The organism is Nocardia exalbida NBRC 100660 (genome assembly GCF_000308575.1).
Taxonomy (GTDB): Bacteria; Actinomycetota; Actinomycetes; order Mycobacteriales; family Mycobacteriaceae; genus Nocardia; species Nocardia exalbida.
Genome location: NZ_BAFZ01000007.1, coordinates 115,344 through 171,080, shown reverse-complemented (window position 1 = coordinate 171,080; position 55,737 = coordinate 115,344). Strand labels below are relative to the sequence as shown.

General features: G+C 68.7%; 58 protein-coding genes (2 of these 58 running past the window's edge). 30 read left to right on the top strand and 28 right to left on the bottom strand.

The genetic code is table 11. The features are described 5' to 3' along the window. The 4 genes from ON29_RS03335 to ON29_RS03320 all read left to right on the top strand — a co-directional run. Positions 1–345 carry the 3' portion of a hypothetical protein gene (locus tag ON29_RS03335; protein WP_083863202.1) on the top strand. It extends 36 nt beyond the left edge of the window, so the window shows 345 of its 381 coding nt (coding positions 37–381); its start codon lies off the left edge, out of view; the stop codon is at positions 343–345. Continuing rightward, positions 342–1,640, top strand: coding sequence for a hypothetical protein (locus tag ON29_RS03330; RefSeq protein WP_040864605.1), 1,299 nt, complete (start codon positions 342–344; stop codon positions 1,638–1,640). The genes ON29_RS03335 and ON29_RS03330 overlap by 4 nt, the downstream gene beginning before the upstream one ends. Continuing rightward, positions 1,633–2,412, top strand: a complete 780-nt coding sequence (locus tag ON29_RS03325; protein ID WP_040864604.1) for an ESX secretion-associated protein EspG — start codon at positions 1,633–1,635, stop codon at positions 2,410–2,412. The genes ON29_RS03330 and ON29_RS03325 overlap by 8 nt, the downstream gene beginning before the upstream one ends. Positions 2,413–2,565: 153 nt before the next feature. Next, on the top strand, positions 2,566–2,952 hold the full coding sequence (locus tag ON29_RS03320; RefSeq protein WP_040864603.1) for a hypothetical protein: 387 nt from the start codon (positions 2,566–2,568) through the stop codon (positions 2,950–2,952). On the opposite strand, the gene ON29_RS03315 is transcribed toward ON29_RS03320, so the two are convergent. The 5 genes from ON29_RS03315 to ON29_RS03295 form a co-directional block, all read right to left on the bottom strand. Continuing rightward, positions 2,930–4,123: an acetyl-CoA C-acetyltransferase gene (locus ON29_RS03315; RefSeq protein WP_373283843.1), complete on the bottom strand. Its 1,194-nt coding sequence runs from the start codon at positions 4,121–4,123 to the stop codon at positions 2,930–2,932. The genes ON29_RS03320 and ON29_RS03315 overlap by 23 nt on opposite strands. Before the next feature lie 10 nt (positions 4,124–4,133). Beyond that, complete coding sequence (locus tag ON29_RS03310) at positions 4,134–4,742, bottom strand: TetR/AcrR family transcriptional regulator (RefSeq protein WP_040864602.1); 609 nt, start codon at positions 4,740–4,742, stop codon at positions 4,134–4,136. A 45-nt stretch (positions 4,743–4,787) separates the two neighbouring features. Further along, positions 4,788–5,561 carry a hypothetical protein gene (locus ON29_RS03305; RefSeq protein WP_245548808.1) on the bottom strand — a complete coding sequence of 258 codons (774 nt, stop codon included), beginning with the start codon at positions 5,559–5,561 and terminating at the stop codon, positions 4,788–4,790. 199 nt (positions 5,562–5,760) lie between these two features. Continuing rightward, positions 5,761–6,558 (bottom strand): SDR family oxidoreductase, encoded by a 798-nt coding sequence (locus ON29_RS03300; RefSeq protein ID WP_040864601.1) that lies wholly within the window; start codon positions 6,556–6,558, stop codon positions 5,761–5,763. After that, the gene (locus tag ON29_RS03295) at positions 6,555–7,772 is read right to left on the bottom strand and encodes an acyl-CoA dehydrogenase family protein (protein ID WP_040864600.1); all 1,218 of its coding nucleotides are present in this window, start codon (positions 7,770–7,772) and stop codon (positions 6,555–6,557) included. Before ON29_RS03295 ends, ON29_RS03300 begins: the two co-directional genes overlap by 4 nt. Positions 7,773–7,847: 75 nt before the next feature. On the opposite strand from ON29_RS03295, the gene ON29_RS03290 reads away from it, so the two are divergent. From ON29_RS03290 to ON29_RS03265, 6 genes are all read left to right on the top strand, one after another. Further along, on the top strand, positions 7,848–9,401 hold the full coding sequence (locus tag ON29_RS03290; protein ID WP_281032490.1) for a FadD3 family acyl-CoA ligase: 1,554 nt from the start codon (positions 7,848–7,850) through the stop codon (positions 9,399–9,401). Further along, positions 9,401–10,306: an enoyl-CoA hydratase gene (locus ON29_RS03285; protein WP_051174824.1), complete on the top strand. Its 906-nt coding sequence runs from the start codon at positions 9,401–9,403 to the stop codon at positions 10,304–10,306. Before ON29_RS03290 ends, ON29_RS03285 begins: the two co-directional genes overlap by 1 nt. Continuing rightward, positions 10,306–11,448 (top strand): acyl-CoA dehydrogenase family protein, encoded by a 1,143-nt coding sequence (locus ON29_RS03280; RefSeq protein ID WP_040864598.1) that lies wholly within the window; start codon positions 10,306–10,308, stop codon positions 11,446–11,448. The genes ON29_RS03285 and ON29_RS03280 overlap by 1 nt, the downstream gene beginning before the upstream one ends. Then, positions 11,445–12,473 carry an acyl-CoA dehydrogenase family protein gene (locus ON29_RS03275; protein ID WP_040864597.1) on the top strand — a complete coding sequence of 343 codons (1,029 nt, stop codon included), beginning with the start codon at positions 11,445–11,447 and terminating at the stop codon, positions 12,471–12,473. Before ON29_RS03280 ends, ON29_RS03275 begins: the two co-directional genes overlap by 4 nt. A gap of 220 nt (positions 12,474–12,693) precedes the next feature. Beyond that, the gene (locus ON29_RS03270) at positions 12,694–13,749 is read left to right on the top strand and encodes an acyl-CoA dehydrogenase family protein (protein WP_040864596.1); all 1,056 of its coding nucleotides are present in this window, start codon (positions 12,694–12,696) and stop codon (positions 13,747–13,749) included. Positions 13,750–13,960: 211 nt separating this feature from the next. After that, positions 13,961–15,358, top strand: a complete 1,398-nt coding sequence (locus ON29_RS03265) for an FAD-binding oxidoreductase (RefSeq protein WP_040864595.1) — start codon at positions 13,961–13,963, stop codon at positions 15,356–15,358. 1 nt (position 15,359) lies between these two features. Here ON29_RS03265 and ON29_RS03260 read toward each other — a convergent pair whose 3' ends face one another. Next, positions 15,360–15,953 carry a TetR/AcrR family transcriptional regulator gene (locus tag ON29_RS03260; protein ID WP_040864691.1) on the bottom strand — a complete coding sequence of 198 codons (594 nt, stop codon included), beginning with the start codon at positions 15,951–15,953 and terminating at the stop codon, positions 15,360–15,362. Positions 15,954–16,030: 77 nt separating this feature from the next. Between ON29_RS03260 and ON29_RS03255 the strand changes: the two genes are divergently transcribed. From ON29_RS03255 to ON29_RS03240, 4 genes are all read left to right on the top strand, one after another. Next, positions 16,031–16,495: a cupin domain-containing protein gene (locus ON29_RS03255; protein WP_040864594.1), complete on the top strand. Its 465-nt coding sequence runs from the start codon at positions 16,031–16,033 to the stop codon at positions 16,493–16,495. Positions 16,496–16,671: 176 nt separating this feature from the next. Beyond that, positions 16,672–17,127 carry a MarR family winged helix-turn-helix transcriptional regulator gene (locus tag ON29_RS03250; protein ID WP_040864690.1) on the top strand — a complete coding sequence of 152 codons (456 nt, stop codon included), beginning with the start codon at positions 16,672–16,674 and terminating at the stop codon, positions 17,125–17,127. Next, positions 17,127–18,374 carry an MFS transporter gene (locus tag ON29_RS03245; RefSeq protein ID WP_040864593.1) on the top strand — a complete coding sequence of 416 codons (1,248 nt, stop codon included), beginning with the start codon at positions 17,127–17,129 and terminating at the stop codon, positions 18,372–18,374. Before ON29_RS03250 ends, ON29_RS03245 begins: the two co-directional genes overlap by 1 nt. Before the next feature lie 91 nt (positions 18,375–18,465). Beyond that, a complete protein-coding gene (locus ON29_RS03240) occupies positions 18,466–19,218 on the top strand; it encodes a DUF427 domain-containing protein (protein ID WP_040864592.1) in 753 nt (250 codons plus the stop codon). Positions 19,219–19,272: 54 nt separating this feature from the next. Here the strand turns inward: ON29_RS03240 and ON29_RS03235 are convergent, their stop codons facing one another. Beyond that, on the bottom strand, positions 19,273–20,190 hold the full coding sequence (locus tag ON29_RS03235; RefSeq protein ID WP_040864591.1) for an AraC family transcriptional regulator: 918 nt from the start codon (positions 20,188–20,190) through the stop codon (positions 19,273–19,275). 96 nt (positions 20,191–20,286) lie between these two features. Between ON29_RS03235 and ON29_RS03230 the strand changes: the two genes are divergently transcribed. Both ON29_RS03230 and ON29_RS03225 read left to right on the top strand, forming a co-directional pair. Beyond that, positions 20,287–21,357 (top strand): saccharopine dehydrogenase NADP-binding domain-containing protein, encoded by a 1,071-nt coding sequence (locus ON29_RS03230; protein ID WP_040864590.1) that lies wholly within the window; start codon positions 20,287–20,289, stop codon positions 21,355–21,357. Positions 21,358–21,364: 7 nt separating this feature from the next. Further along, positions 21,365–21,775, top strand: a complete 411-nt coding sequence (locus ON29_RS03225; protein ID WP_040864589.1) for a cupin domain-containing protein — start codon at positions 21,365–21,367, stop codon at positions 21,773–21,775. 6 nt (positions 21,776–21,781) lie between these two features. On the opposite strand, the gene ON29_RS03220 is transcribed toward ON29_RS03225, so the two are convergent. The 3 genes from ON29_RS03220 to ON29_RS03210 all read right to left on the bottom strand — a co-directional run bounded on the left by ON29_RS03220 (position 21,782) and on the right by ON29_RS03210 (position 24,302). After that, positions 21,782–22,600 (bottom strand): MBL fold metallo-hydrolase, encoded by an 819-nt coding sequence (locus tag ON29_RS03220; protein ID WP_040864588.1) that lies wholly within the window; start codon positions 22,598–22,600, stop codon positions 21,782–21,784. A gap of 170 nt (positions 22,601–22,770) precedes the next feature. Further along, a complete protein-coding gene (locus ON29_RS03215; protein WP_040864587.1) occupies positions 22,771–23,103 on the bottom strand; it encodes a hypothetical protein in 333 nt (110 codons plus the stop codon). Next, a complete protein-coding gene (locus ON29_RS03210; protein WP_040864586.1) occupies positions 23,103–24,302 on the bottom strand; it encodes a 3-ketosteroid-9-alpha-monooxygenase, oxygenase component in 1,200 nt (399 codons plus the stop codon). Before ON29_RS03210 ends, ON29_RS03215 begins: the two co-directional genes overlap by 1 nt. A 198-nt stretch (positions 24,303–24,500) precedes the next feature. Here ON29_RS03210 and hsaA point away from each other — a divergent pair, with 198 nt between their 5' ends. Genes hsaA through ON29_RS03180 form a run of 6 tightly spaced genes read left to right on the top strand, consistent with a single transcriptional unit; the run spans position 24,501 to position 28,744 of the window. Then, positions 24,501–25,664 carry a 3-hydroxy-9,10-secoandrosta-1,3,5(10)-triene-9,17-dione monooxygenase oxygenase subunit gene (gene hsaA / locus ON29_RS03205; RefSeq protein WP_040864585.1) on the top strand — a complete coding sequence of 388 codons (1,164 nt, stop codon included), beginning with the start codon at positions 24,501–24,503 and terminating at the stop codon, positions 25,662–25,664. 9 nt (positions 25,665–25,673) lie between these two features. Next, a complete protein-coding gene (gene hsaD / locus ON29_RS03200) occupies positions 25,674–26,552 on the top strand; it encodes a 4,5:9,10-diseco-3-hydroxy-5,9,17-trioxoandrosta-1(10),2-diene-4-oate hydrolase (RefSeq protein ID WP_040864584.1) in 879 nt (292 codons plus the stop codon). Further along, positions 26,552–27,457, top strand: a complete 906-nt coding sequence (gene hsaC, locus ON29_RS03195; RefSeq protein WP_040864583.1) for an iron-dependent extradiol dioxygenase HsaC — start codon at positions 26,552–26,554, stop codon at positions 27,455–27,457. Before hsaD ends, hsaC begins: the two co-directional genes overlap by 1 nt. 20 nt (positions 27,458–27,477) lie before the next feature. Next, positions 27,478–28,050: a 3-hydroxy-9,10-secoandrosta-1,3,5(10)-triene-9,17-dione monooxygenase reductase subunit gene (gene hsaB, locus ON29_RS03190; RefSeq protein WP_040864689.1), complete on the top strand. Its 573-nt coding sequence runs from the start codon at positions 27,478–27,480 to the stop codon at positions 28,048–28,050. 47 nt (positions 28,051–28,097) lie between these two features. Further along, positions 28,098–28,370 carry a DUF433 domain-containing protein gene (locus ON29_RS03185; protein WP_245548807.1) on the top strand — a complete coding sequence of 91 codons (273 nt, stop codon included), beginning with the start codon at positions 28,098–28,100 and terminating at the stop codon, positions 28,368–28,370. After that, entirely contained in the window at positions 28,367–28,744 is a 378-nt protein-coding gene (locus tag ON29_RS03180) for a DUF5615 family PIN-like protein (RefSeq protein WP_040864582.1), read from the top strand. Before ON29_RS03185 ends, ON29_RS03180 begins: the two co-directional genes overlap by 4 nt. A gap of 81 nt (positions 28,745–28,825) precedes the next feature. Here the strand turns inward: ON29_RS03180 and ON29_RS03175 are convergent, their stop codons facing one another. Next, positions 28,826–29,683 (bottom strand): 3-hydroxyacyl-CoA dehydrogenase, encoded by an 858-nt coding sequence (locus ON29_RS03175; protein WP_040864581.1) that lies wholly within the window; start codon positions 29,681–29,683, stop codon positions 28,826–28,828. A 430-nt stretch (positions 29,684–30,113) separates the two neighbouring features. Between ON29_RS03175 and ON29_RS03170 the strand changes: the two genes are divergently transcribed. Further along, on the top strand, positions 30,114–31,253 hold the full coding sequence (locus ON29_RS03170) for a baeRF10 domain-containing protein (RefSeq protein WP_040864580.1): 1,140 nt from the start codon (positions 30,114–30,116) through the stop codon (positions 31,251–31,253). Positions 31,254–31,345: 92 nt separating this feature from the next. On the opposite strand, the gene dmpG is transcribed toward ON29_RS03170, so the two are convergent. The 4 genes from dmpG to ON29_RS03150 are packed head-to-tail and all read right to left on the bottom strand — an operon-like array spanning position 31,346 to position 35,724. Further along, complete coding sequence (gene dmpG / locus ON29_RS03165; RefSeq protein ID WP_040864579.1) at positions 31,346–32,383, bottom strand: 4-hydroxy-2-oxovalerate aldolase; 1,038 nt, start codon at positions 32,381–32,383, stop codon at positions 31,346–31,348. Between the two features lie 12 nt (positions 32,384–32,395). Further along, a complete protein-coding gene (locus tag ON29_RS03160; protein WP_040864578.1) occupies positions 32,396–33,304 on the bottom strand; it encodes an acetaldehyde dehydrogenase (acetylating) in 909 nt (302 codons plus the stop codon). Between the two features lie 10 nt (positions 33,305–33,314). Continuing rightward, entirely contained in the window at positions 33,315–34,100 is a 786-nt protein-coding gene (locus tag ON29_RS03155; RefSeq protein WP_040864577.1) for a 2-keto-4-pentenoate hydratase, read from the bottom strand. A gap of 1 nt (position 34,101) precedes the next feature. Beyond that, positions 34,102–35,724, bottom strand: coding sequence for an FAD-binding protein (locus tag ON29_RS03150; protein ID WP_040864576.1), 1,623 nt, complete (start codon positions 35,722–35,724; stop codon positions 34,102–34,104). A gap of 114 nt (positions 35,725–35,838) precedes the next feature. Between ON29_RS03150 and kstD the strand changes: the two genes are divergently transcribed. From kstD to ON29_RS03130, 4 genes are all read left to right on the top strand, one after another. Next, a complete protein-coding gene (gene kstD, locus ON29_RS03145) occupies positions 35,839–37,533 on the top strand; it encodes a 3-oxosteroid 1-dehydrogenase (protein ID WP_083863215.1) in 1,695 nt (564 codons plus the stop codon). A gap of 243 nt (positions 37,534–37,776) precedes the next feature. After that, entirely contained in the window at positions 37,777–38,643 is an 867-nt protein-coding gene (gene chsH3 / locus ON29_RS03140) for an enoyl-CoA hydratase ChsH3 (RefSeq protein ID WP_040864575.1), read from the top strand. A gap of 1,083 nt (positions 38,644–39,726) precedes the next feature. Next, positions 39,727–40,422: a hypothetical protein gene (locus ON29_RS03135; protein ID WP_217999073.1), complete on the top strand. Its 696-nt coding sequence runs from the start codon at positions 39,727–39,729 to the stop codon at positions 40,420–40,422. Continuing rightward, complete coding sequence (locus tag ON29_RS03130; protein WP_040864574.1) at positions 40,406–40,879, top strand: NUDIX domain-containing protein; 474 nt, start codon at positions 40,406–40,408, stop codon at positions 40,877–40,879. The genes ON29_RS03135 and ON29_RS03130 overlap by 17 nt, the downstream gene beginning before the upstream one ends. A gap of 50 nt (positions 40,880–40,929) precedes the next feature. On the opposite strand, the gene ON29_RS03125 is transcribed toward ON29_RS03130, so the two are convergent. From ON29_RS03125 to zapE, 6 genes are all read right to left on the bottom strand, one after another. Beyond that, complete coding sequence (locus ON29_RS03125; protein ID WP_040864573.1) at positions 40,930–41,391, bottom strand: hypothetical protein; 462 nt, start codon at positions 41,389–41,391, stop codon at positions 40,930–40,932. Then, positions 41,388–42,662, bottom strand: a complete 1,275-nt coding sequence (locus ON29_RS03120; protein WP_040864572.1) for a DUF58 domain-containing protein — start codon at positions 42,660–42,662, stop codon at positions 41,388–41,390. Before ON29_RS03120 ends, ON29_RS03125 begins: the two co-directional genes overlap by 4 nt. Beyond that, positions 42,659–43,621: an AAA family ATPase gene (locus tag ON29_RS03115; protein ID WP_040864571.1), complete on the bottom strand. Its 963-nt coding sequence runs from the start codon at positions 43,619–43,621 to the stop codon at positions 42,659–42,661. The genes ON29_RS03120 and ON29_RS03115 overlap by 4 nt, the downstream gene beginning before the upstream one ends. Positions 43,622–43,650: 29 nt before the next feature. Beyond that, a complete protein-coding gene (locus tag ON29_RS03110) occupies positions 43,651–44,136 on the bottom strand; it encodes a hypothetical protein (protein WP_040864570.1) in 486 nt (161 codons plus the stop codon). Positions 44,137–44,170: 34 nt separating this feature from the next. Beyond that, positions 44,171–45,091 carry a DUF4129 domain-containing protein gene (locus ON29_RS03105; RefSeq protein ID WP_040864569.1) on the bottom strand — a complete coding sequence of 307 codons (921 nt, stop codon included), beginning with the start codon at positions 45,089–45,091 and terminating at the stop codon, positions 44,171–44,173. A 178-nt stretch (positions 45,092–45,269) separates the two neighbouring features. Continuing rightward, positions 45,270–46,286 (bottom strand): cell division protein ZapE, encoded by a 1,017-nt coding sequence (zapE, locus tag ON29_RS03100; protein ID WP_051174821.1) that lies wholly within the window; start codon positions 46,284–46,286, stop codon positions 45,270–45,272. A gap of 62 nt (positions 46,287–46,348) precedes the next feature. Between zapE and ON29_RS03095 the strand changes: the two genes are divergently transcribed. Continuing rightward, a complete protein-coding gene (locus ON29_RS03095; protein WP_040864684.1) occupies positions 46,349–46,927 on the top strand; it encodes a TetR/AcrR family transcriptional regulator in 579 nt (192 codons plus the stop codon). Positions 46,928–46,937: 10 nt separating this feature from the next. On the opposite strand, the gene ON29_RS03090 is transcribed toward ON29_RS03095, so the two are convergent. The 7 genes from ON29_RS03090 to ON29_RS03060 all read right to left on the bottom strand — a co-directional run bounded on the left by ON29_RS03090 (position 46,938) and on the right by ON29_RS03060 (position 54,411). Then, complete coding sequence (locus tag ON29_RS03090; RefSeq protein WP_040864683.1) at positions 46,938–47,375, bottom strand: NUDIX hydrolase; 438 nt, start codon at positions 47,373–47,375, stop codon at positions 46,938–46,940. Between the two features lie 112 nt (positions 47,376–47,487). After that, the gene (locus tag ON29_RS03085) at positions 47,488–48,666 is read right to left on the bottom strand and encodes a lipid-transfer protein (protein WP_040864568.1); all 1,179 of its coding nucleotides are present in this window, start codon (positions 48,664–48,666) and stop codon (positions 47,488–47,490) included. Beyond that, positions 48,659–49,078, bottom strand: coding sequence for a MaoC family dehydratase (locus ON29_RS03080; protein ID WP_040864567.1), 420 nt, complete (start codon positions 49,076–49,078; stop codon positions 48,659–48,661). The genes ON29_RS03085 and ON29_RS03080 overlap by 8 nt, the downstream gene beginning before the upstream one ends. Then, positions 49,075–50,010: a bifunctional MaoC family dehydratase N-terminal/OB-fold nucleic acid binding domain-containing protein gene (locus ON29_RS03075; RefSeq protein WP_040864682.1), complete on the bottom strand. Its 936-nt coding sequence runs from the start codon at positions 50,008–50,010 to the stop codon at positions 49,075–49,077. The genes ON29_RS03080 and ON29_RS03075 overlap by 4 nt, the downstream gene beginning before the upstream one ends. Before the next feature lie 18 nt (positions 50,011–50,028). Then, a complete protein-coding gene (locus ON29_RS03070; protein ID WP_040864566.1) occupies positions 50,029–51,189 on the bottom strand; it encodes an acyl-CoA dehydrogenase family protein in 1,161 nt (386 codons plus the stop codon). Next, a complete protein-coding gene (locus tag ON29_RS03065) occupies positions 51,174–52,238 on the bottom strand; it encodes an acyl-CoA dehydrogenase family protein (RefSeq protein ID WP_040864565.1) in 1,065 nt (354 codons plus the stop codon). Before ON29_RS03065 ends, ON29_RS03070 begins: the two co-directional genes overlap by 16 nt. Before the next feature lie 22 nt (positions 52,239–52,260). Beyond that, entirely contained in the window at positions 52,261–54,411 is a 2,151-nt protein-coding gene (locus ON29_RS03060; RefSeq protein WP_040864564.1) for an acyl-CoA dehydrogenase family protein, read from the bottom strand. A 144-nt stretch (positions 54,412–54,555) separates the two neighbouring features. On the opposite strand from ON29_RS03060, the gene kstR reads away from it, so the two are divergent. Both kstR and otsB read left to right on the top strand, forming a co-directional pair. Next, positions 54,556–55,206 carry a cholesterol catabolism transcriptional regulator KstR gene (kstR, locus tag ON29_RS03055; protein WP_040864563.1) on the top strand — a complete coding sequence of 217 codons (651 nt, stop codon included), beginning with the start codon at positions 54,556–54,558 and terminating at the stop codon, positions 55,204–55,206. Between the two features lie 256 nt (positions 55,207–55,462). Continuing rightward, positions 55,463–55,737: the start of a trehalose-phosphatase gene (otsB, locus tag ON29_RS03050; protein WP_040864562.1), read on the top strand. It continues 2,299 nt past the right edge of the window; the window shows 275 of its 2,574 coding nt (coding positions 1–275); it begins with the start codon at positions 55,463–55,465; its stop codon lies beyond the right edge, outside the window.

Genomic DNA, 55,737 nt, shown 5'->3' with positions numbered 1-55,737 from the left:
GTTCTCGAACTGGCGAACTCCGGTGAGGTATCGCTGCATCCCGAGATCGGCAAGGGACTGGACAAGATCTGCGACGACTACTTGGACCGGCTGGACGCTATCTTGCAAATGGCGGACCGGGTCAAGATCATCGACGGGTTCGGTCCCTTTCCCTCAGGACAGGCTCTACAGGAGAAGTTCACCGGTAAGGCTGCTGGTTCCGAGCAATCCCTGGACGCCGTCCTCATGCAGCACATCGACGCGGTGAAGATCGCGAAAGAGGTTGTGGCCAAGGCTATTGCTAACTTCGTGGAGCTGGATCAGTCCAGGGCCGACCAGCTCACCGGTCTGGATGCCCAACCATGACCTATGACGAGTACCGGAACCGGATCATCGCCGCGCAGGCGCAGTGGAATCGGGAGCGCGAGACGATCTACGACTTCACCGGTCGGTTGGGCACGTCGTTTCAGGGGGAATACGAGCCGCCGCGGATTCCCGGGCCGGACAACTACGACAGTATGACGTTGGCGCAGATGGTCGACGCCGTGAACGCGATGCGGCCGGGGACGGTGCGGGAGGCGTCCGAGGCGTGGCTGAACATCGGGATGAACCTGACGGGTGCGATTCAGGCGTTCAACGAGCAGTTCGGCCGCACCGTGACCGGTGACGGCACGAATCCGGGGTGGACGGGGCAATCCGGCAAGGCGGCGGCCGAGGCGGTCACGAACTACCGCAATCAGTCGGGGAACCTGGCCGATGCCGCTTGTCTGGTGAGTTTCAAGCTGTCGGAGATGCATACCGGTCTCGAGCAGACGCAGGCGTTGATGCCGCAGGCCACCGAACGCCCGGACCTGATGGGTAAGACGTTGCCGCAGGACGGCGTCATGAAGGCGGGTGATTACACCGAGGAGGAGGCCACGCAGGAAGCGCGGCGGATCCTTCGCACGGTGTACGGGCAGGTCGCCACTCAAACCGACCACGGCGTACCTGTCCTGCCGACCGCTCCGCAGATCGTGGCGGATAGCGGGCAGCCAGGTCCGTCGTCACCGGGTACCTCGAATTCCGCCGCGCCACAAGAGACTTCCGACTCGGCCGTTCCCACAGGCGCGGAATCGGAATCCACCGAACCGTCCGACAGTGACCCGCAGGAATCACCCCGGACCGACCCCGCAGCCACCACGCCCCAGTCGGTCACCCCGGCGGGGGTGGACCAGCCGGCCAGCGTGCAACCGACCACCTCGACCGCTCCGTCGACGACGCCGAGCAGCACCACCACACCGAGCCCGAACATCACTACCGCCACACCGGGTCGACCCGGTACCACGAGCCCGAGCGCTCCCCGGCGATCCGGCAGCCCGAGCAGTCCCGGTACGCCGAATTCGACCGCCACTCCGGCACCGGGCCGCAACGTTCCCGTCGGTCCACAGCAGCCGAACGCCCTTCCGGCCGCCACGGCAACCGGCAGCCAGGCGGCTCGATCCGGCGCGGCTGGCACGACCGGCATGGCCCCCGGAATGGGAGCGCGCGGCAAGGACGACGAGCGGGAGACCTCCGGCGTCAAGGACTACCTGATCAACCAGCACAACGGTGCGGAACTCACCGGTCTGGACTCCTTGCCGAAGTCCGTCCCTCCGGTCATCGGAGACAACCCGAATGGCTGACTGGCGCTTCACCGGGCAGGAATTCGAGATCCTCTGGGCAGCCTACGGTCGCGACCGCCTGCCCTACCCGCTGCAATACCGGCCGCAGGAGATGGATTTCGCCGACCTGAAGCGTCAGCGCGAGGCAGCGGTGGACGCGCTACTCGGTCGATACGCCGTCGACCTGGAACGGGCCCTCGACGTTTTGCTGGAACCGGAGGCGCGCGTCGAGTCGAAAGGGATGGGCGGCCCGGACATGTCGATCGTCTTCCGTTTCCACGGGGCCGTACGCGGGCAGATCGGCGCCACCCTTGTCCAGCTTCCCGGTACCGCACCGGACACCGGCGGTGACGTGATCGTGAGTTTTTGCGCCGCGCAACGAGTGGCCGTGAAAGCGGTCGCCGCGCTGCCCAAGATGCCTGCGGGCACGCATCCGCCGCTCGAAGCGCGGCGGGAAGAAGTGAGCGCCGACCGGGATCGGCCGGTGCGCAAGCCGTATGAGGTCGGCGTCGTCGCGCAACTGGACCGAATCTTCAAACGCGAACGCCTCGGCCTCGGTGAGATCACGGTGCTCGCCGGTCCGGCCGTCGACGCGCGCCCGAGCTTCGGACGCGGCTTCTGGTGGATGGATTACGCGGACGGCCGCTACTACGTCAAGACCGGCGACCCCATCGTCGCCAAACCGCTGGAACCTTCCGCGATGGCGGCCGAGATCAACCGGCTCACCGCTCTGACCCAGCGCTACTACCGCGAAGATCGCGAACACGACGAATACCTGCGGTCGCAGCGATAGCGGACCATCCGGGCATCCCGGGACCACGTCACAGCGGGATGTCGGCCTCGTCACGGGGGCATTCGGGCGCGGCGAGCCCGGATGCGCGGCTCGTTCCCGGTGCTAACTTCGCGCTGCTCCACCGACGAAACCGATCACCAGGGAGGTTTGGTAGTGGGAAAGACAACCGTTCGGGCCATCGTGACGGCAGCGGCGGTCGCCGCGGGCACGTTGACGATGGGTCTCGTCGCGCAACCCGCGACGAGCGAGACGATCGGCGGCGATCCGGTCGCCTACCTGGCGCAGGACGAAGAGCAGGGTCAACCCTCCGACGCGAGTGACGCCGACCAAGGCGACGACAAGGGGAAGGGCAAAGGGAAAGGCAAGTCCGAGGGGAAGGGCAAGGGAAAAGGCAAGGGTAAGGGCAGCGAGGGCAAGCCGACCGCCCTCAATCCGACTGAGCCCCCGGCACCCATGCTGCGCATGCCGAACGGCACGTCGTGCGACGCGAATTCGCCGACGTGCCGCTCGGTGCCGGTCAGCGGGGCAGGCGCTCGATGATCGTCGCGTTGGCGGTGCCGCCGCCCTCGCAGATGGTGAGCAGCCCGTAGCGGCCCTCGATCCGTTCGAGTTCGTTGAGCAGCGTGGCGAACAGTTTCGCACCGGTCGCACCGAGCGGGTGGCCCAGCGCGATGGCGCCACCGTTGACGTTCACCTTCTCGGGGTCCGCGCCGGTCTCCTTCAGCCAGGACAGCACCACCGGCGCGAATGCCTCGTTGATCTCGATCACGTCGATGTCGTCGATGGTGAGGCCGGTCTTCTCCAGCGCCCACTTGGTCGCCGGAATCGGGGCGGTGAGCATGAAGATCGGGTCCGCGCCACGCGCGCTCACATGGTGGATGCGCGCTCGCGGGGTCAAGCCGTACTCCTGCACCGCCCACTCCGAAGCGAGCAGGGTGGCGCTGGCGCCGTCGGAGATCTGGCTGGCCACCGCGGCGGTGAGCGGGCTGCCCTCGGCCAGGGGCGGCAGCGAAGCCATCTTCTCCAGGCTGGTCTCGCGCGGACCCTGGTCGATCCAGAAGTCGCCGACCGGCACGATCTCGTTGTCGAAGCGGCCGTTCTTGATCGCGTCGCGGGCCCGCTCGTGGCTGCGCAGCGCCCAGCGCTCCATCTCTTCCCTGCTGATGCCCCACTTCTCGGCGATCAGCTGGGCGGCGCGGAACTGCGTCACCTCACCGGTGCCGTAGCGGTGGTCCCAGCCCTGCGCGCCGACGAACGGGGTGTCGAAACCGTACTCCTTGCCCGCCAGCATGGCCGCGGAGATCGGGATCGCGCTCATGTTCTGCACGCCGCCCGCGACGATCACCTCGGCGGTACCGCTCATGATGGCCTGCGCGCCGAAATTGATGGCCTGCTGGCTGGATCCGCACTGCCGGTCCACAGTGACGCCGGGAACCTCTTCGGGATATCCGGCGGCCAACCACATGGTGCGGCCGATGTTGCCCGCCTGCGGGCCGACATTGTCGACGCAACCGACGATGACGTCGTCCACGACGCCCGGGTCGATCGGGGTGCGGTCCAGCAGGCCGCGCAGCGCGGCCGCCCCCAGATCGGCCGGATGCACGCTCGCCAACGCGCCGCCGCGCTTGCCGACGGGGGTGCGTACCGCATCGATCACGTAGGCGTCCCGCAGCGGAGCGTACGGACGACGGGACGCGGAAGGTGCTGACATGTAAGGACTCCTACGTGGTGCGCTCGGGGACGGTGAGCCCGTCGAGCACGATGGTCAGGTACTGCTTTGCGAGGTTTTCGACGGTGATCGGCCCACCCGGCCGGTACCACCGCACCGCGACCCAGACCGTGTCACGCAGGAAGCGGTAGGCCAGTTCGACGTCGAGTTCCGGCCGGAAGGCGCCGTCCCGCACGCCGTTGGTGAGCACCCGGTGCCACAGCTCGCGGAATTCGCGGTTGTAGTCGGCGATGTAGGTGAACCGCTCCGAGTCGCGCAGTCGCTTCGCCTCGGTCTGGTAGATCGCCACCGCGGCGTGCCAGCGGTCGAACGACTCGTAGGAGGCGAGCACCAAGGCTTCCAAGGTGTCTCGCGCGCTCAGGCCGGAGGCGACGATCTCGCGATAGCGGCCGAACAGCTCGTCGAGGAACCCGCGCAGGATCTCGTCCACCATCGACTCTTTGGAATCGAAGTGGTGATAGAGACTCCCCGAGAGGATTCCGGCCGCGTCGGCGATGTCGCGCACCGTGGTGGCGCGCAATCCACGCTCGGCGAACAATTCGGCCGCCAAGGCGAGCAACTCACTGCGCCGAGCTGATTTAGAGGCGTCTGTTGCGGGCACACGGCCATCGTACAACCAAGCACTTGCTTGGTCGAGAGGTACTGCTCAGCGCTCCGAGTAGCGCAGCGGCGAGGAGACCGACAGATCGGCCAGCAGGCGATCGCAGATGATCACGGGCGAGACGCCCGCCCGCGCCATTCGCGCGACGAGCGCGAGACGGCGTTCGCAACTGTCCCATTCCACGGTGAGCTGACCGCGATCCGGACCGGCGTCCACCGTGGCCATCACCCGGGGCGGGCCGCCGCGCACGGGCTCCTCGCTCAGCTTGAGCACCATGCCGCGCTGCCAGGCGTGGTAGGCGTCCATATCGGCCTCGACCACCAGCTTGTCGGTGGCCGCGCACAGGCCCTGCGCGATCTCGTCGGCGAAAGTCACCTGGTCGAAGCGGAATTTCCGGCATTTCGCGACCACCGCGAGCAGATCCGAGCGCACCTCGCACAGCAGGGCGGTCTGGCGCTGCCTGCGCCGCTCCTGCTCGGTCTCCGTACCATCGGCGCTGAGGCCGATGCGCCGGGCACGCTCGCGGTCGCGCGCCAGATCGGCGCGCAGCGCGCGGCGCGGGTCGCGGGCGACCTCCCCCTCATCGACGGCGTGCTGCGCGAGAATGCGCACGGCGGCCGTGGCGACGGCCCTTGCGGAGGTGTGCTCGATGAGTTCGGCGCCGAGGGTGAGCGCCGAGAGGACGAGGCTGTCGAGCCGTCGCCTGGCCAGCACGACTTCGCGCACCACATCGAGTTCCAGTTGTTCGCGGGCAGGTGGGCGATCCAGGCCCATAGCCATCGCCCCCTTGTCGAGCGCGGATCCGATCTCATCCAGCATGGCACACCCCGACCCCTCGCGGCTTGCCCTTTTCTACCTGATCAGCCGCTCATTTCGGCTGGCGTGCGCGATGCGAGAAGGCGATCGCAATACGGCGCGCGAGGTCTCGCCCGCGACGGCGGACACCCGGCTGCTCGGTGGTCGCCGGGCCGGCTCGTCCGCCCGGCGCGGCGCGGACGAGCCCGGGAAGCGCTGCGGCTCAGGCGCGTTGGCTGCTGATCGAGACCACCTCGCCGGTCAGGTAGGTGGTGTAGTCGCTGGCCAGCATGGCGATCGTCGCGGCGATCTCCCACGGCTCGGCCGCGCGGCCGAACGCCTCCCGCTCCGACAGGTGGTCGAGCAACTCGGTGGAGCTGACCTTGTCCAGGAAGGCGTGCCTGGCGATGCTCGGGGCCACCGCGTTGATCCGCACGCCGAGTTCGGCGGCCTCGATCGCGCTGCATCGGGTCAACGCCATGACGCCCGCCTTCGCCGCGGCGTAGTGCGCCTGACCGTGCTGCGCGCGCCAGCCCAGCACGCTGGCGTTGTTCACGATGACGCCGCCGTGGCCCGCGTCGCGGAAGTAGCCGAGCGCGGCGCGGGTGCAGCGGAACGTGCCGTTGAGGGTGATGTCGAGGACTCGGTCCCACTGCTCGTCGGTCATGTCGACCACGGGCGTCTCCCCGCCGAGCCCGGCGTTGTTGACCATGATGTCGATCCGGCCGAGCGCTTCGGCGGCACCGCGGACCAGCGCGTTCACCTGTTCGGTGCGCTGCACGTCGCACGGGATCGAGGCGACCCGCCGGTCCGGGAACTCGCCGGCCAGCTCGGTCGCGGTCTCTGTCAGACGCCGCTCGTGCCAGTCGGAGACCACCACGTCCGCGCCCTCGGCCAGCAGCCTGCGCGCGGTGGCCGAGCCGATGCCGGTGCCCGCGGCCGCGGTGATCACGGCGGCGCGCCCGGTCAGCAGGCCGTGCCCGGCGACGGGCGCGGGGGCGACCGACAGCGGGCCGGTCACGGGCGCGCCTCGCGGGGTAGGCCGAGCACGCGCTCGGCGATGATGTTGCGCTGCACTTCGTTCGAACCTCCGTAGATGGTGTCGGCGCGGGTGAACAGATACAGCCGCTGCCATTCGTTGAGATCGTCCTCGCCCGCCACCAGGCCGCGAGCGCCGAGCACGGCCATCGCCAGCTCGCCGAGGCCGCGATGCCAATTGGCCCAGAGCAGTTTCGCCACCGAGGCCTGGCCCGCGCCGTCGTCCACGCCCGCGCCTTCCATCGTGCGCATGGCGTGCGCGCGCAGCACTCGCAGCCCGACCCAGGCCCGATCGATCCGATCGGCGATCAGCGGGTCGTCGGCCGCGCCGGTGCGGCGGGCCAATGCCTCTATGTCGGCCAGCTCCCGGGCGAACCGGATCTGCTGGCCCAAGGTGGAGATGCCGCGCTCGAAGGTGAGCGTGCCCATGGCGATGCGCCACCCGTCGCCCGGCTCGCCGACCACCAGGTCGGCCGCGGTGCGGGCGTTGTCGAAGAAGACTTCGTTGAATTCCGACGTGCCGGTCAGCTGGATGATCGGGCGCACGTCGATGCCCGGCTGCTTCATCGAGACCAGTAGGTAGGACAGGCCCTTGTGCCTGGCCGACCCGCGCTCGGTGCGGGCGACGACGAAGCACCAGTCCGCGACGTGCGCGAGCGAGGTCCAGATCTTCTGCCCGTTGATCGACCACTCGTCGCCGTCCAGGTGCGCGGCGGTGGTGATCGCGGCCAGGTCGGAGCCCGCGCCCGGTTCCGAATAGCCCTGGCACCACAGTTCGCTGACATTGCGGATGCCCGGTAGGAACCGGTCCTTCTGCGCCTGCGTGCCGAACGCGAGCAGGGTCGGGCCGAGCAGTTCTTCGCCGACGTGCGACACCCGCGCGGGCGCGTTCGCCTTGGCGTACTCCTCGTGGAAGATCACCTGCTGGCGCACCGTGGCCTCGCGGCCGCCGTACTCCTTCGGCCAGCCCAGGCAGGTCCACCCGGCCGCGGCCAGGTGCCGGTCCCAGGCGAGGCGTTCGTCGAACGCCTCGTGTTCGCGGCCGGGACCGCCGAGGCCGCGCAGCTCGCGGAAGTCTCCGTCGAGGTTCTCCTCCAGCCACTCGCGCACCTCGGCGGCGAATCGCTCGTCCTGCGCAGCGGAAAACCGCCCGTCCGGAGCGGCGGTATCGGATTCTGAGGTCTGGATCGCACCCACGCCGGTAGGATAACCTACCAAGCACTTGCTTTGTAGAGCACTCGCATAAGTGACTCGCGGACGGTGAGGACAACCGTGACAACCCCTGCACAGACGACACCGATGGCACTGCACCACGCCGCCCGGACCTTCGGCGACGCCCCGGCGATCGCCGACGGCGAAGTCCGGCTGGACTGGACCCAATTGCTGGAGGCGGTCCAGGAAGTGGCGCGGGCGCTGATCGCGCGTGGCGTGCGGGTGGGCGACCGCGTGGCCATGTGGGCGCCCAATACGCACCACTGGGTGGTCGCCGCGCTGGCCGCGCACTACGCCGGAGCGGCACTGGTACCGCTGAACACCCGCTACGTGGCCGACGAGGCCGCCGACGTGCTCGGACGAGTGGACGCGAAGGCGCTGTTCATCGCGGGGCCGTTCCTCGGCCGCGACCGGCTCGCCGAACTGCGCACGAGCGCGCCCGACCTGGCCATCGATACCGTGGTCGTGATCCCGGTCGAGCCGGGCACCGAGAACACCGACATCGCCGCGCTGGACTGGTCGGAACTCGCGACCGTCGCCGCGCCGGTGACGGTGGCCGAAGCCGAGCAGCGCGCCGAGTCGGTGCGCCCCGAGGACATCTCCGACATCCTGTTCACCTCCGGCACCACCGGCCGCAGCAAGGGCACCCTGGTCGCCCACCGGCAGGCGCTGTCGGTGGTGCGGGCCTGGGCCGAGTGCGCCACCTTGCGCAGCGACGACCGGTATCTGGTGGTGAACCCGTTCTTCCACAACTTCGGATACAAGGCGGGCATTCTCGCCTGCTTGGTCACCGGGGCCGCGATCATCCCGCAGGTCACCTTCGACGTGCCGGAGACGATGCGGCTGATCGGCGCGGAGCGGGTCACCGTGCTGCCCGGCCCGCCGACGATCTACCAGACGATCCTGGATTTCCCGCGCCGCGCCGAATTCGACCTGAGTTCGCTGCGGGTGGCCGTCACCGGCGCGGCGACGGTGCCGGTGGTGCTGATCGAGCGGATGCGCTCGGAGCTGGCCTTCGACGTCGTCATCACCGCCTACGGCCTGTCCGAGAGCGCCGGCTTCGGCACCATGTGCCGGGTCGATGACGACGCCGAGACCATCGCGAACACCTGCGGCAGGCCGATCGCGGATTTCGAGCTGCGCCTCGGCGAGGCGGGCGAGGTCCTGCTGCGCGGGCCGAACGTGATGCTCGGTTACCTGGACGACCCGAACAGCACCGCGCAGACGATCGATGCCGACGGCTGGCTGCACACCGGCGACATCGGCACGATCGACGAGCGCGGGTACCTGAAGATCACCGACCGGCTCAAGGACATGTACATCTCCGGCGGCTTCAACGTCTATCCCGCCGAGGTCGAACAGGCGCTGGCCCGGCTGGACGGCGTGGCCGAGTCGGCGGTGGTCGGCGTGCCCGACACGAGGATGGGCGAGGTGGGCAAGGCGTACGTGGTGCGCAAACCCGGCTCGGCGCTCACCGAGGAGCAGGTGCGCGCACACGCGGCGACCGTGCTGGCCAACTTCAAGGTGCCGCGAGTCGTCGAATTCCGCGACCAGCTGCCCTACAGCGCCGCCGGGAAAGTGCTCAAGCGTCAACTACGTGAGGAGAAGTCGTAATGTCGGAACCGGCAACCCCGAACGAGGGTCCGGCGATCCCGGACGAAGGTGAAGTCGTCACCTATGAGCGGCGCGGTCGCGTCGCGATCGTCACGCTGAACCGGCCGGACTACCGCAACGCGCAGAACTCGGTGATGACCTACGCCATCGACGCCGCCTTCGAGCGCGCCGTGGAGGACCCCGAGGTCGGCGTGATCGTGCTGGCGGGCAACGGTAAACACTTCAGCGCCGGGCACGACATCGGCACGCCGGGCCGCGATCACCACGTGCGGTACCAGAACAAAGCGGCGCTGTGGTGGGACCACGTGGACCGCGCCGGTGGCGATCAGCGCTTCGCCCGGGAACTCGAGGTCTACCTCGGCATGTGCAGGCGCTGGCGGGAGATTCCGAAGCCGACCATCGCCATGGTGCAGGGCGCCTGCATCGCGGGCGGGCTCATGCTGGCCTGGGTGTGCGATCTGATCATCGCCTCCGACGACGCGTTCTTCTCCGATCCCGTGGTCCGCATGGGTATTCCGGGCGTCGAGTACTTCGCGCACCCGTGGGTGATGGGTCCGCGCGCGGCCAAGGAATTCCTGTTCACCGGCGACCGGTTCGGCGCCGCGCAGGCCAAGGAATGGGGCATGGTCAACCGGGTGGTGCCCCGCGCCGAGCTGGAGACCGAGACGCTGGCGCTGGCCGAGAAGATCGCCACCATGCCGCAGTTCGGTCTCGCGCTGACGAAGAAGGCGGTCAACCAGGCCGAGGACCTGATGGGCATGCGGTCGGGCATGGACTCGGTCTTCGGGCTGCACCACTTCGCGCACGCGCACAACGCCGAAGTCGGCGCCGACTCCCTCGGCGGCATGAACGCCAAGTCGATGAAGGCGTCGGCGGGCACCGCAGAACAGAACGGAACGACGTAGTGGATCTGGATCTCGACCAGGCGACCCAGGAATTCCAGCGGGAGGTCCGCGAATTCCTCGCCGCGAACAAACCCGCGAAACCGCTGGCCTCGATGGACACGAAGGCAGGATTCGAGGCGCACCGCGCCTGGGAGCGCACCCTCGCCGACGCCCGGCTCTCGGTGGTCGCCTGGCCGGAGGAGTTCGGCGGGCGCGACGCCTCGCTGCTGGAATGGGTGCTGTTCGAGCAGGAGTACTACGCGGCGGGCGCGCCGGGGCGGGTCAGCCAGAACGGCATATTCCTGCTGGCCCCCACGCTGTTCGAACACGGCACGCCCGAACAGCTGGAGCGGATCATGCCGCGGATGGCGCGCGGAGACGACATCTGGGCGCAGGCCTGGTCGGAGCCGGAAGCAGGCAGCGACCTGGCCGGTATCCGCTCGACGGCCCGGCGCACCAGCGGCGGCTGGCTGCTGAGCGGCCAGAAGACCTGGAGTTCGCGCGCCTCCTTCGCGGACTGGGCGTTCGGGCTGTTCCGCAGCGATCCCGAGGCCGAGCGGCACAAGGGACTCACCTACGTGATGTTCCCGCTGACCGCCGACGGCGTCTCGGTGCGCCCGATCCCGCAGCTGGACGGCGAACCCGGCTTCGCGGAGATCTTCCTCGACGACGTGTTCGTGCCCGACCGCGATGTGATCGGCGCACCCGGCGAGGGCTGGCGGGTGGCGATGAGCACCTCCAGCAACGAACGCGGTCTCTCGCTGCGCAGCCCCGGCCGGTTCAGCGCCACCGCCCAGCGGCTGATCGATCTGTGGCGCGAGGCGGGCGACGAGGACAACACCGCACAACGCGACGCCGTGGTGGACGCCTGGATCGGCAGCGAGGCCTACCGGCTGCACACCTTCGGCACGGTCACCCGCCTCGACGAGGGCGGCAAGCTGGGCGCGGAATCCTCGATCACGAAGGTCTTCTGGTCCGAGCTGGACATCGCCATGCACGAGACCGCGCTCGACGTGCTCGGCGCGTCCGCGGAACGTTCCGGGCCGTGGACCGACGGATACCTGTTCGCGCTGTCCGGCCCGATCTACGCGGGCACCAACGAGATCCAGCGCAACATCATCGCCGAGCGGCTGCTCGGACTACCGAGAGGAAGCAGCCGATGAGATTCGCGCTCAGCCCCGAACAACTCGATTTCGGCGCCAGCCTGCGCAAACTGCTGGAAGCGGGCCGCGTGCCCGCCGCCGTGCGCGCGTGGGCATCGGGCGACAGCGGGCCGGGTCGCGCGCTGATCCGGCAGCTGGCCGACGCCGGTGTGCTCGGACTGGCCGTCGCGGAGCAGCACGGCGGCATCGGCGCCGAGCCGATCGATCTGGTCGTGGCGTTCCAGGAACTCGGGCGCGCGGCCGTGCCCGGACCGCTGGTGGAGACCGCCGCGGCGATTCCGGCCCTGCTGCAAGCGCTTCCGGACCAGGATCTGGCGGCACGGTGGTTGCCCGGCTTCGCCGAGGGCGCGGCGCTCGGCACCGTCGCCTTCGCGCCGCTCGGCCCCGGCGTCGCCCTGGACGCCGACACCGCCGAGGTGGTCCTGCTGGCCGGCGAGAATCAGCTGTCCACCGGGAACCGCACCGGCCTGGTGCGATCGGTCGATCCCGCCCGCCGCTTGTGCACGGTCGCCGCGGCCGAGACCGTCGCCGAGGGCGATCAAATCCGCGCGGCCGCCGCCGCCGGCTTCGACACCGGCGCGCTGGCCTGCGCGGCTCAGCTGCTCGGCGCCGGCAAGGCGCTGCTGCACGCGTCGACCGAATACGCCAAGCAACGCAAGCAGTTCGGCAAGCCGATCGGCGAGTTCCAGGCCGTGAAGCAGAAGCTCGCGGACGTGCTGATCGCGCTGGACCTGGCCGAGCCACTGCTCCACCGGGCCGCGCTGACCATGGCCGGAACCACCGGGAGCCGGGACGTGTCGGCCGCCGTGATCGCCTGCGGCGATGCCGCCTACCGTGCGGCTCGCGCCGCCCTCCAGGTGCACGGCGCGATCGGTTACACCGCCGAGTACGACCTCTCCCTGTGGTTGACCAAGGTGACCGCACTGCGTTCGGCCTGGGGCACACCGGATCTGCATCGTGCCCGGATCGCACGGGCGCTGCGGGAGGACACCGACTCCGATCGCGCCGCGCGAGGCATCGCATGAGCGGTCAGGCCCGGAGGCGGCAGCGCAGCGTCACCACGCAGGGCCCCGCTCATGCGACCAACAACCACAGCATGAGCGGTCAGGCCCGGAGGCGGCAGCGCAGCGTCACCACGCAGGGCCCCGCTCATGCGACCAACAACCACAGCATGAGCGGTCAGGCCCGGAGGCGGCAGCGCAGCGTCACCACGCAGGGCTCCCGCTCATGCGCGAAAGGACACCGATGAGCACCGCCGAACACGAGGAATTCCTCGCCTCGGTGCGGGCGCTGCTGACCAAGCACGCCGGGTCGGCGGCGGTGCGCGCCGCGATGCACACCGAACTCGGCTACGACCCGGCCCTGTGGCGGCTGCTGTGCGAGCAGATCGGCGTCGCCGCGCTGGCGATCCCCGAGGAGTTCGGCGGCTTCGGCGCGGGCTTGGTCGAATCCTCGCTGGTGGTGGGCGAATTGGGCCGCACGCTCGCCGGGGTGCCGATGCTCGGCTCGGCCGTGCTCGGCGCGCAGGCCGTGCTGCTGTCGGGCGATGCCGAAGCCTGCGCGCGGCTACTGCCCGAGGCGGCGGAGGGCACGCGCACGATCGCGGTCTGCTGGGCGGACGAGCGCGGCTGGGACGAACCGGGCGTGCGTGAGACGGACGGCGCCCTCACCGGGACCGCGCACTACGTGCTCGACGGGATGTCGGCGGACACCCTCGTCGTCGTCACCCGGACCGGCCTGTTCGAGGTCGAACCCACCGCGCCGGGTGTCACCCGGCGATCCGCGCCCACCATGGACCCCACCCGCAAGCTGGCCGAAGTCGGTTTCGCCGACGTGCCCGCCCGACGGCTCGGCTCGGGCGACCAGGCGGCGGCCGTCGCCCGGCTGCGCCGCATCGCGTGGGCGGCGCTGGCCGCCGAGCAGGTCGGGGCCGCCGACCGCTGCCTCGAGATGACGGTGGAATACGCCAAGTCCCGGGTGCAGTTCGGCCGGGTGATCGGCAGCTTCCAGGCGCTCAAGCACCGGATGGCGGACATGTACGTGCTGCTGGAATCGGCCCGGTCCGCGTCCATCGCGGCGACCGCGTCGGTGGCGGCGGACAGCCCGTCGGCCGCCGAAGACGTCTGGGCCGCCCGCGTGCACTGCTCGGAAGCACTCACCGCCATCGCGGCCGAGACCGTTCAGCTGCACGGCGGCATCGCGATCACCTGGGAACACGACGCGCATCTGTTCTTCAAGCGCGCCCACGGGGACGCGCAACTGTTCGGCGCCGCGCACCGTCCGGTGGCGCAGCCGGCCTGAGCCGGGGCATGGGCGCGCCGGGTCGACGGCGCGCCCTGTCCCGAGTGGCTGTCGGCGGCTGAGCCGATGAACTAAGATGTGACACGCGCCATATGCGCATAGGCGGGGGCGTTTTCCAGTGGCACCGCAGGTCGGGATCGGTGCCGTCACGAGTCGAACTGCCGGCTCGTCACCCAACAAGTCGTCGGGGCCCACCAGCTGGGAGGATGCCATGACGCGAACAGTGAATTCCGATCTCGAGGTACTACGTTCCACGATGGACGGGCCGGTGTTCGGCCCCGGCGATACCGGGTACGACCGGGCTCGCGCCATCTGGAACGCCGACATCGACCGGCACCCCGCGGTGATAGCCCAGTGCGTGTCGCCCGGTGACGTGTCCGCGGCGCTGGCCTTCGGCCGGGACCGCGGGCTGGAGATATCCGTTCGCGGCGGCGCCCACTCCTATAGCGGGACCGCGGTCGGCGAGGGCGGCCTGATGATCAACCTCAGCGCGCTGAAGGGCGTCGTGGTGAATCCGGAGGCCGAGCGAGCCCGGGTCGGCGGCGGAGCGACGATGGCGGATCTGGACGCCGCGACCCAGGCATACGGGCTGGCGGTGACCGGCGGGGTGGTCAGCGACACCGGCGTCGGCGGCCTCACCCTCGGCGGCGGCATGGGCTGGCTGACCCGCATGGCCGGACTGGCCATCGACAACCTCGTCTCGGCGCGGGTGGTTCTCGCCGACGGCCAGGTGCTGCGGGCGTCCGAGAACGAGAACGCGGATTTGTTCTGGGCATTGCGCGGGGGCGGCGGCAATTTCGGCGTCGTCACCGAATTCGAATACCGCCTGCATCACGTCGGGCCGGAAGTGCACCTCGGCCTGTTCTTCTGGGACATGCCGGACGGGACGGATGCTCTGCGCCTGATCCGTGAGTTCATTCCTACTCTGCCGCGTCGGTCGGGCGCGTTGATAGCGCTGGCGATGTCGGCGCCGTCGGCGCCTTTCGTTCCGGAGCGATACCACGGCCGGGCGGGGCACGCCCTGATCGTGGCGGGTTTCGGCACAGCCGAGGAGCACACCGCCGCGGTGGCGCCGATCCGCGAAGCACTGCCGCCGCTGTTCGAGTTCCTCGGCCCCGTCCCCTACGCCAGGCTGCAACGGATGCTCGACGGCGCGGCGCCGTGGGGCTTGCGCGGGTACGAGAAGGCGCTCGACCTCGGCGATTTCTCGAACGACGTGATCGCGGTCCTGACCACGAACGCCGCCGAGAAAACCGCGCCGCTGTCGTTCATGCCGATCTTTCCGCTCAGCGGCGCGTTCAGCACCGTCGGTGAGGACGACACGGCGTTCGGCGGCGCGCGCACCCCGCACTACGGGTGCAATATCACCGCGATGGCGCCCGACGCCGAGACGCTCGCCCTCGACCGGGACTGGGTGCGCAGGACGTGGGAAGCGTTGCGCCCCATGGCTTCCAACCGCGGCGGGTATGTGAACTTCATGACGGACACGGACCGCGACCGGGTCCGCGAATCCTACGGAAGCGTCAAATACGCGAAGCTGGCCCGCATCAAGGCCGCCTACGACCCGTGCAACGTCTTCCACCGCAACGCGAACATAGCCCCCGGCTGACTCACTCGTTCGAGCGTCTACCGGCCGCGCCGGGGCGCAGGCCGTCCAGAACGATCTCCACGAGCCGCCGCCAATCACCGCTACCGTTGCCGATGGTCGCGGACATCGCGCCGACGATCATGTAGACGTCGGTCACGGTGCAGTCGTCGCGCACCATCCCGGCCGCCCGATCCCGCTCGACGAGCTCGCCGATCACCTCCTCGAGCCCGCTGCGCGATTCGCCGCGCGGCGCGCTGCCCGCCGACTGCCGCGCCGCCTCGATGGCCGCCGACAAGCCCCGGTCGGCGGTCAGCACCTCGCCTACGTGGCGCAGGTAGCGGGCGAGCCCTTCCCCCGGCTCGGCACGCAGGCATTCGGTGCGGGCGAATTCCTCGATCTCGGCGAAGCGCTGCGCGGCCGCTGCCTCGATGAGGTCGGCCTGGGTGGGGAAATGACGGTAGACGGTACCGATACCGACTCCCGCGGCGCGAGCGATCTCGGGCAGTTGCACCACACTGCCGCGCTCGGCGAACAGCGCGCGAGCCGCGGCCAGGATGCGGGCGCGATTGAGCGCGGCGTCCGCGCGCCGCGGACTGGGCGATGGTGGCCTTGACACCGGCGATCCCTCCATGTTTACCCTTCAATCGGAAGCGGAATCCGATTCCGTTTCATCTCATCGAAGGGTAGCAGTTCATGTCCCACAATCGTTTCCGCGTCCTGGACCCAGGCGAGGCACGGGCAGGCCGGGTGCCGTTGCCGCCCGCCTTCGCGGTGAAAGCCACCACCGCCGACACCGAAGGCAGGTTCTCCTTGCTGGAGGTGACCCTCGCGCGCGACATTCCCCGGCATACCCACCACGTCGCCGACGAGTGCATTTACGTACTCGAAGGCACACTCGACGTCGAATTCGACGATCGGACACTCTCCGCGACCCGAGGCATGTTCATACTGCTTCCACACGGCGTGCCCCACGCCCTGCGCTGCGGGTCGCAGCCACCCCCACGGGTACTCCAGATCTCCTCACCCGGCGGCTGGGAGTGCTACCTCGAGGACCTCTTCGAAGCCGGTGCGTCGGTACTGACCGATGGGGCGCTGGACCCGGTGAAGATCAATCCGATCGCGGCGAAATACGACATCCGCTACGAGGAAAAGGTTTGATCCGTTCGAGTGGCCCTGTCGGACAACAGCTTTGACGCCAGTCCGGTTCACCTGCGATAGCCCCCCGATGGAGCCGGTCGCTCCACCGGGGGCACCCCGCTTCCGATCATGTGGCCGACTTCACCGCCAATAGATAGTTAGCCTATGTAATAATATTTCCTGTGCAGCAAGCTCAGGTGAACGCAGCGGATGACATCGTCGTCGACCTTCTCGTCACCGCGGGCAGGCTCACTCGGCTGGCCGGGGTGATCAGCGGCGACGACCTGCCGCGCGCGATGTTGCGGGCACTGGCGGTGCTCGACGAACACGGAGCGCTGCGGGTCAGCGAATTCGCCAGGATCGACCGATGTTCACAGCCGGCGGCAACGGCGCTGATCGGCAAGCTGGTCGCGGAAGGTTTCGCGAGCCGGCGCAAGGACCCGGAGGACTTCCGGGCCGTGATCGTCGAACTCACCCCGGCCGGGCGGGCCCGTCTGGCCGAGTTCCGCCGAGCATTCGCCGCCGCGATCGGCGGACATCTTCCCGGCTTCGACGCCGAACGCCTGGCGCGGCTGGACACCGAATTACACGACTTGCTGGAGGCCTTGAAAACGGCTACGCGACAGCACGATCCGATCTCGATGGGACATTGATGAGCACTTTGGCTCCCACCCGCGCCGCGGCACCTGCCGCGGACGACAGCAAGCAACCGAAAGCCGTCTGGGCGGTCGCGTTCGCGAGCGTGATCGCGTTCATGGGCATCGGCCTGGTCGATCCCATTCTCAAACCGATCGGCGAACAACTGCACGCCTCACCTTCCCAGGTATCGCTGCTGTTCACCAGCTACATGCTGGTCACGGGCGTGGCCATGCTGATCACCGGTGTGGTGTCGAGTCGCTTCGGCGCCAAGAAGACGCTGCTGGCGGGCCTGGCGATCATCATCGTGTTCGCCGCGCTGGCCGGCATGTCCGACACGGTGGCGCAGATCGTCGGCTTCCGCGCGGGCTGGGGTCTGGGCAACGCGCTGTTCATCGCCACGGCGCTGGCCACCATCGTCGGCGCGGCCAGCGGCGGTGTGGCCCGCGCGATCATCCTGTACGAGGCGGCGTTGGGCATCGGCATCGCGACCGGGCCCCTGGTCGGCGGCGTGCTCGGCGGAATCAGCTGGCGTGGACCGTTCTTCGGTGTCTCGGCGCTGATGGCCGTCGCGCTGGTCAGCATCGTCGTCCTGCTGCCGGAAGGCCCCAAGCCTGCCCACCGCACCTCGATCGCCGCGCCGTTCCGCGCGTTGCGTCACCGCGGCCTGCTGATCGTGAGCATCACCGCCCTGCTGTACAACTTCGGCTTCTTCACCCTGCTCGCCTACACCCCGTTCCCGCTGGACATGGGCACCTACGCGATCGGCTTCATCTTCTGCGGCTGGGGAGTGCTGCTGGCGATCGCGTCGGTGTTCCTGGCTCCCGGGTTGCAGCGCCGGTTCGGTTCGCTGCCGATGATGGGACTCTCGCTGGGGCTGTTCGCGGCGGATCTGGCGATGATGGCCGTCTTCGCCGAGCACAAGCCGGTGCTGATCGTCGGCACCGTGCTGGCGGGCCTGTTCCTCGGCGTGAACAACACGCTGATCACCGAGGCCGTGATGATCTCGGCGCCGGTCGAGCGGTCCACCGCCTCGGCGGCCTACAGCTTCGTCCGCTTCGCGGGCGGCGCCGCCGCGCCCTACCTCGCGGGCAAGCTCGGCGAGCACAGCATCGCACTGCCGTTCTGGGTGGGCGCGGCATGCACCGCCGCCGCGGTGGTCGTGCTGCTGGCCGGGCGCACCGCCTTGGCCCACCTCGACGACCACGATCCCGCACCGCACAGCGTCGAGGAAGCCCAGGCCATCACGGTCGGCGACGACTGACCCCATACCCCGTCGGAGGCAGCCACCAGCGTGGCTGCCTCCGGCGTTCCACCCCTGGCGCCTGCCCGTGCGAGGAGTACGGTCGAGAAATATGACCGAAGCGAAGCGGGGCCGCGTCAGCGTCGAGACCAGTCAGAAGCGGGTGCGCGTCTATCTGGGCGGTCATCTCGTGGCCGACAGCGCGCGACCGGTGCTCGTGTGGGAGAACCCGCACTATCCCGCCTACTATCTGCCGGTCGCGGATCTGCGCGCGAAGCTGGAACCGAACGGACATACCCAGCACTCCACCAGCCGCGGCGACGCGACCGTCTACGACGTCATGGTCGACGGCACGACGGCGGGCGGCGCCGCGCTGCGATATCACGACTCGCCGCTCACCGAATTGCGCGATCTGGTGCGGTTGGAGTGGAACGCGATGGACGAGTGGTTCGAGGAGGACGAGCCGATCTACGTCCATCCGCGCAACCCGTACTCGCGCGTCGACATCCTGGCCAGCTCACGGCATGTGCGGGTGGAGATCGACGGCGTCACCGTCGCCGACTCCCCTGCGCCGCGCATTCTCTTCGAAACCGGCTTGCCCGCACGGTATTACCTGCCGATGACCGATGTCCGCATGGACTTGCTGTACCCGTCGGCCACCCACACCAGCTGCCCGTACAAGGGCACCGCCGACTACTGGACCGTCCGCCTCGAGGGCAAGGAGTATCCCGACTACGTCTGGGGCTACCGCACGCCGCTTCCGGAGAGCCAGAAGGTCGCCGGACTGGTCTGCTTCTACAACGAGAAGGTCGACATCTACGTGGACGGTGAACTCCAGGAACGCCCGCGCTCGCCGTTCAGCTGAGTTCGGCGACAGCCCGCCCGGGGCGTTCGCACCCTGCGGGGCATGCGCGCCGGATCAGACCGCGACCAGTGGCGTGTTGTCGCCCGCGCGGCGGTACTGACCCGGGGCCAAGCCGTATTCCCGCTTGAAGGCCTTCGCGAAGGCGAACTCCGAGGTGTAACCGACCCGGCGAGCCACGGCGCCGAGACTGCTGTCGGTGTCGCGGAGCAGGCGAGCGGCGGTGAGCATGCGCCAGCGGGTGACGTAGGCCAACGGCGGTTCGCCGACCGTCGCGGTGAAGCGGCGGGCCAGAGTCGCGCGGGAGACGCCCGCGATGTCACCGAGATCCGTCACCGTCCATGCTCGCGCGGGCTGCTCGTGCACGGCGCGCAGCACCGCGGCCACCGCGGGATCGGCGAAAGCGCCTGCCCAGCCGGACGATCGCACGTCGGCCTGCTCGTCGAACCAGGCGCGCAGGATGAACAGCAGCAACGTCTCGAGGATCGCGGGCACGGCCGCGTCGCTGCCCGGACGCGGCTCGGCGATCTCCGCGGCGAGCAGGTCGACGGCGCCGCGCAGCGCCGGATGACGCCCCGGACGCGCGGGCAGATGAATGAACTCGGGCAGCTCGTCGAGGATGGGGTGGCTGCGCCCGCGTCCGAGCTCATAGGCGCCGCACAGCAGCGCGGTCCGGACGCCGGGCCCCACGATCTCCCTGGGCTCGCCGGGCATCGCGGTCTCGGTGACCGGGCTGTCCAAGCTGTCCACCAGGTCGTGGTCGGCCCCGCGCGGCATGAACAACACGTCCCCCACCCCGAGCGCCATCGGCTCGCCGTCGGTCGGCACCACCCAGCAGGAGCCCTGCAAGACCACGTGGAAACCCGCGCCGGGCACCACGGGATACCGGCGGCCCCACGGGGCGTGCCGGATGAACAGGCCGGAGGCGGGGCTGCCGGTGCGGATGGCCGCGATGGCTTCGCTGAGGATGTCCACTTGCCTACCGTAACACTCTTGCAGTGAGCGTTTCAGACAAACTATTGCGCTTTACAAGCATTGGTCTACTCGATGACTGGCAATAGATTCGTTCTCATGACATCAGCGAAAGCCTCCCCCGTCATCGCCGTCTACGGCGCCACCGGACACACCGGCGGCTACCTGGTCGAGCAACTGCGCCGCCGCGACCTCGTTCCGATCCTGGTCGGCCGGGATGCCGATCGCATCCGCGCCGCCGCCGATGCGGTGGATCTGCCCGGCGCCGATGTGCGGGTGGCCGACCTGACCGACCACGCGGCCCTCGTCACGGCGTTCACCGGAGCCGATGTGGTGATCAGCAGCCTGCCCGCCTACGTGGAGCACGGCTCGGCGGTGCTCGCCGCGGCCATCGAGGCCGGTGCCCACTACACCGATATGTCCGGCGAGCAACTGTTCCTGAAGCGGGTCTTCGACGAGTTCGGCCCGCGCGCGGCAGCGGCGGGCGTCACCGTGGTGTCCGGCATCACCGACAGCAATCTCCCCGGCGATCTGCTCGCTCACCTCACCACGCGCCGGGTGACCGGCCCGGCCGAGGTGGTGCTGAGCCACCTGAGCAACAGCGGCGGCAACGGTTCGAAAGGCAGCGCCAAGACGGTCTTCGCCAGCTTGGACTGGTTCCGCGGCGGCGGCTGGCACTACGCCGATGGCGAACTGCGCACCGGCGCTACCGCGCGCCACGACAAAATCACCTTCCCCGGTCATACCGAGCCGACCGCGGTCGCGAAATTCCCGCAGCCCGCGGTCCTCACCATCCCCCGGCACTCGGACGTCTCCTACGTCGAAGGCGTCCTCGCCACCTCGATCCTCGACACGCTCAGCGGGTTCACCGCCGAACTCGTCGACGCGCTACCCGACGCGCCCAGCGCGGACCTGCGCTACGACCTCGTCGTCGACGCGTTCGGCGCGGACGGACATCGCGTCCGGGGCGTGCTCAGCGGCGTCGACTCCTACCGCGATTCGGCGCTGATGGCGGTGGAGACAGCCGTCCGGCTGACCGAGGGCGCCGCCGCGCCGGGTGCGCTCGCGGCCGCCGAGGCGTTCGACGCGACCGATTTCCTCGACGCGCTCGCTCCTTTCGGCATCACCTGGCGTATCGAGGAAGCCGATCGCGCCGGTGATCGGGCATAGTCGAACGATGACCGACAACCGGCCGCCGCTCGCCGTCGCACTCGATCTCGCGCCGCACCCGGAGGGCGGCTGGTATCGCGAAACCTGGCGCAGCCCGATGGAATTCACCCCGGAGGGCTACCCGGGCCCGCGCGCCGCCGCCACGGCGATCCATTTTCTGCTGTTGCCGGGCGAGCAGTCGGCCCCGCACACCGTGCGCTCCGACGAGCTGTGGCTCTGGCATCGCGGCGGGCCGCTGGCTTTGGACATCGGCGGCGAGGTGGTGATCCTCGGCTCCGACCTGGAGCGCGGCCAGGCACTCCAGGCCGTCGTGCCGGGTGGCGTCAGCCAGTCGGCGCGACCGGCCGGCGCGGAATACGTGCTGGTCAGCTGTATCGTCGCGCCGGGATTCGACTTCGCGGACTTCCGGCTGGACTGAGCGGGTTCAGCGCACCGGCACGGTGGCGAATTGGGCGAGTTCGTGCGGGTCGTGGGCACTGAACATCCGCACCCGGTCACCGTGGTCGGCGCGCAGCGTGCGCAGCCGCTCCAGATTCTCCACCCGCTCGCGGCCCAGCGTGCTCGCGAGGATCTCGAAGACGCCGAGCCCGACCGGCGGGCGCGACCTTCCCGCCGCCAGCTGCCGGTGGTGGAAATAGGCGTCACCGCAGTGCAGCAGCCACCCGTCGCTCTGCCGGACCGCGACGCCGCTGTGCCCGCGGGTGTGCCCGACCAGCGGAATCAACATGATGTCCTCGAGCACCGGGACGGCGGTGAAGCCGAACCACGTGTCCGCGCCGGTTTCGTGGGCAAGCCAGCGTGGGCCGTGCTCCCACTGGCGCGGCTGGTAACGCAGTTTCTCCCCGAGGGTGGGACGCTGGATCGCCGCGTCGAGTTCGTCGGCGAAGACGTGCACCGTCGCGTCGGGGAAGTCCGACAGCCCGCCGGCGTGATCGATATCGAGATGGGTCAGCACGATGTGCCGGACATCCTCGCGCCGATAGCCGAGCCCGCGGATCTGGTGTAGCGCGGTGAGTTCCGGACGCAGCCGGGGCCGCAGCAATTGCGCGGTGCCGGCACCGAGCCGGCTGCGGTCGAGCACGTCGGCCATGCCGAACCCGGTGTCCACCAGCACCAGCCCGTCATCGGATTCGACGAGCAGGCAATGGCCGACCAGCCCGCCGGTCAGCAGCCCACCGCTGCCCAGCAGCGCGCGCCCGCCGACCGGGCACATGGTCGCGCAGTCCAGATGCCGCACCAGCATCGCGGAAACTCCCTCCTACGGCGCCGGATCGGACGTGGTCCGTTCCGGCACGAAGGTCCTTTTTGTTCCCGTCAACGTAGCCCGAGCACGACTCGCCCGCGACAGCACGGTCACCGCCACGGCGATCGGCGGGCAAACCGATCCGCGCCGACCGCCCCGGAATACCCCGCTTACTCGGGGATTTCGAGCACGCCCTCGTCCACGGCCCAGGCGATGGTGCGCTCGAGGTTCGGACACGAGTCGGGGCGGCCCGGCCCGTGACCGCTCGCACTGAGTTCGGCGAAAACCGGGCAGCGCTCGGCCGGATCGCCGGTCCACTGCACCGAGGTCTGGTGCGGGCTGCTCTTGCGCACCAGCACCTGACTCCGGCAGGCCTGACACCGCAGCGGGGTCAGGCCGTCCTCCAGGTAGCGCTGCTGGTCGACCACCGTCTGGGCGCGCACTTCGGCTCGCCGAGCGGGCTGGTCGGCGAAATCGGGTGCCTTCGCCCAGGTGGCCGACATCAGACGCTCGCCTCGGCTTCCTCGGACTCGCGCTTGCGCCGCAGGTTCTCGGCGACCTCGGCCTCCCATGCCTCGTTCGCCTTGGTGGTGTCCACCTCGAACTCGAAACGCTGGGTCATCTTCTCGGTGACGTCGGCCAGGTCGACGTAGAACTGGTCGTACCAGCGACGCAGCTGGTAGACCGGCCCGTCCTCCTCGCACAGCAGCGGATTCTCGACCTTGGACTTGTGCTTCCAGATCTCGACGTCCTGCAGGAAGCCGACGCTGATGCCCTCGGTCATCTTCTCCGCCAGCTTGGTCGCCATCTCGCCCTCGACGCCCTTGGGCTTCTCCAGCGTGATGCCCCATTGCAGGACGAATGAGTCCTGGGTGACCGGGTAGTGGCAGTTGATCAGGACGCTTTTCACCTCGTAACCGCTATAGATGTTGATCAGCGGGTTGATCATGTACGAGGGTCCGAAGTAGGAAGCCTCGGACTTGAGCAGCGTGTCACCGCCGTACTTGGAGGCCATGCCGATATCCGGCCTGCCTTTGGTCTCCAGGAACTGGGTGGCGATGTGCCCCTCGAAGACGTTCTTGAAGTACGTCGGGAAGGCGAAATGAATGTAGAAGAAGTGGGCCATGTCGACCACGTTGTCGATGATCTCGCGGCAGTTGGCGCCCTCGATCAGCATCGAGTTCCAGGTCCAGTCGGTCCACCCGCTGTCGAGCTGCTCGGTGGGGTTGCCGTCCGCGTCGGTGTAAGGACCCTCGATGTGCGGAATCGTGATCTCCGGCGGCGGCTGGCTGCCCTCGTGGTCGTGCCAGACGAACAGCTGGCCGTTGCGCTCCAGCGTGGTCCACTTCCTGGTGCGCGCCAGCGGTGGCACCCGGCGCGCGTACGGAATCGCGGTGCACTTGCCGTTGGTGCCCGACCAGCGCCAGTCGTGGAACGGACAGGCGATGTCGTCGCCCTTGACCTCGCCCATGCTCAGGTCGCCGCCCATGTGCCTGCAGTAGGCGTCGAGCACCCGCAGTTCACCGTTGCTGTCGGCCCAGACGACGAGCTTGGTGCCGAAGACGTCCACCGCGTGCGGCTTGCCGTCCCGGTACGTCTTGGCCAGACCGAGGCAATGCCATCCCCGCGCATACCGGGTCGGTGCGGTGCCGACATCCAGCTCCCGGACCTTCGCACCGCTCCCCTGTGGGGTAACTGCCATCGCGATTCCTCCTCCTTCTGTACTAGAACACGTTACAAAACTGAGGCCCTCGACGCCAGCGATTCACCCCACTTCCTGCATGAGCGCATGTCCGGGCGGGGGTGAACACCGGTTCTCGACATAAATAGGAACCTGTTCTAGTCTCAGAGGCAAATGAGATTTCGGACATCAACCGACCAGGCAGGAGCAGGTCCCGAGATGACGCAAGAAGTGACCGAACGGGTCGAAGCGCTGTTGCCGACGTTGCGCGAACGCGCACAGGAGGCCGAGGACCTGCGGCGCATCCCCGACGAAAGCATGAAGGCGTTGCAGGAGACCGGCTTCTTCCGGTTGCTCCAGCCCAAGCAGTGGGGCGGTCACGCCGCCGATCCGGTGGTCTTCTACGACACCGTGCGCAAGATCGCCAGTGCGTGCGGGTCTACCGGCTGGGTGGCGGGCATTGTGGGCGTGCACAACTGGCACCTCGCGCTGTTCGCGCAGCAGGCGCAGGAAGACGTCTGGGGCGAGGACACCGAAGTGCGGATCTCCTCCTCCTACGCACCGATGGGCGCTGGCACGGTCGTCGACGGCGGCTACCTGGTCAACGGCGCGTGGGCCTGGTCGTCCGGCTGCGATCACGCCACCTGGGCGGTGCTCGGCGGCCCGGTGATCAAGGACGGCAAGCCGGTGGATTTCGGCAGCTTCCTCATCCCGCGCGACGACTACCGCATCGACGACGTGTGGAACGTCGTCGGCCTGCGTGGCACCGGTTCCAACACCGTCGTGGTGAAGGACGTCTTCGTGCCGTCGCACCGGTTCCTGAGCTTCCGTGCCATGAGCGAGCTGAAGTCGCCCGGCCTGGAACAGAATCCGGACCCGGTCTACAAGATGCCGTGGGGCACCATCCATCCCACCACCATCTCCACCCCGATCGTCGGCATGGCCTACGGGGCCTACGCGGCGCACGTCGAGCACCAGGGCAAGCGGGTGCGCGCGGCCTACGCGGGCGAGAAGGCCAAGGAGGATCCGTTCGCCAAGGTGCGCATCGCGGAGGCGGCCAGCGATATCGACGCCGCGTGGCGGCAGCTGTCGGGCAACGTCGCCGACGAGTACGCGTTGCTGGTGGCGGGCGAGGAGATTCCGTTCGACCTGCGCGTGCGGGCCAGGCGCGACCAGGTGCGCGCGACCGGTCGTTCGATCGCGGCGATCGACAAGCTGTTCGAGAGCTCCGGGGCCACCGCGCTGTCGAACGGGACCCCGTTGCAACGCTTCTGGCGCGACGCGCACGCAGGCCGGGTGCACGCGGCCAACGATCCCGAGCGCGCGTACCTGATGTACGGCACGCACGAGTTCGGCCTGCCCGTCACCGACGGCATGGTCTAGGAGGACGGCGTGACCTCTACCGCGGAACTCACCGCCGAATCGACCTCGCGCTACGCGCAGGTGCGGCCCGACCTGCGGCTGCACTATCACGAAGCGGGCGTGGGCAACGGGCCGACGATCATCCTGCTGCACGGCGGCGGGCCCGGCGCGTCCTCGTGGTCGAACTTCGCGCGCAACATCCCGGTGCTGGCCGAGCACTTCCACGTGATCGCGGTGGACCAGCCCGGCTACGGCCGCTCGGACAAGCCGACCGAGCATCCGCAGTACTTCGTGCACAGCGCCTCGGCCCTGAAGGATCTGCTCGACCACCTGGAGATCACCACGCGGGTGCACCTGCTGGGCAATTCGCTCGGCGGCGGCGCGGCGGTCCGGTTCGCGCTGGACTACCCGGATCGGGCAGGCAAGCTGATCCTGATGGGTCCGGGCGGGCTGAGCACCAATCTGTTCGCGCCCGACCCGACCGAGGGCGTGAAGCTGCTTTCCAAGTTCAACTACGAGCCGACCAGGCAGAACCTGGAGGCGTTCCTGCGCATCATGGTCTTCGACCAGTCGCTGATCACCGAGGAGTTGATCGACGAGCGCTTCGCCTCGGCGAGCACGCCCGAAGCGCTGGCCGCGACCCGGGCGATGGGCAAGTCGTTCGCGAGCGCGGACTTCGAGAAGGGCATGCTCTGGCGCGACGCCTACAAGCTGCGCCAGCCGGTGTTGCTGATCTGGGGCCGCGAGGACCGGGTCAACCCGCTCGACGGCGCGCTGGTGGCGACCAAGGTGATCCCCAGGGCGCAGTTGCATGTTTTCGGCGGATGCGGACACTGGGCACAGCTGGAGAAGTTCCACGAATTCAACCGGCTCGCGATCGATTTCCTCGCGGGCGTCAAGGAGAAGTGATGGGCATCCGTTCACTGGGATATCTGCGCATCGAGGCGACCGACATGGCCGCCTGGCGGGAGTACGGCCTGAAGGTCCTCGGCATGGTCGAGGGCAAGGGCACCCACCCCGGCGCGCTGTACTTGCGCATGGACGAGTTCCCGGCCCGGCTGGTGATCGTCCCCGGCGAGAAGGACCGGTTGCAGATCTCGGGCTGGGAAACCGCCAACGCCGAAGAGCTGCAAGACATCCGCAACCGGCTGGATGCGGCGGGCGTGCCCTTCAAGGAGGGCACCGCGGCCGAACTGGCCGACCGCCGGGTGTACGAGCTGATCCGGTTCGACGACCCCTCCGGCAACACATTGGAGGCGTTCCACGGCGCGGCGCTGGAGCATCGCCGGGTGGTCAGTCCCTACGGGCACAAGTTCGTCACCGAGGAGCAGGGGCTCGGGCACGTGGTGCTCAGCACCAAGGACGACAAGGCGGCGCTGGAGTTCTACCGCGACGTGCTCGGCTTCCGGCTGCGCGACTCGATGCGGCTGCCACCGCAGATGGTTGGCCGCCCGGCCGACGGCGAGCCCGCCTGGCTGCGCTTCTTCGGCTGCAACCCGCGCCACCACTCGCTGGCCTTCCTGCCCATGCCGACGCCGAGCGGCATCGTGCACCTGATGATCGAGGTGGAGAACGCCGACGACGTGGGGCTGGCCTTGGACCGCGCGCTGCGCAAGAAGGTCAAGATGTCGGCGACGCTCGGACGGCACGTCAACGACAAGATGCTCTCCTTCTACATGAAGACGCCGGGCGGGTTCGACGTCGAATTCGGTTGTGAGGGCCTGGAAGTAGACGACCACGACTGGATCGCGCGGGAATCCACCGCGGTGAGCCTGTGGGGCCACGACTTCACCGTCGGACAGCGGCAGCAGTGACCGAGAGGGCGAGCGACACGATGACCGCGGACGGATCCGGGATCGATCCACGGCAGTTCCGGAATGTGCTGGGGCAGTTCTGCACCGGGATCACCGTGATCACCACCTTCGACGGCGATCAGGCCCCGGTCGGCTTCGCCTGCCAATCGTTCGCCGCCCTCTCCCTCGAACCGCCCCTGGTGCTGTTCTGCCCCACCAAGGCGTCCCGGTCCTGGGCGGCGATCGAGAAGACCGGGCGTTTCTGCGTGAACGTCCTGGCCGAACAGCAGCGCGAACTGTGCGCCCGCTTCGGCTCCCGCGAACCCGACAAGTTCGCCGGCGCGGCATGGCACACCTCCGACCGCGACCTCCCGGTCCTGGACGAGGCCCTCGCCACCATCGAGTGCACCGTCGACAGCGTGGTGGACGGCGGCGACCACTACATCGTGATCGGCCGGGTCCAAGCCCTCTCCGAAACAACCACCACCGGCCGCCCCTTGCTGTTCTACCGCGGCCAGTACACCGCCATCGAACCCGAGAAGACCACCCCGGCCCCGTGGCGCGCGGACCTCGAGCACTTCCTCACCACGACGACATTGGACACCTGGCTGTAGCTGCAATCCGGCGCGGCTCACGCCTTTCGGCCGCGCCGGGATCGGCAATGGACGCGCTGATCGAGGGCACTGGATACAGTAGAGACATGTCGCTATTAGGCCGTATCACCACGGACCCCGAAATTTGCCACGGCAAGCCCGTGGTGCGGGGTTTGCGGTATCCGGTCGAGATGCTGCTGGAACTGCTCGCCTCAGGGATGCGGCCCGATGAGATCTTGGGCGACTATCCGGATCTAGAACACGAGGACATTCTGGCAGCGCTCGAATACGCTGCCGTGGTGACTGCGCAACGGACCACGATCCCCTTCGACGCAGCGTGAAGTTCCTGGTCGATGCGCAGCTGCCGCGCCGACTCGCCGTGCTGTTGTCCGAGGCAGGTCACGATGCGGTGCATACTTCCGACTTCCTGCTCGGAAATCGCACTACGGATCATCAGATCGCGATGCGAGCGGATCGGGAAGACCGCGTGGTCGTCACGAAGGACCGTGATTTCTGGGTCAGCCATGTCCTGCGCGGGTCCCCCCGGTCGCTGCTCATCATCGCCACCGGGAACATCACCAACGCGGCGCTGCTCAAGCTGTGCGCAGCGCATCTTTGCGAGATCGTGCCGCTGTTGAAGACGTGCGCCGTAGTGGAGATGGGTCGTGACCGGTTGGTCGGACATACCGACAGCGAAACAGATGGTCAGCGCTGACCGAGCCAACGCGATTTGTGGTAGGCGGGTCGGGCCAGCGGAAACGCCTCCATATTCCGTGGTGCTCGGCACCCTCGCGGGTCAGTACTTGTAGAAACCCTCGCCGGTGGCGATACCGAGCTTGCCCTTATCGATGTAGTTCTCCTTCAACCACTGGGCCAGCCGTTGGGAATCCTCGTCCTCGTTGTTGACGAGGATGTTGTACGGCGTGGTCAGGCCGATGATGTCGAGGATGCGGAACGGCCCGGCCGGGGCGCCGGTGCCGATCTGCCAGGTCTTGTCCACCGCCTCGGGATCGGCGTAGCCGCCCGCCGCCAGGCTCATGCCCGCGTTCAGCAGCGGTACCAGCAGTGAGTTCAGGACGTAACCGGCCTTCTCCTTGTGGATTTCGATCGGCACCATGCCGATCTTCGAGGCGAAGTCGACCACGGCCTGGTAGACCTTCGGGTCGGTGTCGGTCGTGCCCATGATCTCGGCGGTGTTGAAGTGCCACACCTGATTCGCGAAGTGCAGCGCGAGGAACCGGTCCGGGCGGCCGGTGAAGTCTTTCATGGCGCTGGGCAGCAGGGTGGAGGAGTTGGTGGCGAAGATCGTGCGCTCCGGCGCCACCTGGCCGAGCTTCTCGTAGGTCTGCTGCTTGATGCTCAGCACCTCGGGAATGGCCTCGATGACCAGGTCCGCGTCCTGCACCGCTCGCGCCAGATCGGAAGTCAGCGCGATGCCTGCCGCCGTCTGCTCCGCCTTGCCGTCCCCGCCGCCGGGTACCTGCTCGCGGTAGACCGACGCGAGCTTGCCGAGTCGCTCCCTGGCGGCGGCCAGCGCCTTGTCGTCGATGTCGTAGGCCGTCACCTCGAAACCGCGAAAGGCGGTTTGGAAGGCGATCTGGGAACCGAGCACCCCGGTGCCCAGAACGGTCACCTTGCGAATGTCGATGGTCATTCGTTCTCCTCTCGACGGTTGCGAAGCAGACCGCGACGATCCGAGTGGCCTCGCGATCATCGCCGCCACGGATCAACGTACCGGGGCAGCCTGGTTGTAGCCGCGACCCGGTGCGGCTCGGTTCGACTGCCGCGCTCATCCAGGTCAGCGACCGCGCCGGACCATCCAGCCCGAGGAGCTGATCATCGCGCTCCGCGCTGGTTGACCGCGGTTCGCCGACAAACGCCGGCCTTGCCGGCCGCGCCGGGTGAACGCGCGCCCCGGCACTGGACCCAGCGAATCGAGGCGCGGCCGCCACGACAGAGGAGAATAATAAGGTCGAGCGAGTCGTCTGGGCGTTCTGGAGGTTCTGCCCCGCCCAGTTCGACACCGTGGTGTACGAAGCGCCGCAGACCGAGGCCCGTGGGAACCACGCTGGAAGCGAGGAGCGATGATCACAGCCGAGACGATCGGACGGATACGCCGGATGGACGGTGACGGCATTCCCGTCGTATCTATGTACGCGCACGTTCCGGTGGATCCGGGCGAGCGCTCGGGGCTGGTGAGCCGGGTGAACAGCATGGCGGACGAGGTGAACCCGGTGGTGAAGGACAAGTCGTCGGACCATGCGGCCAGGCTGTCGGTCCGCGACGACCTGGAGCGAATGCGCGAAACCGTCCAGTCGGACATCTGGCAGCCGGGCGCGGTCGCGATGTTCGCCTGTGGCGGCAAGAACATGTTCGAGGCGGTGCAACTTCCGCACGCCGTTCACGACCGAGTCGTAGTGGACGCGGTGGCCTGGACCCGGCCGCTGCTGGCCGTGCTCGAGGAATACGCCCGCTGCTGCGTGGCGGTGGTGGACCGGGCGACCGCGGCGGTGTGGGAGCTGTTCGCCGACGAGATCGAGGAGGCGCGCCAGATCCGGGATCCCACGCTGCGCGATCACAACTACGCGGCGAACCGGCTCGAGAACAAGGTGCACCACAAGGCGGACGAGCTGCTCAAGAAGCATTACCGGCATACGGCGGCGGAGTTGGCGGAGATGTTCGCCGAGGACGATTACGACCTGCTCGCGGTGGGTGGCCATCGCGACGAGATACCGCGCTTCGTGGACACCCTGCCGCGCGAACTCCGGGAGCGCGTCGGCGGCACGTTCACCATCGACACCGGCTCGGCGACGGTCGGTGAGGTGAAACAGAACGCGAGCGAGATCGTGACGCATTACGAGCGGGACGTCGATGTCCGCCGGGTGGGCGAGGTGCTGGAGCGAATCGCCACCGGCAACCCGGCCGTCGTGGACGTCGCGAACTGCCTGCGGGCCGCTACCGCCAAGGCGGTGGACACCCTGCTCATCCAGGACGGCGCGATGGTCAACGGGGTGGTCTGCGACAGCTGCGGTTGGCTGGGCCTGTCCGGCGACGAGTGCCCGGTGTCGGGCGACCGGCCCCGGCCGACCGAGGACATCCTGGACGAACTCGCCCAGAGCGTCATCGACGAGAGCGGCTCCGTCCGGCACATCAAGGCCGACACCGAACTGAAGGAACACCTGGCCGCGGCACTACTCCGCTTCCCCCTCCCGCCGTTGCCGTAGACGAGGGGTTGTGGCCGGCACGGCGGACCTGAGCGCCATAAAGATGGGGCCGCGAACGGTAGCTTCGTTCGCGGCCCGCTGCGTTCGACCGCTCAGGCGGAGACGGTCGCCTTCTCCCGTTGCAGTTCCAGCGCGATGTCGATGAGCTGGTCTTCCTGGCCGCCGACCAGCTTGCGCTTGCCCGCGCGCACGAGCATCTCGGCGGCCGAGACGCCGTAGCGCTCGGCTTGGCGTTCGGCGTGCTTGAGGAAGCTGGAGTAGACGCCCGCGTAGCCCATCATCAAGGCCTGGCGGTCGAGCAGGCATTCCTGCGGCATGGCGGGGCGGACGACGTCTTCGGCGGCGTCGGCGATGGCGAAGAAATCGATGCCCGTCTTGACGCCGAGCTTGTCGCACACCCCGACCAGCGCCTCGACCGGCGTGTTGCCCGCACCCGCGCCGAAACGGCGTGCGCTGCCGTCGATCTGGGTGGCGCCCGCGCGGATGGCGTAGACCGAGTTGGCGACGGCCAGGTCGAGGTTCTCGTGTCCGTGGAAGCCGACCTGCGCGTCGTCGCCGAGTTCTGTGACCACCGCCGCGACCCGGTCGGAAACCTGTTCCAGCACAAGCGCTCCGGCGGAATCGACGATGTAGACGCACTGGCATCCGGCGTCGGCCATGATGCGTGCCTGCTTGGCCAGCACCTCCGGCGGCTGCGTGTGCGACATCATCAGGAACCCGACGGTCTCCAGCCCGAGTTCGCGCGCCAGGCCGAAGTGCTGGATCGACACGTCGGCCTCGGTGCAGTGCGTGGCGATGCGGCAGATGGACGCGCCGTTGTCCTGCGAGATCTTGATGTCTTCCTTCACCCCGACGCCGGGCAGCATCAGCACGGCGATCTTCGCCCGCTTCGCCGTCTCGGCCGCGATGGTGACCAGTTCCTGCTCCGGCGTCTTGGAGAAGCCGTAGTTGAACGACGAGCCGCCGAGGCCGTCGCCGTGGGTCACCTCGATCACCGGCACGCCCGCGCCGTCGAGCGCGGCCACGATGTCACGGACCTCGGTGGCGGTGAACTGGTGGCGCTTGTGGTGGGATCCGTCGCGCAGCGAAGTATCGGTGACGCGGATGTCGAGTTCTGCTGAGTAGGCCATGTCGAAAGCTCCTTACACCCGGGCCGTGACGATCTGTTCGGCGATGACCTCGCCGACCTGCGTGGCGGCGGCGGTCATGATGTCGAGGTTGCCCGCGTACGGGGGCAGGAAGTCGCCCGCGCCCTCCACCTCGACGAACACCGACACCTTGGCCATCCCGCCGGAGACCACCGAGGGCTCGTCGAACTGCGGCTCGTTGAGCAGCCGGTAGCCGGGGACGTACCGCTGGATGTCGGCGACCATCCGGTGGATCGAGTCGGCGACCGCGTCGGTGTCGGCGTCGTCGGGGATGGCGCAGAAGATGGTGTCGCGCATGATCATCGGCGGCTCGGCCGGATTCAGGATGATGATGGCCTTGCCGCGCTGCGCTCCGCCGATGGTCTCGACGCCGCGGCTGGTGGTCTTGGTGAACTCGTCGATGTTCGCCCGCGTGCCGGGGCCCGCGGAGACCGACGACACCGACGCGACGATCTCCGCGTACGGCACCGGGACGACGCGCGACACTGCGGCGACCATCGGGATCGTCGCCTGGCCGCCGCAGGTGATCATGTTGACGTTCGGCGCGTCGAGATTCGCGCCCAGGTTCACCGGCGGCACGACGGCGGGGCCGACGGCGGCGGGAGTGAGGTCGACGGCGCGGATCCCGGCTTCGGCATAGCGCGGGGCGGCGGCGCGATGCACATACGCCGAGGTCGCCTCGAAGATCAGATCGGGCAGCTCGGATTGCCCGAGCAGCCAGTCCACGCCCTCGTGCGAGGTTTCCAGCCCGAGCCCGCGCGCCCGCTTCAGGCCCTCGCTGTCCGGGTCGATCCCGATCATCCAGCGCGGCTGGATCTTCTCCGAGCGCAGCAGTTTGTAGAGCAGATCGGTGCTGATGTTGCCGGACCCGACGATCGCGGCGGTGACGGTCCCGTTGGACACGACAGCCTCCCTAGGTGAATTGCAGACGGACAGAGCCGAGTCCGGCGAACTCGGCGTGGAACTCCTCGCCCGGACGGGCGTCGATCGCGCGGGTGCACGAGCCGGGCAGCACGATGTCACCGGCCTTCAACCGGACGCCGAAGCTCGCGACCTTGCGGGCCAGCCAGGCCACCGCGATCACCGGGTCGCCGAGCACGGCGTCGCTGCGGCCCTCGGCGACCACCTCGCCGTTGCGGGTGAGCACCGCGTCGATGGCCTTGATGTCGATGTCCTCCGGCGCGACGCGCTGCGCGCCGAGCACGAAACCCGCCGAGGACGCGTTGTCGGAGATGGTGTCGGCCAGGCCGATGTTCCAGTCCTTGATCCGCGAGTCGATCAACTCGATCGCGGGTGCGAAGGCGACCGTGGCGGCGAGCACGTCCGCTTCGGTGCATTCCGCGCCGGGCAGGTCGGCACCGAGCACGAACCCGACCTCCACCTCCACCCGGGGAAACAGGTAGCGCCCCGCCTCGACCGGAACGTCCTCGTAGACTTCCATTTCCGCGAGCAGATGCCCGTAATCGGGCTCGTCCACGCCCATCATCTGCTGCATGGCCTTCGAGGACAGGCCCACTTTGTGCCCGACCACGCGCGCGCCCGCGTCGAGCCTGCGCCGGATGTTGATCAGCTGGATCTCGTAGGCGTCGACCACATCGATATCGGGGTGGCGGGCGATCAGCGGATCGATCGCCACCCGTTCGCGCTCGGCGCGCTCGAGTTCATCGGCCAGTTCGGTTCGTACCGCGTCGGACAGCACGCTAGTTTCCTTCCGTTGCTTTTTCGAGCGCCGAGACCTGCTCGCCCGCGGCGGACCGGCCTGCCCTGCGGCCGGAGAAGACGCAGTCCGACAGCGACAGCCCGCTGACGTAGGACCTGGAGCAGACACCGATCGCGGTGCGTCCGGCCGCGAAGAGCCCCGGAATGTCATGGCCCTCGGCCGTCTTGACCGCGCCGGTGCGCTCGTCCACGATGACGCCGCCGAGGGTGAGCATGGGGCACGGGTTGGTCAGGCTCGGTTTGATGCCCACATCCAACAGCCAGAACGGGCCGGTGCGGACCGGATTGGTGAACTCCGCCGGCTTGCCGACCGGATCGGGGGCTCCGGTCTCGATCGCGGTGTTGTGCGCCTCGACCGTGGCGCGCAGCCCGGCGGGGTCGATGCCCGCCTTCGCGGCGGCCTCTTCCAAGGTGGCTGCGCGAATCGCGGTGCGCCGCATCGTTTCGAACTGTCCGCGCTGGAACCAGGCGCCCTGTTTGCCGATCTGCCCGATCGCGGTGCGCATCAGCGGGTCGTCGGCGAGCAGCCAGCCCTTGCCGTCGTGCTCGGTGATCAGCGCGTTGCCCACCGCGGCGCCGTAGCGCGTCTCGTCGATCACCCGGCGACCGGCGGCGTCCACCAGCAGCGCGCCGGTGAAGGCACTGGGCGGGAGCAGGAAGCGCCAGGCGGAGACGTTGTCCATATGGTCCACCGCCGCGCCGGCCTGCTGGGCCATCAGGATGCCGCTGCCGTCGTCGGCGGTGGTGCCCAGGGCGAGACCACCGTGGAACGCGGGCGCGTATTGCCGCACCATGGCGCGATTGGCGATGAATCCGCCCGCGCTGAGCACCACCCCGCGCCGCGCGAGAACGCGAATCGTGCTGCCGTATCGGCGTTCCAGCCGGCCCAGCCGCTGTTCCAGCGCCCGCCGCAGCGGCGGGTAGTAGATGCCCGGCTTGGCCGCGACCTTCGCCATGCGGGTGTAGCGGTCGCGGATCCGGCCGGGCGCGTCACGCAGCGTGTTGCACTCGACGCCGATCACCGCGCCCGCCGCGTCGGTGATCAATCGGGTCACCCGGGTGAGGGTTTCCACCCGGACGCCCGCGCGCGACGCCGCGGCGGCGAGCGGTCCGGTGAGCTTCTTGCCCGAGGTGCCCCTGCCCTTCACCCGATGGCCGCGCTGGGCGGCCGGGATGTCCCGGAACGCGCCGGATATCTCGCTGCCGGAGTAGTAGAGGTAGTAGCGGTCGTTGGGGTAGGAGGTCTTGTACGGGCACAGCGAGGCTTCGAACGGGACGCCGTGCGACTTCAGCCACTCGATCATCTGCGGGCTCTCGTCGACGAACTTGCGCAGCGTCTCCGGGGTCACCGCGTCGCCGACCTCGCGCTCGAGGTAGGCGTACATCGCCTCCGAGGTGTCTTCGACTCCCGCCTCCCGCTGCACCGAGGTGCCGCCGCCCGCGTAGATGATGCCGCCGGACAGCGCCGACGTCCCACCTCCGGCGAACCGCTCGAGCACGAGCACCTGCGCGCCCGCGGCGGTCGCTTCCAGCGCGGCCGCCGCACCCGCGGCGCCGTATCCGACCACCACAACGTCGGTGGCCAGGTCCCATTCGAGGCCCATGTCCTTAACTCCGGTCTGAAACTGAAACAAGTTTCCTCGACAAACGGAACGTCGAGCAAGTCTTCTGCCACACAACATAGACCAATGGCGCGTCCATTCTATAACGTGTTCTACATGACTGATCGGGAATACGACGTGGTGGTGGTCGGCAGCGGCGCCGCCGGCATGACCGCCGCCCTCACCGCGGCCCACAACGGCCTGAGCGTGGTGGTCATCGAAAAGGCCGCGCACTACGGCGGGTCGACCGCGCGCTCCGGCGGCGGCGTGTGGATCCCGGGCAACAAGGCGCTGCGCGCGTCCGGTCGGCCCGACGACCGCGAGGACGCACGCACCTACCTGCACAGCATCATCGGCGACGTGGTGCCCTCCGAACGGATCGACACCTACATCGATCGCGGCGCCGAAGCGCTGGACTTCGTACTCGATCACTCGCCGCTGAAGATGACGTGGGTGCCCGGCTACTCCGACTACCACCCGGAGGCGCCGGGCGGGCGGCCCGAGGGGCGCTCGTGCGAGCCCAGGCCGTTCGACACGAAGATCCTGGGCGACGAGCGGTTCAACCTGGAGCCGCCGTACGCGAAGGCTCCGCTGAACGTCGTGGTCATGCAGGCCGACTTCGTCCGGCTCAATCTGATCCGGCGTCATCCGAAGGGCATGCTCCGGGCGATGCGCGTCGGCGCGCGCACCTATTGGGCCAAGTTCACCCGCAAGCACATCGTCGGCATGGGGCAGGCCATCATCGCGGGCATGCGCAAGGGGCTCATGGACGCGAACGTGCCGCTTCTGCTGAACACCCCGATGACCGACCTCGTCGTCACCGATGGCGTCGTCACCGGCGTCCACGCGCTGCACGAGGGCGAGCCGGTCACCTTCACCGCCCGCTACGGCGTCGTCCTCGGCAGCGGCGGTTTCGAGCACAACGCGGAAATGCGCACCAAATACCAGCGTCAGCCCATCACCACCGAGTGGACCACCGGCGCGGCCGCCAATACCGGCGACGGCATCCAAGCGGGCATGGCGGCGGGCGCGGCCATCGGTTTCATGGAGGACGCTTGGTGGGGGCCGACCATCTTCAAGGGCGGCAAACCGTGGTTCGCGCTGGCCGAACGGAATCTGCCCGGCAGCATCATGGTGAACGCCGACGGCAAGCGATTCGGAAATGAGTCCGCTCCTTACGTCGAGGCGGTGCACACCATGTACGGCGGCGAGTACGGGCAGGGTGAGGGGCCGGGCGAGAACATCCCCGCGTGGCTGGTGTTCGACCAGCGCTACCGGAACCGCTACATTTTCGCCGGGCTCCAGCCCGGTCAGCGTTTTCCATCCCGGTGGATGGAAAACGACTTCATCGTCAAGGCCGACAGCATCGAGGAATTGGCAGGCAGGATCGGCGTGCCCGCCGACGAGCTGGCCGCGACCGTCACCCGGTTCAACGGCTTCGCCGAGACCGGGAAGGACGAGGACTTCGGCCGCGGCGACAGCCACTACGACCGGTACTACGGCGATCCGACCGTACGGCCCAACCCGTGCCTGGCCGCGCTGGTGGAGGGCCCGTACTACGCCGCCGAGATCGTGCCGGGCGATCTGGGCACCAAGGGCGGGCTGGTGGCCGACACCGCCGGGCGGGTGCTGCGCGAGGACGGCAGCGCCATCGAGGGGTTGTACGCCTCCGGCAACTGCTCCACACCGGTGATGGGCCACACCTACGCCGGGCCCGGCGCCACCATCGGCCCCGCGATCGCCTTCGGCTACCTCGCCGTGCTGGATATCGTCGAGCGCAAGAAGGACCAGCCCGCCGCCGCGGGGGCGTGAGACGAGAACGCGGTACGAACCACGGCTCGCAGGCAGTGCCCGCCGGAATGCGCTCGGCCCGCCCCGCGATCCATCCACAGGCCGATGCGTAGCCGCTGAACGGTCCCGCGGAGCGGACGACGCACTGGCGGGCCGGTGTCCCGGAAGCGCAGGATCGGACCCGGGCGCCGTTGAACTCCGGCGCGGCCGCGCTCGCGGCGCGGGCGGGCCGGATCCATCCACGATCATGCACAAGGAGAACTGATGCCCATCGACCCGACGATCGCGCTCGGCGCGCAACTGCCGAGCCGGGAGTTCGCCTGGACCCCCTCGGACGTGCAGCTCTACCAGCTGGGCCTCGGTGCGGGCACGCGCTGGACCGACCCCGCCGAGCTGCGCTATCTCGACGATCGGGAACCGCAGGTGCTGCCGACCTTCGCCACCGTGGCGGCGACGGTGCACGAGACCGAGCCGCCGCGGGTGAGCTTCCCCGGCATCGAGATCGACCTGGCGAAGGTGGTGCACGGTCACCAGGAGGTCGAGGTGCACCGGCCGATCCCGGCCGCGGGCAAAGCGACCAAGGTCAGCCGGATCGCCGAGGTCTGGGACAAGGGCTCGGCGGCGGTCATCGTCCAGGAGCACACGGTGACCGGCTCCGACGGAGCGCCGCTGTGGACCGAGCGCTCCTCGATCTTCGCCAAGGGCGAGGGTGGCTTCGGCGGCGAGCGCGGCCCCAGCACCAAGTCGGAATTGCCCGACCGGGCACCGGATTTCGACGTCACCACGCCGACGCTGCCGCAGCAGGCGCTGCTCTATCGGATGTCCGGCGACCGCAACCCGCTGCACTCCGACCCGGAATTCGCCCGCGCGGCCGGGTTTCCCGCGCCCATCCTGCACGGATTGTGCAGCTACGGCATCGTCTGCAAGACCGCGACCGACACCGTGCTCGACTCCGACGCCAGCCGCGTCGTCGGATTCCGCGCCCGGTTCGCAGGCGTGCTCTACCCGGGCGAGACGATCCGCACCCGGATCTGGCGGCAGGACGACGTACTCACCATCGCCGCAACCGTAGTAGAACGCGACGACGCACCTGTCCTCGGCGACGTCTCCCTACGGATCGGCCCCGCCTGAGCAGTCTCCCTCGCACGACGGCGCGCCACATGTGGGTGAGCGCGTCCGCCAGGCATCTTGCGTGGCCGGGCTCTCGTCTCCTGGAAGCATTCCAGCGTTCAGCATCTCGGCCCAGTAGTCGTGTCGAACCTGGTCCCAAAGTCCAGCAAGGCGCGGGTAGCGCTCCCGAGCCTCCGATAGATCCGGCCACGGCATGAACGACACAGTGGAGGTCTCGCCGGTCGTCAGGTGGGCGATACGCGCTACGCGTCCAACCAGCTTCCATTCGACCGACGCTGAGCCATCCGGGGACGTCGTGGTGTACGAGGGGTTCGGCTTCATCGCATGCCCTCTGGCCGGTCGTCTTCGATCCGGGAACCGGACCAGGGGCACGGACGTCGGTCGCTGCGTTCGTGCCGTCCGATCCGGCCGTCGACGACCGGGACCAGGTGAAGGCAGAACAGCCGATCGGGGCAACGGACATCGGTCAGTGTCCCCCATCCGTTCGGTGGGCCGTCGGCCGTCTTCCACCAGCGGCACCGAGACAACGGCACAGGGTCGACAACGACCCGATCGTTCGGTAACAGAGTCACATTCGTCCCTGCGCTTGGTTCTCACCCGGGCACGGGGACGGTTCACCCGTACCCGGGGAGTCTTTGTAGGCCCAGTCAGCCATAGCGTCCGCGAAGAGCCACAGCATCAACAGCGGAGGAGGCTCGTACCGGCCTGGAGGAACTTCATCCGTCCTCGGGACACGCTGGGTTAAGTCGTGGCTCACGTCGAACCCCCTGAGATTTCAAAACCGGCTTCGGGTGGGCTTCGTCCGGCAGACGGTCGTATAGACCCGCTCAAACGGCATTCACCGCCGCCCTGACGATGGGTTCGCACTCGGCATCGAGGACGAATCGCCTTGTGCCGAGCACCGTCTCAAAGTAGGGAGGAACAAGGGACGCCAGAACTTCGCTGGGGACGTTTTGCCGGACATCTGAAGTGTCCCGTGCGTCCCTGGAGGACCTTTGGGAAGATGTGCGTATGACATCTCGGCTCGAGTCCGCGATGCTGAGGGCCGGACTCGACTCAGCAGCGCTGGCAGCAATCGCCAGCGTGGACGTGAAGACCGTCAACCGGTGGCTTGCCGGTCGGGTACCGCACCGCCGAACCAGGATTCAGATAGCCGAAGCACTCCAGGAGGCCGAAGAGACCCTATGGCCTGTGGCACGACCGGACCTGCAATCCGGCGCACCGGCTACCGCAGAGGTCATCAGCGCATACGCGCACCGGGCAGACATTCCCAATGATCTATGGATTTCGTTGGTGCACAAGGCAACCGAACGGATCGACATTATCGGGTATGCGTACCCGTTCGTGTTCGAACTGCTGCCGAGGGCAGCCGAGATCATCGCTGCCAAGTGCCGCGCAGGATGCGAGGTCCGGCTCGGCTTCGCCGACCCGGATTGCGATCACGTCATGGAGCGTGACACGCTGGAGCAGATGGGCGGGACGCTCCCTGGCCGGATACGCAACGCGCTGTCGATGCTGGGACCGCTTGCGGATACCCCCGGCTGCACCGTGGGACTTCACTCGACCCATCTGTACAACTCTGTGTTCCGGTTCGACTCCGAGATGATCGTGACGCCGTACCTGTTCCGTGCCCGTGGCTACCAGCACACGGCGCTGTATCTGCGCCGGTTGTCGCAGCACGGGATATTCGAATCGTTCGCCGACCAGTTCGAACAGATATGGGGCACTGTCACCCCGTACTCGACGACGCAAGGATTCGCCAATGGGCTCACGGCGTGACTACTACCGAGATCCGAACGCGCCACGGCCGAACTCGCTGAAACCGGGAGCTTCCGCGTTGGTGACCGACGAGAACGGGCGTGTGCTGATGCAACGCCGTGGCGACTCGGGTAACTGGTCTCTCCCCGGTGGAATCATGGAAGTAGGCGAGACTCTGGAGGATTGCGCGGTTCGGGAGACCCGCGAAGAGACCGGACTGGACATAGAGATCACCGGCTTGCTCGGTATCTACACCGACCCTGAGCACGTGATCGAACACGCGGACGGTGAGGTTCGGCAAGAGTTCGCAGTGGTCTACTACGGCAGAGTGACCGGTGGGGAGATCTCGGTGTCCGATGAATCGACCTCTGTCGAGTTCCTGCGACTCGACGAACTCGAGACGCTGCCCGTACATGAGACTGTTCGGCTCCGGTTGCAGCACCACGCCGAACAGCGCGCGAGTCCATATCTGGGCTGACCGCGAAACATCCAGCCGAGACGGACGAACGCCTACCGGCCTACGACGTCTCAGGCTTCGGCGGACGGCCCCAGTTCCCGATCTCCACGCCCGCGTCGGGCGGCGACGCCCTGGATCACCAGGGCGTACAGCACCAGCACGAGCACCGGTGCGGCCAGCGGCGCCCAGGCCAGGCGCAGGGGGACGAGGGCGGCCAGGACGGCGGCCGCCGTGAAGCCGACCGCCCCGGCCACCGACGGGATCGTGGTGGGCACCACGCCGTGCGGCGCGGTCACCGTGGCGGCGTTGAGCAGGTAGGTCGTGGCCACCAATCCCGTTGCGGCGGAGGCGAGCACACCCGCGTCGGCGATGACCAGCACGCCGAGCGCGAGCAGCACCGCGCAGACCGCCAGCGGCCGCAGCCACCAGCCGAGCCCGACGACGACGAGGGCGGGAACGCCGATCCACGGCTCCAGCAGCGCCACCGACGTCGCCAGCAGCACGCCGGAGAGAACGGCGAGGAATTTGGTCATCGGCGCACCCGCACGGTCCTGCGGTGCTCGGGAAGCGCCCGCATGATCTGGTCCAGGCGCGCGTCTTCCGGCCACGCCACGATGTCGACACCGACGGTGCCCATGTCCCGGTACATGGCCGCGCGCTCGAGCTGCCACATCTTGGCCAGGATCGGGTCGAGGTCGTCCCGGAACGGCGTGCCGCGCAGCACGTCCACCACGACCACCACGTGTCCGCGCTTGCGCAGGTCGATCAGCGCGAGCGCGAACTGGGTGTCCAGCAGCGTGGAGAAGGCCACCACGATCGCACCGAGCGGTACGGCCGCGTGCGGCGCGAGGGTGCCGGTGGTCGGAATGTGCTCGTCGCCGACGTCGAGCACGGTGTCGACGATGCGGTAGAACTGGCGGCGTCCGATGTCCGGGCGCAGCCAGCGCGGCGCCTGCCCGAGGCAGACCACCGCGGTCCGGTCGCCCGCCTGCAAGGTCGACTGCACCACCTGCGCCGCGCCGCGCACCGACAGCTCCAGCGAGTCGGTGGCCGGTCCCGGCGCCTGCTGCGAGGTGTCCACCAGCAGCACGACGTCCGCGGAACGGTTGGTCAGCCGCTCGGTGACATACAGCCGCCCGCGCCGCGCGCTCACCGGCCAGTTCACGATGCGCAACTGGTCGCCGGGCGCGTAGGCGCGGATGTCGGCGTACTCGACGCCGGGCCCGTGCCTGCGGGTCAGGTGGGTGCCGAGCCGCTCGGGAAGTTCGGTGCGCGGCAGACGCATCCGCTGCGGATCGGTGATCGGATAGACGAACAGCTGCCCCGCGGGCAGTACGACGGTGGCGACCGCGAGCCCGGCCGGGCTCAGCGCCGAGACCCGCACCGACACCGGATAGCGCCCCCATCTGCTCGCCGAGAGCGCGAGCCGCAACCCGGCGGGCGCGATTCCGGAATCGCTGGCCTCTTCGACCTGCATCGCCAGCCCGGTGCAGATCTGCGGTTTCAGGCGCAGCAGCGCGTGCCCCTTCTCGACGAAGGCGGCGACGGTGAGCAGCACCTCCTCGGTCTCGAAACAGCGCAGCGTGCCGCCGCCGTCGACCTGGATCCTCGTCGAGGACTGCTGAAACCGCGCGGTGGCCAGCACGCCCAGCAGCGGCGCGGCGAACACGAGCAGCTGCCATCTGCCGAGGACCACCGCGAGCACCAAAGCCACCGCCGCGCACCCGGCGAGCATGAAGACCAGCGGTGCGGGCCGCCACCGCAATTCGGCGTCGACCGCGGAGCTGGCGTCGCGGTGCCTCATGTCACGGTGGCGCGCGGGACCGGCAGACGGCGCAGCAGTTCGGTGATCACGTCCTCGCCGCGGATGCGGCGCACCCACATCTCCGGCCGCAGCGTGATCCGGTGCGCCATGGCCGGTATCGCCAGCGCCTTCACGTCCTCGGGGATCACGTAGTCGCGGCCGAGCAGCAACGCCCGCGCCCGGGACATCTGCACCAGATCGAGTTCCGCGCGCGGGCTCGCGCCGACCTCGACCTGAGGATGCCCCCTGGTGGCCGACGCCAGCGCGACGACATAGCTCACCACGTCGGGGTGCACGGTCACGTACTCGACGGATTGCCGCATCTCCAGCAGTCCGTTCGCGTCCACGACCTGGTTGACCTGCGGCTGCTGCGAGCCGCGCTCCAGCCTGCGGCGGATCATCCTGGTCTCGTCCTGCTCGGACAGATACCCCAGCCGCAGCTGGATGGCGAACCGGTCGAGCTGGGCTTCCGGCAGCGGGTAGGTGCCCTCGTATTCGATCGGGTTGTCGGTGGCCAGCACGACGAACGGTTGCGGCAGCAGGAACGTCTCGCCGTCGATGCTGACCTGGCCCTCGGCCATCGCCTCCAGCAGCGCGGCCTGCGTCTTGGGCGGGGTGCGGTTCACCTCGTCGGCCAGCAGCAGGTTGGTGAACACCGGCCCGCGGCGGAAGGTGAACCGGCCGGTGGACATGTCGTAGATCGTCGACCCCAGCAGGTCGGCGGGCAGCAGGTCGGGGGTGAACTGCACGCGGTTGAACTGCAGCCCGAGCGCGGCCGCGAACGATCTCGCGATGAGCGTCTTACCGAGGCCGGGTAAGTCCTCGATCAGCACGTGCCCACCGGACAGCACGGCGATCATGATCAACTGCAACTCGTCCTGCTTGCCGACCACGACCCGGGACAACTCCCGGAGCACGGCCTCGCTGCGCTGGATGGTCACGTCCATCGGCATGGTCATTTGTGTACCCGCACTTGCCTCAACCCATTTCACATTCTCTGCAGGCGGCTCAGGATCTCGTCCAGCGCCGCACGTCCCGGTGCCCTGCTGGTCTGATCACGAAGGGCCGAATTGGCCGGATCCACCCAGCGCCACAATTCGGGCCCGAACTGGTGGATGCCCGCGGCCTCGACCGCTCGGCGGTTCTTCGCCACTCGCTGGCCGCTGGAGAGCTCGAACTCCTTGGCCAGCAGCGGACGCAAGTGCCGGTCCCAATCGGCACGGGTACCGTCCGCGCGGTCGGCGAGCATCTGCGCCCTGGCGTGCCAGCGTTGCAGCATCTCCGCCGGACCGTTCTCCATGTCCTCGACCTCGTCGTCCCCGGCCTCGGAGCGCTCGAACAGCGACCAGACCAACCAGCCCACCGCTACCGCCACCGGGATCCCGGCGACGATCAGCAGGAGCTCGCGGGCGCGCTCGACGGCCACCAACTCGATCACCGCGACGACGATCACGCCGGTGATCACCACCCCCATCCGGTTCACGGGATGTCCTTCCTCGCCCGGCCGGTCACGCGGGCACCTCCCCTTGCAGGTCGGCGAGCACGATGCGCAGCAACTGCTCGGCCCGCATGCGCTGCCATTCGAGCATGGCGTGCGGGCTGAACCTGGCCTCCTCGAACAGGGCGACCAGCTCGCGGGCGGACGCGTCGTGCAGCGCGCCGCGTTCGAACGCGCGGGCCAGCACTTCCATCGGGGTGTCCGAGGCGAGCGGAGCGGCGGAGCGGTCGGAGGCCAAGCCGCGCTCCATCGCGACGTAGCAGGCGATGATCGCGGTGCGCGGGTCCTGGCCCGGGGCGTTCATCGCGGCCAGGCCCATCTCGGCCGCGCGTGCCAGCGAGTCCGCCACGGTGGGCGCCGCCGGAACTGCGGGCGCGGCCGCGGGCGCGTGCTTGCGCCGCGACGACACCGCGACCACGACCAAACCGCTCATCGCCACCGTCACCAAGCCCGCCGCCGCGATTCCGGCCAGCACCAGCGCCGTCCCGGTCAGCTCCGCCGACCTCGGGTCGTATTCGGTGGGCGGCGCCGATGTCCCCGGCTCCGGGGCGGCGCCCGTGGTGGTGGCGGGCGCCGCCGGGCGCGCGGGCTCGCTCGGCCTGCCCGCGCCGATGAAGTAGATCGCCGACGCCGCCGCGAGCAGCACCCCGAGCAGCGCGAGCACGCCGAGCACCACCAGGCCGGTCCGGCCCAGACGCCACTGCCTGCGCTCGTCGTCCCGTTCCGGCTCGGGCATGGCCAGCGGCAACCGGTGCTGACTGGCGATCACCCCCGCCAACAGGATCACGATCGACACGCTCAGCAGCACCGGCATGAGCGCGACCGACAAAGCGGACGGTATGTGCCTGCGCGGCCCGGCTTCGGCAATTCCTGGGATGTATCCGTGCAGCGCGATGGCGGCAAAAGCCAGCAGCGTGATCAGGACGATCACGCGCGATATCGGCGCTCGCGCCCGGGCCACTGGCTACCACCAAATCTGAGTACTGCACAAAACAGCCACATAGTTACATGCCGGGCGGTCCGCTCGGGATGGAATGGAATACTTCGGAGTCCCTCCTCTTAAACCGCACCCGGGTGGGGAGCCGGCGGGCCCTCCGGAGCGGCGGCGACTACCGGGCGATTTCGGTCGAGGACTGGGACAATTCACAAAGTCGGCTCGCCAAACGTGAGATATCCGGCACTTCCCGGACGTCCCGCACCAGCTCATCGAGCACCGAAGACGCGACGACGACGAGTTCGCGATCGGTGTCGTAGAGAACATCGATGAGGTTCACGAAACGCATCGACCAGGCGGGCGGAACTTCGCTCAGCGGGGGCACATCTCGTATTTCCCAGTGCGGAAATCGTTGGGCCAGCGCCACATAATCCGCCGCGGATGTTGGGACACCGCACAATTCGGCGAAGTCGATGACGAGAGCGCCGCCGTCTACGGCAATGGCGCGCAATCTCCGCGTGCCGATGGAAATCTCGACCGGTGATTCGTCGACGCGTTGTGCCGCATCGCGTTTCCAGACGCCGGTGGTCGCCGCCGACAGCGTCTTCCGGGCCGCCGGGTCCACGAGATATCGACCGGCGGCGAATCCGGTCCGGGAACCACGGGAGCCCAAGCAGCGATAGTCGATCGCGCCGTCGACGGCCACCACGTCCATGCTCGCGAGAATCCGCTCGATCGTCGGCACGAACCGGTCGTGGAACAGCGGATTCGGCAACAGCTCACCCGGCGGATAGTTCGAGGTCACCACCAGTGCGATCCGGCGGGCGAACAGCGCGTCGAGCAGTCGCGCGATCAGCATCGCGTCACCGATGTCGTGCACGTGGAATTCGTCGAAGCAGACCAGCGACGCATCGCCGAGCAGCGCGTCCACCGCGGCGTCGATCGAGCCGGACGCGTGCGCCGCGGCGTGCAGACCGGCGAAGAACTGGTGAAAGTGATAGCGCCGCTTACGTTCCGAGGCGACCTCGGCGAAGAACCGATTCATCAGCATGGTCTTGCCGCGACCGGGTCTGCCGTGGAGATAGACGCCGCGGCGGCGCCGGACCGGCCGTCCGCGCCGATCCAAAAGTTCGCGCAACCGCGCCGCCGCCCGCGCCTGATCGGAATCCCACTGGATGATCTCGGGTTCCATGACACCTCCTGGTCCTCTACATTTGTAGAGGACCAGGCCGCTCCGCGGCAGGAAGGGTGATCATGTCCACAGGCGACCGGCGCGCGCTCCTCGTCGACACGGCTATCGAACTGATCGCGGCGAGGGGCCTGCGCGCGCTCACGCACCGCGCGCTGGACACGGAGCTGGGCCTGCCCGCCGGATCGGCTTCCTACTACTTCCGCAGCAAACGCGCGCTCATCGAGGCCATCGTGGATCGGATCACCACCCGATCCCGCGACGATTTCACCGCCGCCGCGCTCGCGCCGACCGGCGCTGTGGCGCCGGAATCGATCGCCGTGGCCATCGCCACCTGGCTGGACCGGCTACTGGCCGAACGGCGCGCGCACCTGATCGCCCGGCACGCTCTGCTCATCGATTTGCTGGACGATCGCGACCTGCATCCCCGGCTCGTACGCAGCCTGTTCTCCACCGACCGGGCCCGAGACCTCTTCCGCGCGATAGGTGCGGACGACCCGGACAGCCGGGCGGACGACTTCGTCGCCGTCGTCGAGGGAGCCGTCTTCGACCGCTTCGCGGGCAACCGCACCGCCCTGCGCCCGGACACACCGGAAAGCGTGCGGCAGCTCGCCCGCATCCTCGCCGCGCACCTGAGCGCGTGACCGCCGCCGCTCAGCGCGGCCAGCCCCGCTGACTGTAGGTCTCGCCGGTGAGGTAGCCGCGGATACCGGCGGCCGGATACGGGATGAGATCCTCCGGCAGCTTCGCGAGCGGGAACCACCGCAGCTCGTAGGACTTGTCGGGCTCGCGGTTGACCGGCTCACCCGCCCAGCGGCGAGTCTCGAAGAACAACCCGATCCGGGCTTCGCGCCCGATGTCGACGACATGCGCGGAATGGACGTGCCGCAGATCCGCCGGGTCGATCAGCACGCCGACCTCCTCGCCCGCCTCGCGGACCGCAGCGGCGAGCGCGGACTCCCCCGCCTCCAACTTCCCGGCGGGCAGGTGCCACAACCCGTCGAATTCGTCCGCGCTGCGCCGCCTGCTCAGCAACAACTCCGCGTCGCGCAGCAACAGCACATGCACGTCCACTACATGCCGGACCACCACCGGCCCCAACCTACGCGCCACCGCGATTCACCCGAGGCCGTACCGACACCGGTCAGCACTTCGCACCCGCGTAGCGGGTGCGAAGCGAGACCCGAGTACGCGAAGCCGAGGATCAGCCGGTGGTGAGGACCAGGCCGGAGGTGGGGACGCCGGTGCCCGCGGTGACCACGATGTTGGTCAGGTCGGAGACCGGGTTGACCGAGGTGCCGCGAATCTGGCGCACGGCCTCGGCGATGCCGTTCATACCGTGGATGTACGCCTCGCCGAGCTGGCCACCGTGGGTGTTGAGCGGCAGGCGGCCGCCTGCCTCGATGGCGCCGCCCGCGATGAAGTCCCTCGCCTCGCCCCGTCCGCAGAACCCGAGCTCCTCCAGCTGCATGAGGACGAACGGGGTGAAGTGGTCGTAGAGGATCGCGGCCTGCATGTCCTCCGGGCGCAATCCGCTCTGCGCCCACAGCTGGTCACCGACCAGACCCATCTCCGGAAGACCGGTCATGGCGTCGCGGTAGTAGCTGGTCATCACGTATTGGTCGGCTCCAGACCCCTGGGCGGCAGCGGCGATCACGGCCGGACGCTGCGGCAGATCGCGCGCCCGCTCGGCGCTGGTGACCACGATCGCGACGCCGCCGTCGGACTCCTGGCAGCAGTCCAGCAGATGCAGTGGCTCGGCGATCCAGCGGGAATTCTGGTGCTCCTCCAGCGTGATCGGCTTGCCGTAGAAGAAGGCGGCCGGGTTCACCGCGGCATGCTTGCGGTCGGCCACGGCCACTCGGCCGAAGTCCTCGCTGGTGGCCCCGTAGACGTGCATGTAGCGCCGGGCGACCATCGCGACCTGCGCGGCCGGCGTGCCGAGCCCCTGCGGGTAGGACCACCCCGCGTCGATGCCCGACGAGGTGGGCGCGGTGGCCAGCGCCGTGGAGAACTGCCCGAAGCGCGACACCGACCGCTCGTTGAACGCCCGATAGGCCACCACCACATCGGCGATTCCGGTGGCCACCGCCATGGCGGCCTGCTGGATGGTGGCGCAGGCCGCGCCGCCGCCGTAGCCGATGTGGCTGAAGAACTTCAGCTGCGGAATGCCGACCGCCCTGGCGACGGCGGCCTGGGTGTTGGTGTCCATGGTGAACGTGGTCAGGCCGTCCACGTCGGCGGGCGTCAGGCCCGCGTCGGCCAGCGCGGCGGTGACCGCCTCGGCGGCCAGGCGCAGTTCACTGCGGCCGGAGTCCTTGGAGAAGTCGGTGGCCCCGATGCCGACGATGGCGGCGCGGCCGGAAATGCTCTGCTCAGACATCGGCCCTCCGCAACGCGATGACGGCCGTGGCCGTGATGTGGTCGCCGAGACTGTCCTTGCCGACCACGTCGATGTGGATGTCGTCGCCCTCCAGCGCGGTCACCGTGCCGGTGAGCGTCAGCGTGTCCCCGGCGTACAACGGCACGCCCAGGCGCAGCGCGATCGACTTGACGACGGCGCGCGGGCCCGCCCAGTCGGTGACGAAACGCTGCACCAAACCGGTGTCGGTCAGGATGTTGACGAAGATGTCCTTCGAGCCGCGAGCGACAGCCTTGTCCCGGTCGTGGTGCACGTCCTGGAAGTCCCTGGTGGCCAAGGCGGTGCTGATCACGAACGTCGGGTCGGCGTGGATCACCAACTCGGGCAGCACCGTGCCGACGCGCACGGCGTCCGGTGCCACGGCGGCGGTCATGAGACCACCTGCCAGACCGGCAGGCTCGCCTCGTCGTCGAGCTTCTCGAAGCCCACCTCGACCGGCAGGCCGACCCGCACCTCGGCGGGGTCGATGCCGCGCAGTTCACCGAGCATGCGCACGCCTTCCTCCAATTCGACCAGCGCCACCACGAACGGCAGCTGCCGCCCCGGCACCTTCGGCGCGTGGTGCACGACGTAACTGAACACGGTGCCGCGCCCGGAGGCGACGACGTAGTCGGTCGGCTTCGACTTGTCCTGCCAGATGGCCGGAATGGGCGGATGCCGCAATGATCCGTCCGGCAGCCGCTGGATGCGCAGCTCGCCCGCTTTCGTTCCCTCCCAGAAGAATTCGGTGTCCCAGGAGACCAGCGGCTTGACCCGCTCACCCGCGGCGGGTTTCGGCGCCGCGGTGCCGGGGGCGAATTTCAGCAGCCGGAACAGCATCTCGGCGACCACCTCATCACCGACCCGCCAACTGGTCCGGAAGGTGACGAACCATCCCTCGCCCAGCGCGGTGCGCTTCGGACCGCGGATATCCGACAGCGTGCTGGTGACCGAGACCTGCTCGCCGACTTCGAGGTAGCGGTGGTAGGTCTGCTGACAATCCGTGGCGACCACGGAGGTGTAACCCGCCGCGTCGAGCAGCTCGGTGGCCGCGCCCATCGGGTCGTCGGCGGGGCGGGAACCGTTGAGCCCGAACATGGTCCACACCTGGGCCATGGCGGGCGGCGCGACGACGCCGGGATGCCCCGCCGCACGCGCCGCCTGCTCGTCGACATAGATCGGATTGGCGTCGCCGAGCGCCTCGACCCAGTTGTTGATCATCGGCTGGTTCACCGGATCACGCCCGAAACGGGGCGCGCACTCACCCGCCGCCCGAATGGCCTCGGCTGCGGCGGTGATCGCTTCCGGAGTAGTGGTTTCCGGCACGCGCGGCTCCTTCACTCGTTATCGGGGTACTCGCGGCAACCGCAGTCCGGACGAGGCGACCAGTTCGCGCATCACCTCGTTGACGCCACCCCCGAAGGTGACCACCAGGTTCTGCTTGGTCCTGCGGTCCAGCCAGGTCAGCAGTTCGCCGGTGGCCGGGTCGGCCGGGTCGCCGTAGCGGCCGATGATCTCCTCGGCGAGCCTGCCCGCCTCCTGGAGCGATTCGGTGGAGTAGATCTTGGTGGCGGACGCGTCGGCGATCACCTGGGCCTGATCACCATCCACCGTCGCGGCCACCTGCCAGTTCAGCAGTTCGTTCAGCCGCACCATGGCGTGGATGCGGCCGAGCGCGCGCCGCACGTCCGGTTCGGCGAGCACGCCGCGCGGTTGCGCCCAGTCGCGCACCCGGTCGTAGAGCTGCTCGATCTTGCCGGACGGCCCCAGGCTCACCCGCTCGTGGTTGAGCTGCGTCGTGATCAGCTTCCAGCCCCGGTTCTCCTCGCCGACCAGCATGTTCGCCGGGACGCGCACATTGTCGAAATAGGTCGCGTTGGTGTGGTGCGCGCCGTCGCAGGTGATGATGGGCGTCCACGAGTAGCCGGGATCGGTGGTGTCCACGATCAGGATCGTGATGCCCCGGTGGCGTGACTCGGTCGAACCGGTGCGGCAGGCCAGCCAGACGAAGTCGGCCTCGTGCGCGCCCGTGGTGAAGATCTTCTGCCCGTTGACGATCCAGTCCCCGGACTCGTCGCGCACCGCCGACGTGCGCAGCGAGGCCAGGTCGGTGCCCGCCTCCGGCTCGGAGTAGCCGATCGCGAAATGGATATCGCCGGACAGGATCCCGGGCAGGAATCGCTGCTTCTGCTCGTCCGTGCCGAACTGCTGCAAGGTGGGTCCGACGGTCAGCAGCGTCACCAGCGGCAGCGGGACGTCGGCCCGGACCGCCTCGTTGAAGAAGATCTGCTGCTCGACCGGCCCGAAACCCTGGCCACCGTATTCCTTGGGCCAGCCGACGCCGAGCCACCCGTCGCGCCCCATCCGGCGCACCACGGCGCGGTAGGCGTCGCCGTGCCGGTTCACCGCCATCTCGGCCTCCTCCTCGGGAGTCACGAGATCGGCGAAGTAGCTGCGTAGTTCGTCGCGCAACCGGCGTTGCTCACTGGTCAGGTCGATGAACATCCGGCCCCCAATCGATCGAGCCGCAGCGACGCGCCGCCCAGCCAGCGGGCGATGTCCTTGGCTTGTGAGTAGTAGCGGTGCATCGGGTGGGTCACGTCCACGCCGAGGCCGCCGTGCAGGTGATGGCACTTCTGCATGGCCGCGGGCAGTTGTTCGGCGATGGTGTAGGCCAAGACCGCCAGGTCGTCGTCGGTGCGCTCGCGGTGTTCCCGGCTCGTGTCGTCCTGTGCGAGCGCCCAGTTCGCCGAGACCGCGGCGACGTGCAGGGTCCTCGAGACGACGTACAGATCCGCGATCTGCTGGGCCACCGCTTGGAACTCGGCCAGCGGCCTGCCGAACTGGTGACGTGTCCGCAGATGTTCCGCGGTGAGCGTGATCGCCCCCTTGAGCAACCCATCAGCCACCGAGCCGATGGAAGCGAGCGCCAACCGGTGCAGTTCGGCGAGGCCGTTCGGCCACAACTGTTCGGCGGGTACCTCCACCCGGTCCAGCTGCACGGTGTATTCGGGGATGCCGCCGGAGACGGGAGTCGGCGTCAGCGTGAGGCCTTCGGCCTGCGCGTCGACGAGGGCGATCCCGGAATCGGTCGGCACGAGCAGCCAGCTCGCCTGCTCGGCGTAGGGCACGGCAACCTTGCGCCCGCTGATGCGCACGGTGTTCCCGCTGGTGACCGCGATGGTCTTCGGTTCGACGGTGAAAGGCGCCGCGGCTTCGCTCAGCGCTGCGGTGACCACCGTTCCCTTGGCGATGTCGGGCAGCACCCGCGCCCCGACGCTCTCCGGCGCGCTCGCCACCAGCGGCAGCACGCCGAAGCCCAGCGTCGGTAGGGCGGGTACCGCGACCGCGTCCGTCGCCAGCTCGGTCAGCAGAGCCGCCACCTCGAGCAGCCCCATGCCGTCACCGCCGTGCCGCTCCGGTACCGCGACGACAAGCAGTCCGGAGTCGACCAATTTCGGCCACAGTTCCATATCGCGAGCGGTTTCCCGCTCCAGCAAACTCACGACGACCTCGGCCACCGCGTCCTGGCCCTCGTCCCTGGTGAAATCCACGTTTTCTCCCGGTTGTCGGCGACTAGCTGTTCACGTCGCGAGGCAGCCCGAGAATCCGCTCACCAGCCACGGTGAGCAAGATCTGCTCGGTTCCACCAGCGATCGATAGACAGCGTGTGAGCAGGAATTCCTTCGCTGCTTCGGAATCCTGCGCGCCGGAAGGCCCTGTCGTCTCGACAGCGAATTCCGCGACCGCTTGGCGGTGGCGCACCCCGACCAATTTGCGAACACTACTTTGCGCACCGGGGTCACCCCCCACCAGCAACTTCACTGCGGCGCGTTGCTCGAGCAGAAGCCCGGCGACGGCTTCGGCGACGAATCCGCCGAGCCGGTCGTTAACCATTTCGGCACCGGGGCCGGTGGCGGGCGATTTCGCGATCAGCTCTTCGAGCACCGGACCGATTCCGTTTCCACCCATGGCGACCCGCTCGGTCGCCAAGGTGGAACGGGCTATTTTCCATCCATTGTTCAAGGCGCCGACCACGCAATCATCGGGCACGAACACGTCGTCGAGGAACACCTCACTGAAACGCGCCTCCCCGGTGATCTGCACCAGCGGCCGAACCTCCAGTCCGGCGCTGTGCATGTCGACCAAGAAGTACGTGATGCCACGGTGTTTGGGCGCATCCGGATCGGTGCGCGCCAAGCAGATGGCCCAATTCGCCTTGTCCCCCAGCGAGGTCCACACCTTTTGGCCGCGCAGCACCCAGCCGCCGTCCGCCTTCTTCGCGGTGGTGCGCAACGCCGCCAGATCGGAGCCCGCTTCGGGTTCGCTGAACAGCTGGCACCAGACCACCTCGCCGCGCAAGGTCGGCCAGGCGAAGCGGTCGATCTGCTCCGGGGTCCCGTGTTGCAACAGCGTCGGAATCGCCCAGCCGCCGATGGTCAGATCCGGCGCGGTGAGCCCGGCGCGGCGCAGCTCCTCGGAGATCACCAGACCGGTCATCGGGTCCGCGGCGCGTCCATACGGCCGCGGCCAATGCGGCATGACCAGACCCGCCTCGACCAATGCGTCGCGCTGCCGATCTGCGGGCAGTGCGGCGATCCGCGCGACTTCGGCGGCCAGCTCCTGCGCACTGTCGCCGTCCACGGCCACGCCCTCCTCGGCGAAGACCCGGTCCGCCCCGGTGGTGCGCCGCAGGCCCTGACGGGTCAGCTCGGTGACCCGGGCCCGCCAGCGCGCCGAGCCGCCGAGCAGTTGCCGCAGCGCCGTCGCCCGGCGCAGGTACAGGTGCGCGTCGTGCTCCCAGGTGAAGCCGATGCCGCCGAGCACCTGGATGCAGTCCTTGGCGGTCTCGACCGCGGCGTCCAGGGCGATCGCGGCCGCGATGGCGGCGGCGATCGGCAGCTCGGCGCCGCCGTCGTCCACGGCGGCCGCGGCGTCGGCCGCTACGGCGCGGATGAGTTCGGCGCGGCACAGCATCCAGGCGCAGATGTGCTTGACCGCCTGGAACGAACCGATCTTGCGGCCGAACTGCTCGCGCACCTTGGCGTACTCGACCGCGGTCTCCAGGCACCAGCCCGCCAGGCCGGACAGTTCGGCGGCGACCAGCGCGACCAGCAGATCCCCGGCGGCGTGCGGCGCGACGAACACGTGTTCGGCGGGCACGCGCAGATCGGCGCAGTGCACCCGGGCCAGCGGCGTGCTCGGATCCAGCGGCGCGAGCGCCTCCACGCGCAGGCCGGCGGCATCGGGCCGGACCAGGCACCACCGCTGCCCCTGCGGCTGATCGATCGGCAACAGTACGGCGGTGCCGGGGGCGGCGCCGAGCACGGAATCCCAGGTACCCGTGAGCAACACGCCGTCGCTTGCGGCGGGTACGCTCACCGTCGAACCGACGACGAAGTCGAGCGCGACCCCGCAGGGCAGGTCCTCGTCGAGCCGGCCCGCGGTGATCAGATTGGCCAGAGCCGTTGCGAGCACGGGGCCGCCGACCAGGTCGTGGGCCGCCTGCTCCACCAGCACGGCCAGATCGGATACCGACCCGCCCGCACCGCCCGCGTCCTCGGCCACCGCGACCCGGAAGATCCCGATGTCGGCCAGCGCGGGCCAGTAGGCACGCCAGAAGTCCGCCGCGCCGGTCCGCATTGTTGCAATTGGACGGACCGACGCCGCCCATCCGCGCATCGACTCCTGAACGGCTTTATGCTCGTCAGTGGTGGCGATGGTCACACTCCATACCGCCTTTCCGGCGTGACTCCCACACCTAGAACATGTTCTAATATCCTAGCCGGGCGGAAGTCAAGAGACCATCACGCCGCGGCGACACCGCGCACGCAGCCGACGAAACGACGTTTCCGGAAAGGACTTTCATCAATGGCCAGTCCGTCCCGATCGCAGCCAGCCGACTCGAGCGCGGCCCGGCCCGCGGCCACGGTCACCACGCTCAGCGAGGACGAGCTGAGTTCGGCGGCTCAGCGTGAACGGCGCAAGCGGATCCTGGACGCGACCTTGGCACTCGCGTCCAAAGGCGGTTACGACGCGGTCCAGATGCGCGCGGTGGCCGAGCGCGCCGACGTCGCCGTCGGCACGCTGTACCGCTACTTCCCGTCCAAGGTGCACCTGCTGGTCTCGGCGCTGTCGCGCGAATTCGAGCAGATCGAAGGCAAACGCAAGCCGCTTGCCGGGCAGTCCCCGCAGGAGCGCATGCACCTGCTGCTCACCCAGATCACCCGGATGATGCAGCGCGACCCCCTGCTCACCGAGGCCATGACCCGGGCGTTCATGTTCGCCGACGCCTCCGCCGCGGCCGAGGTGGACCGCGTGGGCAAGGTGATGGACCGCGTCTTCGCGCGGGCCATGAACGACGGCGAGCCCACCGAACGGCAGCTGGCCATCGCGCGGGTGATCAGCGATGTGTGGTTGTCGAATCTGGTCGCTTGGCTGACTCGGCGCGCCTCGGCCACCGACGTCACCGAACGACTCGAACTGACCGTCGACCTCCTGCTCGGCGAACGCAACCAGTAAGCTCTGTCGGGATCTCTCAGCGCACATCGAGCGAATTCGGCCCCGGCCACCCGCCGGGCCCGAAGACCTCCCCTGTGCTGGGACGAAGCTCACCCGCTCCGATCCCGTCGCCGTTAGCTGGGCAGATCCACCGGACACCGGTTCAGCACCTGCGTTATCGTGCGCACGCGGACCGGCGCGCTTCTGTGCGGCAAATTCAACACAGTATTGTTTTGCCCGCCCCCTGAAAAAATCCTCCGATCACTAGGTTGGATGCGTGAGCGCACAGGATCTGCCACTGGAACTTCGCCGTGCACTGTCGACGGTCGCGCGCGTGCCACGGCTGCTGGTCGCATCGGACTACGACGGGACACTCGCGCCCATCGTGTCCGACCCGGCCAAAGCCTTTCCCCATCGGGAATCGGTGAGCGCGTTACGAGCCCTCGCCGGCCTGACCGGGACCACGGCCGCCGTGATCTCCGGTCGCGCGCTGCGAGATCTCGCGGCGCTGTCCAGACTGCCCGTCGAGGTGCAACTGATCGGCAGCCACGG

Coding starts and splice junctions, on each gene's coding strand:
- ON29_RS03325 (WP_040864604.1), top strand. CDS start 1,633: ATGGCTGACTGGCGCTTCACCGGGCAGGAATTCGAGATCCTCTGGGCA.
- ON29_RS03265 (WP_040864595.1), top strand. CDS start 13,961: ATGACGCGAACAGTGAATTCCGATCTCGAGGTACTACGTTCCACGATG.
- hsaC (WP_040864583.1), top strand. CDS start 26,552: ATGGGCATCCGTTCACTGGGATATCTGCGCATCGAGGCGACCGACATG.
- dmpG (WP_040864579.1), bottom strand. CDS start 32,383: ATGGCCTACTCAGCAGAACTCGACATCCGCGTCACCGATACTTCGCTG.
- ON29_RS03270 (WP_040864596.1), top strand. CDS start 12,694: ATGAGCACCGCCGAACACGAGGAATTCCTCGCCTCGGTGCGGGCGCTG.
- ON29_RS03285 (WP_051174824.1), top strand. CDS start 9,401: ATGTCGGAACCGGCAACCCCGAACGAGGGTCCGGCGATCCCGGACGAA.
- hsaA (WP_040864585.1), top strand. CDS start 24,501: ATGACGCAAGAAGTGACCGAACGGGTCGAAGCGCTGTTGCCGACGTTG.
- kstR (WP_040864563.1), top strand. CDS start 54,556: ATGGCCAGTCCGTCCCGATCGCAGCCAGCCGACTCGAGCGCGGCCCGG.
- zapE (WP_051174821.1), bottom strand. CDS start 46,286: ATGGAACCCGAGATCATCCAGTGGGATTCCGATCAGGCGCGGGCGGCG.
- ON29_RS03150 (WP_040864576.1), bottom strand. CDS start 35,724: ATGGGCCTCGAATGGGACCTGGCCACCGACGTTGTGGTGGTCGGATAC.
- ON29_RS03110 (WP_040864570.1), bottom strand. CDS start 44,136: ATGGGGGTGGTGATCACCGGCGTGATCGTCGTCGCGGTGATCGAGTTG.
- hsaB (WP_040864689.1), top strand. CDS start 27,478: ATGACCGCGGACGGATCCGGGATCGATCCACGGCAGTTCCGGAATGTG.
- ON29_RS03245 (WP_040864593.1), top strand. CDS start 17,127: ATGAGCACTTTGGCTCCCACCCGCGCCGCGGCACCTGCCGCGGACGAC.
- ON29_RS03215 (WP_040864587.1), bottom strand. CDS start 23,103: ATGTCGGCCACCTGGGCGAAGGCACCCGATTTCGCCGACCAGCCCGCT.
- ON29_RS03275 (WP_040864597.1), top strand. CDS start 11,445: ATGAGATTCGCGCTCAGCCCCGAACAACTCGATTTCGGCGCCAGCCTG.
- ON29_RS03085 (WP_040864568.1), bottom strand. CDS start 48,666: ATGTCTGAGCAGAGCATTTCCGGCCGCGCCGCCATCGTCGGCATCGGG.
- ON29_RS03080 (WP_040864567.1), bottom strand. CDS start 49,078: ATGACCGCCGCCGTGGCACCGGACGCCGTGCGCGTCGGCACGGTGCTG.
- ON29_RS03175 (WP_040864581.1), bottom strand. CDS start 29,683: ATGACCATCGACATTCGCAAGGTGACCGTTCTGGGCACCGGGGTGCTC.
- ON29_RS03330 (WP_040864605.1), top strand. CDS start 342: ATGACCTATGACGAGTACCGGAACCGGATCATCGCCGCGCAGGCGCAG.
- ON29_RS03315 (WP_373283843.1), bottom strand. CDS start 4,123: ATGTCAGCACCTTCCGCGTCCCGTCGTCCGTACGCTCCGCTGCGGGAC.
- ON29_RS03240 (WP_040864592.1), top strand. CDS start 18,466: ATGACCGAAGCGAAGCGGGGCCGCGTCAGCGTCGAGACCAGTCAGAAG.
- ON29_RS03210 (WP_040864586.1), bottom strand. CDS start 24,302: ATGGCAGTTACCCCACAGGGGAGCGGTGCGAAGGTCCGGGAGCTGGAT.
- ON29_RS03115 (WP_040864571.1), bottom strand. CDS start 43,621: ATGACCATGCCGATGGACGTGACCATCCAGCGCAGCGAGGCCGTGCTC.
- ON29_RS03130 (WP_040864574.1), top strand. CDS start 40,406: ATGGGCTCACGGCGTGACTACTACCGAGATCCGAACGCGCCACGGCCG.
- ON29_RS03170 (WP_040864580.1), top strand. CDS start 30,114: ATGATCACAGCCGAGACGATCGGACGGATACGCCGGATGGACGGTGAC.
- ON29_RS03225 (WP_040864589.1), top strand. CDS start 21,365: ATGACCGACAACCGGCCGCCGCTCGCCGTCGCACTCGATCTCGCGCCG.
- ON29_RS03185 (WP_245548807.1), top strand. CDS start 28,098: ATGGACGCGCTGATCGAGGGCACTGGATACAGTAGAGACATGTCGCTA.
- kstD (WP_083863215.1), top strand. CDS start 35,839: ATGACTGATCGGGAATACGACGTGGTGGTGGTCGGCAGCGGCGCCGCC.
- ON29_RS03230 (WP_040864590.1), top strand. CDS start 20,287: ATGACATCAGCGAAAGCCTCCCCCGTCATCGCCGTCTACGGCGCCACC.
- ON29_RS03070 (WP_040864566.1), bottom strand. CDS start 51,189: ATGTTCATCGACCTGACCAGTGAGCAACGCCGGTTGCGCGACGAACTA.
- ON29_RS03220 (WP_040864588.1), bottom strand. CDS start 22,600: ATGCTGGTGCGGCATCTGGACTGCGCGACCATGTGCCCGGTCGGCGGG.
- chsH3 (WP_040864575.1), top strand. CDS start 37,777: ATGCCCATCGACCCGACGATCGCGCTCGGCGCGCAACTGCCGAGCCGG.
- ON29_RS03120 (WP_040864572.1), bottom strand. CDS start 42,662: ATGAGGCACCGCGACGCCAGCTCCGCGGTCGACGCCGAATTGCGGTGG.
- ON29_RS03095 (WP_040864684.1), top strand. CDS start 46,349: ATGTCCACAGGCGACCGGCGCGCGCTCCTCGTCGACACGGCTATCGAA.
- ON29_RS03305 (WP_245548808.1), bottom strand. CDS start 5,561: ATGCTGGATGAGATCGGATCCGCGCTCGACAAGGGGGCGATGGCTATG.
- ON29_RS03255 (WP_040864594.1), top strand. CDS start 16,031: ATGTCCCACAATCGTTTCCGCGTCCTGGACCCAGGCGAGGCACGGGCA.
- ON29_RS03125 (WP_040864573.1), bottom strand. CDS start 41,391: ATGACCAAATTCCTCGCCGTTCTCTCCGGCGTGCTGCTGGCGACGTCG.